The sequence below is a fragment of the Streptomyces sp. NPDC048436 genome, from assembly GCF_043200355.1.
GTDB lineage: Bacteria > Actinomycetota > Actinomycetes > Streptomycetales > Streptomycetaceae > Streptomyces.
Genome location: NZ_JBICXP010000017.1, coordinates 1 through 54370, shown reverse-complemented (window position 1 = coordinate 54370; position 54370 = coordinate 1). Strand labels below are relative to the sequence as shown.

57 protein-coding genes and 1 rRNA gene (1 of these 58 cut by a window edge) are annotated in these 54370 nt (G+C 69.1%); 40 read left to right on the top strand and 18 right to left on the bottom strand.

The window, feature by feature from the left end; translation table 11 throughout:
- The 6 genes from ACGFX9_RS36510 to ACGFX9_RS36485 all read right to left on the bottom strand — a co-directional run.
- On the bottom strand, positions 1-802 hold the 5' portion of the coding sequence (locus tag ACGFX9_RS36510; RefSeq protein ID WP_393483577.1) for a sulfurtransferase. The gene continues 44 nt to the left of window position 1, outside the view; the window shows 802 of its 846 coding nt (coding positions 1-802); its start codon is at positions 800-802; its stop codon lies off the left edge, out of view.
- A 164-nt stretch (positions 803-966) separates the two neighbouring features.
- A complete protein-coding gene (locus ACGFX9_RS36505) occupies positions 967-1047 on the bottom strand; it encodes a putative leader peptide (RefSeq protein WP_351007875.1) in 81 nt (26 codons plus the stop codon).
- 203 nt (positions 1048-1250) lie between these two features.
- Positions 1251-2000 (bottom strand): DUF2993 domain-containing protein, encoded by a 750-nt coding sequence (locus ACGFX9_RS36500; protein WP_393483574.1) that lies wholly within the window; start codon positions 1998-2000, stop codon positions 1251-1253.
- 128 nt (positions 2001-2128) lie between these two features.
- Entirely contained in the window at positions 2129-3301 is a 1173-nt protein-coding gene (locus tag ACGFX9_RS36495) for a hypothetical protein (protein ID WP_393483572.1), read from the bottom strand.
- 8 nt (positions 3302-3309) lie between these two features.
- On the bottom strand, positions 3310-3564 hold the full coding sequence (locus ACGFX9_RS36490) for a MoaD/ThiS family protein (RefSeq protein ID WP_393483569.1): 255 nt from the start codon (positions 3562-3564) through the stop codon (positions 3310-3312).
- Positions 3558-4457 carry an alpha/beta hydrolase gene (locus ACGFX9_RS36485; RefSeq protein WP_393483566.1) on the bottom strand — a complete coding sequence of 300 codons (900 nt, stop codon included), beginning with the start codon at positions 4455-4457 and terminating at the stop codon, positions 3558-3560. The genes ACGFX9_RS36490 and ACGFX9_RS36485 overlap by 7 nt, the downstream gene beginning before the upstream one ends.
- Before the next feature lie 235 nt (positions 4458-4692).
- Here ACGFX9_RS36485 and ACGFX9_RS36480 point away from each other — a divergent pair, with 235 nt between their 5' ends.
- The 6 genes from ACGFX9_RS36480 to ACGFX9_RS36455 all read left to right on the top strand — a co-directional run bounded on the left by ACGFX9_RS36480 (position 4693) and on the right by ACGFX9_RS36455 (position 10162).
- A complete protein-coding gene (locus tag ACGFX9_RS36480) occupies positions 4693-5529 on the top strand; it encodes a winged-helix domain-containing protein (protein ID WP_393483562.1) in 837 nt (278 codons plus the stop codon).
- Between the two features lie 23 nt (positions 5530-5552).
- Positions 5553-6575, top strand: a complete 1023-nt coding sequence (locus ACGFX9_RS36475; protein WP_393483559.1) for a LacI family DNA-binding transcriptional regulator — start codon at positions 5553-5555, stop codon at positions 6573-6575.
- Between the two features lie 100 nt (positions 6576-6675).
- The gene (locus ACGFX9_RS36470) at positions 6676-7701 is read left to right on the top strand and encodes a S1C family serine protease (protein WP_393483556.1); all 1026 of its coding nucleotides are present in this window, start codon (positions 6676-6678) and stop codon (positions 7699-7701) included.
- 35 nt (positions 7702-7736) lie between these two features.
- Complete coding sequence (locus tag ACGFX9_RS36465; protein WP_393483553.1) at positions 7737-7961, top strand: hypothetical protein; 225 nt, start codon at positions 7737-7739, stop codon at positions 7959-7961.
- A gap of 54 nt (positions 7962-8015) precedes the next feature.
- Positions 8016-8750 carry a response regulator transcription factor gene (locus ACGFX9_RS36460; RefSeq protein ID WP_393483550.1) on the top strand — a complete coding sequence of 245 codons (735 nt, stop codon included), beginning with the start codon at positions 8016-8018 and terminating at the stop codon, positions 8748-8750.
- A 26-nt stretch (positions 8751-8776) separates the two neighbouring features.
- Complete coding sequence (locus ACGFX9_RS36455; protein ID WP_393483547.1) at positions 8777-10162, top strand: ATP-binding protein; 1386 nt, start codon at positions 8777-8779, stop codon at positions 10160-10162.
- 28 nt (positions 10163-10190) lie between these two features.
- Here the strand turns inward: ACGFX9_RS36455 and ACGFX9_RS36450 are convergent, their stop codons facing one another.
- Positions 10191-11471 (bottom strand): DUF2993 domain-containing protein, encoded by a 1281-nt coding sequence (locus tag ACGFX9_RS36450; RefSeq protein ID WP_393483544.1) that lies wholly within the window; start codon positions 11469-11471, stop codon positions 10191-10193.
- A 97-nt stretch (positions 11472-11568) separates the two neighbouring features.
- On the bottom strand, positions 11569-13407 hold the full coding sequence (locus ACGFX9_RS36445; RefSeq protein WP_393483541.1) for a bifunctional metallophosphatase/5'-nucleotidase: 1839 nt from the start codon (positions 13405-13407) through the stop codon (positions 11569-11571).
- Positions 13408-13648: 241 nt separating this feature from the next.
- Between ACGFX9_RS36445 and mshD the strand changes: the two genes are divergently transcribed.
- The 11 genes from mshD to pstB all read left to right on the top strand — a co-directional run bounded on the left by mshD (position 13649) and on the right by pstB (position 25309).
- Entirely contained in the window at positions 13649-14590 is a 942-nt protein-coding gene (mshD, locus tag ACGFX9_RS36440; protein ID WP_393483538.1) for a mycothiol synthase, read from the top strand.
- 145 nt (positions 14591-14735) lie between these two features.
- On the top strand, positions 14736-15161 hold the full coding sequence (locus ACGFX9_RS36435) for a GntR family transcriptional regulator (protein WP_393483535.1): 426 nt from the start codon (positions 14736-14738) through the stop codon (positions 15159-15161).
- Entirely contained in the window at positions 15158-16057 is a 900-nt protein-coding gene (locus ACGFX9_RS36430) for an ABC transporter ATP-binding protein (RefSeq protein WP_393483532.1), read from the top strand. The genes ACGFX9_RS36435 and ACGFX9_RS36430 overlap by 4 nt, the downstream gene beginning before the upstream one ends.
- Positions 16054-17022 (top strand): ABC transporter permease, encoded by a 969-nt coding sequence (locus ACGFX9_RS36425; protein WP_393483529.1) that lies wholly within the window; start codon positions 16054-16056, stop codon positions 17020-17022. Before ACGFX9_RS36430 ends, ACGFX9_RS36425 begins: the two co-directional genes overlap by 4 nt.
- A gap of 119 nt (positions 17023-17141) precedes the next feature.
- Positions 17142-19493, top strand: a complete 2352-nt coding sequence (locus ACGFX9_RS36420; RefSeq protein ID WP_393483526.1) for an RNA degradosome polyphosphate kinase — start codon at positions 17142-17144, stop codon at positions 19491-19493.
- Positions 19474-20511 (top strand): CHAD domain-containing protein, encoded by a 1038-nt coding sequence (locus ACGFX9_RS36415; RefSeq protein WP_393483524.1) that lies wholly within the window; start codon positions 19474-19476, stop codon positions 20509-20511. Before ACGFX9_RS36420 ends, ACGFX9_RS36415 begins: the two co-directional genes overlap by 20 nt.
- Positions 20508-20930, top strand: coding sequence for an NUDIX hydrolase (locus tag ACGFX9_RS36410; protein WP_393483521.1), 423 nt, complete (start codon positions 20508-20510; stop codon positions 20928-20930). Before ACGFX9_RS36415 ends, ACGFX9_RS36410 begins: the two co-directional genes overlap by 4 nt.
- A gap of 236 nt (positions 20931-21166) precedes the next feature.
- Positions 21167-22297: a phosphate ABC transporter substrate-binding protein PstS gene (gene pstS, locus ACGFX9_RS36405; protein WP_393483518.1), complete on the top strand. Its 1131-nt coding sequence runs from the start codon at positions 21167-21169 to the stop codon at positions 22295-22297.
- Between the two features lie 116 nt (positions 22298-22413).
- Positions 22414-23436: a phosphate ABC transporter permease subunit PstC gene (pstC, locus tag ACGFX9_RS36400; RefSeq protein ID WP_393483515.1), complete on the top strand. Its 1023-nt coding sequence runs from the start codon at positions 22414-22416 to the stop codon at positions 23434-23436.
- Positions 23433-24482, top strand: a complete 1050-nt coding sequence (gene pstA, locus ACGFX9_RS36395) for a phosphate ABC transporter permease PstA (RefSeq protein WP_393483512.1) — start codon at positions 23433-23435, stop codon at positions 24480-24482. The genes pstC and pstA overlap by 4 nt, the downstream gene beginning before the upstream one ends.
- Positions 24483-24532: 50 nt before the next feature.
- Entirely contained in the window at positions 24533-25309 is a 777-nt protein-coding gene (gene pstB, locus ACGFX9_RS36390; RefSeq protein WP_393483509.1) for a phosphate ABC transporter ATP-binding protein PstB, read from the top strand.
- Positions 25310-25440: 131 nt separating this feature from the next.
- Here the strand turns inward: pstB and ACGFX9_RS36385 are convergent, their stop codons facing one another.
- Positions 25441-26439, bottom strand: a complete 999-nt coding sequence (locus tag ACGFX9_RS36385) for an anion permease (RefSeq protein WP_393483506.1) — start codon at positions 26437-26439, stop codon at positions 25441-25443.
- Between the two features lie 9 nt (positions 26440-26448).
- Positions 26449-27069, bottom strand: a complete 621-nt coding sequence (locus ACGFX9_RS36380) for a DUF47 domain-containing protein (protein WP_393483503.1) — start codon at positions 27067-27069, stop codon at positions 26449-26451.
- Between the two features lie 215 nt (positions 27070-27284).
- Between ACGFX9_RS36380 and ACGFX9_RS36375 the strand changes: the two genes are divergently transcribed.
- Positions 27285-27656: a metal-sensitive transcriptional regulator gene (locus ACGFX9_RS36375; protein ID WP_393483500.1), complete on the top strand. Its 372-nt coding sequence runs from the start codon at positions 27285-27287 to the stop codon at positions 27654-27656.
- Positions 27657-27723: 67 nt separating this feature from the next.
- Here the strand turns inward: ACGFX9_RS36375 and ACGFX9_RS36370 are convergent, their stop codons facing one another.
- The gene (locus tag ACGFX9_RS36370; RefSeq protein ID WP_393483496.1) at positions 27724-27912 is read right to left on the bottom strand and encodes a hypothetical protein; all 189 of its coding nucleotides are present in this window, start codon (positions 27910-27912) and stop codon (positions 27724-27726) included.
- A gap of 139 nt (positions 27913-28051) precedes the next feature.
- Positions 28052-28873: a hypothetical protein gene (locus ACGFX9_RS36365; protein WP_393483493.1), complete on the bottom strand. Its 822-nt coding sequence runs from the start codon at positions 28871-28873 to the stop codon at positions 28052-28054.
- 116 nt (positions 28874-28989) lie between these two features.
- Here ACGFX9_RS36365 and ACGFX9_RS36360 point away from each other — a divergent pair, with 116 nt between their 5' ends.
- Both ACGFX9_RS36360 and ACGFX9_RS36355 read left to right on the top strand, forming a co-directional pair.
- Entirely contained in the window at positions 28990-29145 is a 156-nt protein-coding gene (locus ACGFX9_RS36360; RefSeq protein WP_393483490.1) for a hypothetical protein, read from the top strand.
- 95 nt (positions 29146-29240) lie between these two features.
- The gene (locus tag ACGFX9_RS36355) at positions 29241-30836 is read left to right on the top strand and encodes an FAD-binding oxidoreductase (RefSeq protein ID WP_393483487.1); all 1596 of its coding nucleotides are present in this window, start codon (positions 29241-29243) and stop codon (positions 30834-30836) included.
- A 472-nt stretch (positions 30837-31308) separates the two neighbouring features.
- On the opposite strand, the gene ACGFX9_RS36350 is transcribed toward ACGFX9_RS36355, so the two are convergent.
- From ACGFX9_RS36350 to ACGFX9_RS36340, 3 genes are all read right to left on the bottom strand, one after another.
- Positions 31309-32037 (bottom strand): phosphatase PAP2 family protein, encoded by a 729-nt coding sequence (locus ACGFX9_RS36350; protein ID WP_393483484.1) that lies wholly within the window; start codon positions 32035-32037, stop codon positions 31309-31311.
- A gap of 236 nt (positions 32038-32273) precedes the next feature.
- Positions 32274-33284, bottom strand: a complete 1011-nt coding sequence (locus tag ACGFX9_RS36345) for an NlpC/P60 family protein (protein ID WP_393483481.1) — start codon at positions 33282-33284, stop codon at positions 32274-32276.
- Between the two features lie 37 nt (positions 33285-33321).
- A complete protein-coding gene (locus ACGFX9_RS36340; RefSeq protein WP_393483477.1) occupies positions 33322-33786 on the bottom strand; it encodes an ATP-binding protein in 465 nt (154 codons plus the stop codon).
- Between the two features lie 207 nt (positions 33787-33993).
- On the opposite strand from ACGFX9_RS36340, the gene ACGFX9_RS36335 reads away from it, so the two are divergent.
- The 4 genes from ACGFX9_RS36335 to ACGFX9_RS36320 all read left to right on the top strand — a co-directional run bounded on the left by ACGFX9_RS36335 (position 33994) and on the right by ACGFX9_RS36320 (position 36354).
- Positions 33994-34845 carry a helix-turn-helix domain-containing protein gene (locus ACGFX9_RS36335; RefSeq protein ID WP_393483474.1) on the top strand — a complete coding sequence of 284 codons (852 nt, stop codon included), beginning with the start codon at positions 33994-33996 and terminating at the stop codon, positions 34843-34845.
- Positions 34846-34856: 11 nt separating this feature from the next.
- On the top strand, positions 34857-35030 hold the full coding sequence (locus ACGFX9_RS36330; protein WP_393483471.1) for a DUF397 domain-containing protein: 174 nt from the start codon (positions 34857-34859) through the stop codon (positions 35028-35030).
- Between the two features lie 49 nt (positions 35031-35079).
- A complete protein-coding gene (locus ACGFX9_RS36325) occupies positions 35080-35325 on the top strand; it encodes a DUF397 domain-containing protein (RefSeq protein ID WP_393483468.1) in 246 nt (81 codons plus the stop codon).
- 315 nt (positions 35326-35640) lie between these two features.
- Entirely contained in the window at positions 35641-36354 is a 714-nt protein-coding gene (locus ACGFX9_RS36320) for a DUF4232 domain-containing protein (protein WP_393483465.1), read from the top strand.
- A 34-nt stretch (positions 36355-36388) separates the two neighbouring features.
- Here the strand turns inward: ACGFX9_RS36320 and ACGFX9_RS36315 are convergent, their stop codons facing one another.
- Positions 36389-36547: a hypothetical protein gene (locus tag ACGFX9_RS36315; RefSeq protein ID WP_393483462.1), complete on the bottom strand. Its 159-nt coding sequence runs from the start codon at positions 36545-36547 to the stop codon at positions 36389-36391.
- A gap of 212 nt (positions 36548-36759) precedes the next feature.
- Here ACGFX9_RS36315 and ACGFX9_RS36310 point away from each other — a divergent pair, with 212 nt between their 5' ends.
- From ACGFX9_RS36310 to ACGFX9_RS36295, 4 genes are all read left to right on the top strand, one after another.
- A complete protein-coding gene (locus ACGFX9_RS36310) occupies positions 36760-37086 on the top strand; it encodes a hypothetical protein (RefSeq protein WP_393483459.1) in 327 nt (108 codons plus the stop codon).
- A complete protein-coding gene (locus ACGFX9_RS36305; RefSeq protein WP_393483456.1) occupies positions 37083-38312 on the top strand; it encodes a hypothetical protein in 1230 nt (409 codons plus the stop codon). The genes ACGFX9_RS36310 and ACGFX9_RS36305 overlap by 4 nt, the downstream gene beginning before the upstream one ends.
- Before the next feature lie 92 nt (positions 38313-38404).
- On the top strand, positions 38405-39025 hold the full coding sequence (locus ACGFX9_RS36300; protein ID WP_393483454.1) for a hypothetical protein: 621 nt from the start codon (positions 38405-38407) through the stop codon (positions 39023-39025).
- On the top strand, positions 39022-39702 hold the full coding sequence (locus ACGFX9_RS36295) for a hypothetical protein (protein ID WP_393483451.1): 681 nt from the start codon (positions 39022-39024) through the stop codon (positions 39700-39702). Before ACGFX9_RS36300 ends, ACGFX9_RS36295 begins: the two co-directional genes overlap by 4 nt.
- Here ACGFX9_RS36295 and ACGFX9_RS36290 read toward each other — a convergent pair.
- Positions 39668-40441 (bottom strand): TetR/AcrR family transcriptional regulator, encoded by a 774-nt coding sequence (locus tag ACGFX9_RS36290; protein WP_393483448.1) that lies wholly within the window; start codon positions 40439-40441, stop codon positions 39668-39670. The two genes, ACGFX9_RS36295 and ACGFX9_RS36290, sit on opposite strands and share 35 nt — an antisense overlap.
- 94 nt (positions 40442-40535) lie before the next feature.
- Here ACGFX9_RS36290 and ACGFX9_RS36285 point away from each other — a divergent pair, with 94 nt between their 5' ends.
- From ACGFX9_RS36285 to ACGFX9_RS36230, 12 genes are all read left to right on the top strand, one after another.
- On the top strand, positions 40536-40757 hold the full coding sequence (locus tag ACGFX9_RS36285) for a hypothetical protein (RefSeq protein WP_393483445.1): 222 nt from the start codon (positions 40536-40538) through the stop codon (positions 40755-40757).
- A gap of 484 nt (positions 40758-41241) precedes the next feature.
- A complete protein-coding gene (locus tag ACGFX9_RS36280) occupies positions 41242-42846 on the top strand; it encodes a hypothetical protein (RefSeq protein ID WP_393483442.1) in 1605 nt (534 codons plus the stop codon).
- Positions 42847-43082: 236 nt separating this feature from the next.
- Positions 43083-43391 carry a hypothetical protein gene (locus tag ACGFX9_RS36275; RefSeq protein ID WP_160505898.1) on the top strand — a complete coding sequence of 103 codons (309 nt, stop codon included), beginning with the start codon at positions 43083-43085 and terminating at the stop codon, positions 43389-43391.
- Between the two features lie 209 nt (positions 43392-43600).
- Positions 43601-44443 carry a hypothetical protein gene (locus tag ACGFX9_RS36270; RefSeq protein ID WP_393483439.1) on the top strand — a complete coding sequence of 281 codons (843 nt, stop codon included), beginning with the start codon at positions 43601-43603 and terminating at the stop codon, positions 44441-44443.
- Positions 44433-45800: a hypothetical protein gene (locus ACGFX9_RS36265; protein WP_393483436.1), complete on the top strand. Its 1368-nt coding sequence runs from the start codon at positions 44433-44435 to the stop codon at positions 45798-45800. The genes ACGFX9_RS36270 and ACGFX9_RS36265 overlap by 11 nt, the downstream gene beginning before the upstream one ends.
- A complete protein-coding gene (locus tag ACGFX9_RS36260; RefSeq protein WP_393483432.1) occupies positions 45797-47356 on the top strand; it encodes an SCO6880 family protein in 1560 nt (519 codons plus the stop codon). Before ACGFX9_RS36265 ends, ACGFX9_RS36260 begins: the two co-directional genes overlap by 4 nt.
- Positions 47357-47373: 17 nt before the next feature.
- Positions 47374-48804, top strand: a complete 1431-nt coding sequence (locus tag ACGFX9_RS36255) for an ATP-binding protein (RefSeq protein ID WP_393483429.1) — start codon at positions 47374-47376, stop codon at positions 48802-48804.
- Between the two features lie 3 nt (positions 48805-48807).
- On the top strand, positions 48808-50346 hold the full coding sequence (locus tag ACGFX9_RS36250) for a type IV secretory system conjugative DNA transfer family protein (protein WP_393483426.1): 1539 nt from the start codon (positions 48808-48810) through the stop codon (positions 50344-50346).
- 109 nt (positions 50347-50455) lie between these two features.
- Positions 50456-51391, top strand: a complete 936-nt coding sequence (locus tag ACGFX9_RS36245) for an ATP-binding cassette domain-containing protein (RefSeq protein ID WP_393483423.1) — start codon at positions 50456-50458, stop codon at positions 51389-51391.
- A complete protein-coding gene (locus tag ACGFX9_RS36240) occupies positions 51388-52185 on the top strand; it encodes an ABC transporter permease (RefSeq protein WP_393483420.1) in 798 nt (265 codons plus the stop codon). Before ACGFX9_RS36245 ends, ACGFX9_RS36240 begins: the two co-directional genes overlap by 4 nt.
- A 25-nt stretch (positions 52186-52210) precedes the next feature.
- Positions 52211-53518 carry a sensor histidine kinase gene (locus ACGFX9_RS36235; RefSeq protein ID WP_393483417.1) on the top strand — a complete coding sequence of 436 codons (1308 nt, stop codon included), beginning with the start codon at positions 52211-52213 and terminating at the stop codon, positions 53516-53518.
- Positions 53515-54186: a response regulator gene (locus ACGFX9_RS36230; RefSeq protein ID WP_393483414.1), complete on the top strand. Its 672-nt coding sequence runs from the start codon at positions 53515-53517 to the stop codon at positions 54184-54186. Before ACGFX9_RS36235 ends, ACGFX9_RS36230 begins: the two co-directional genes overlap by 4 nt.
- 92 nt (positions 54187-54278) lie before the next feature.
- On the opposite strand, the gene rrf is transcribed toward ACGFX9_RS36230, so the two are convergent.
- Positions 54279-54370, bottom strand: a 5S ribosomal RNA gene (gene rrf / locus ACGFX9_RS36225); the annotation flags it as partial.

Genomic DNA, 54370 nt, shown 5'->3' with positions numbered 1-54370 from the left:
CGTACTCGGTCCACGAGCCGTCGTAGTTCTTGACGTTCTCGACGCCGAGCAGCTCGTGCAGCACGAACCAGGTGAGCGCCGAGCGCTCACCGATGCGGCAGTACGCGATGGTGTCCTTGGCCAGGTCGACCTGCTCGTCGGCGTAGAGCTCCTTGAGCTCGTCGTCCGACTTGAAGGTGCCGTCGTCCTTGGCGTTCTTCGACCACGGGATGTTGCGCGCGGACGGGACGTGGCCCGGACGCTGCGACTGCTCCTGCGGAAGGTGCGCCGGGGCGAGCAGCTTGCCGCTGAACTCGTCGGGCGAACGGACGTCGACCAGGTTCTGCGCGCCGATCGCGGCGACGACGTCGTCACGGAAGGCGCGGATCGAGGTGTCCTGGGGCTTGGCCTTGTACGAGGTGGCCGCGCGCTGCGGCACCTGGTCGCCGTCGACCAGGTCGCGGGAGTCGAGCTCCCACTTCTTGCGGCCGCCGTCGAGGAGCTTCACGTCCTGGTGGCCGTAGAGCTTGAAGTACCAGAAGGCGTAGGACGCGAACCAGTTGTTGTTGCCGCCGTAGAGGACGACGGTCGAGTCGTTCGCGATGCCCTTGCCGGACAGGAGCTTCTCGAAGCCCTCCTGGTCGACGAAGTCACGGCGGACCGGGTCCTGGAGGTCGTCGGTCCAGTCGATCCGGATCGCGTTCTTGATGTGGTTCTTGTCGTACGCGGAGGTGTCTTCGTCGACCTCGACGATGACAACCTTCGGGTCGTCGATGTGGGCCTCGACCCAGTCGGCGTCTACCAGGACGTCGCTGCGGCTCATACTTCTTCTCCTCCGGGGCAGTTGCGGCGGGGCTGCGGTGCTGTGCGAGGGGGTGCCGGGTACGGGGTGTGATGGCGCGGGTGCGTCGAATCGCGATGTACGCGGCACGGGGTGGCCCTGACGGTGTCAACGGGCCTGGGGGACGCGGAAGTCGGAGCTCCCGCTCAGAAGGTGCGACAGAGCATGGCGGCGACGCGGCACAGGTCTACTGCCCGCCGCTTCGTGAGGTCCGCCTGTCGCTGCATGCGTCCGATCGTAAGGACGCAAGGGTGGCCGTGTCACCGGGGTGTCGGATGGTGAGACGCGATCGTCCACGATGTGGGATTGGTTGAAGAAGGAAGCCGCCCGCGCGGCAGCGGGAGGGCGCGTTCGCCCCTCTCCCATCCACCGCACGGACGGCTTCGTCTCGTACTACGGACCGGCCGCTGCGCGCGGCCCGGCCCCCGCGTCAGCCCGCGAGCCTCACGTTCTTGCCCTTGACCGAGACGTCCACGCCGTCCTGCGCCGCCTTCACCTCGTCGATCTTGATGCCCCCCGGCAGCCCGCTGACCTTCTCCTCGAAGTCCGTGACATCGCGGACCAGACCCTCGGGGAGCGGGATCGAGACGCCCATGACCTCGAACTTCTTCGGGATCTCGTCGGCGTTCACCTTGATCGTATCGCCCTCGACCCGGACCGAGCTCAGCACGTGCACCGGCTTCGGCAGCTTCGTGCCGCCCTTGCTCACCTCGACCTCGACCTTGACCTTGCCGTCGCCCCCGTCGGAGAGGCCGACCACCTTGCCGGTGGCGCCGAGCGGCAGCTCGACCGGCTCGCCCTGGGCCTCCTTGAGCAGCTCGTCGTACGAGATCCGGGCGGTGCCGGTGGCCTTGTCGGCGGTGGCGGAGCTGTAGTCGCCGGAGAACTCGACGCCCTGCATCCGGGCGTCCAGGTCGGCGATGCGGATCTTGTCGGAGCCGGAGGTGGCGTCGTAGTTCTCGATGCCGATCTCGACGTCGTCGAGCGTGCCGCCGACGACCTGGGTCAGGAACGGGAAGCCCTTGATGGAGACGTCGGGCGTCTCACTGAGCCCCTCGCTTGTACGCAGCTTCTCCGCCGCCTCGTCCTCCGCGAAGCCCACCGCGAAGCGGTCGGCGGCCACGAAGAGGCCGCCCAGGATCACGACGACGATCAGAAGTATTCGTACGGAGCGCTTCATGTCCGGTGTTCCCCCACCTTGTACCCCCGTTTGGCTGTCGTTGCCGCGAGCCTAAAGGACAGGTCCCCGGCGGGAGAGCCCGGCCGGGGACCTGTCGATCAGCTGTGACGATCAGCCTGAACGTGCCGTCAGCCGATGGCACGACCGAGCACGTAGACGGCCGGGGCCGCGGCGGCCAGCGGCAGGGCGACACCCGCCGTCATGTGCACGAAGCGGGACGGGTAGTCGTAGCTGGCGACCCGGTGGCCGATCAGCGCGCAGACACCCACGCCGAGGCCGAGCAGCGCGCCCTTGCTCCCGAAGTCCGTCGTACCGCCGACTGCGATACCCGCACCGGCGGCGGCGAACAGCGCGACCACCACGGAAGCCGCCGTGGGCAGCGGCAGCGCGCGGGCGATCACGGCGACGGCGACGGCGATGCCGCCCACCGTCACGGCGTCCTGTGATGCCGCGAGGTGTCCGGTCGCGATGATCGCGAGCGCGGCGGAGGCGACGGTCGCCATCAGCCCGTACATCCGCTCGTCGGCGGAGGCGCGGCTGCGCAGCTGAAGCACGAGGACCAGCAGCACCCACACGCCCAGGGTGCCCAGGATCGCGGCGGGCGCGTTCTCCTTGCCGGTGGCGAGCAGCGCGATGTCGGCGACGACCCCGCCCATGAAGGCGAGCGCGATGCCCTGCCGGGCGGGCCACATCCCGTTGAGCCGGAACCACCCGGCGGCGGTGACGGCCTGCAACAGGATGAGCGGCACGAGCAGGGCGTACTGCCCGATGGCCGCCGTCCCGGCAAGCAACAGCCCGAGCACCGCGGTCAACGCGGCGGGCTGAATCCCCGGCTCTATGATCGGCGACCGCCCTTCGGCGCGGGCACGCTGGGCGTCGGTGACGCGGGGGTTACCGGTGGTGGTGGCGGGGCCGTAGCTCTCGGCGGGTTCAGGCTCCGCCGCCTCAGCCATGGGCAGGCGTTCCGCAGGGCGGGACGGCTGGGCATGGCGACCGGAGCTGCCGGGTTCGGGTTGAGCGGGCGGCATGTCGTACGCCGGGGGCAGTGGCCGGCCGTACGCCTGCGGGGGCAGATACGCCGTGTCCGTCACGTCCACCGCAGGTGAGGGCTGGATCTGCGTGTCCCAGGTCTGCCCCTCCCACTGCTGGGTGTACGCGTCCTGCTGCCCGGCGTACGGCGGGTACTGCTGCTGGGCGTACTGCTCAGGGGGGTAGGGCTGCTGCTGCTCAGGGGGATATTCCTGACGGTACGGGTCATAGTCCCCGTACCCGTCGTGCCCCTCATACCGCTGATCGCTCATATCGCTGCTCACCCTCCTGCGAACGGCGGGAGCACCTCGACCGTGCCGCCCTCGGCCAGCCGTACCGTCTCATGCCCACGGGTACCCACGGGATCGCCGTCGATGAGGAACGAGCATCGCCGCAGTACACGGACCAGCTCACCGGGGTGTCGCTCGCGTGCCGCGTCCAGCGCCTCGGCGAGCGTCGACGCGGCGTACGGCTCTTCCGCGACGCCCGCGGCTGCTTTGGCCGCGGCCCAGTAACGAATGGTGCCGTTCACCATGGCAGCTCCTCTCCCTCGGCGGTCGCCGATCCGTCGGCGGTTGCCGATCCTTCGGCGGTCGCCGACGTCCATGATGCCGTGGCCCACCCGGCGATCCGACCGAGCAGCGCCTCCGAAGCCGCGTTCTCCGCGTGCCCCATCCCCGGCTCCAGCCACAGCTCGGCCCCGCCACGGGCCGCGGCGACCAGCATCCGGGGGTGATCGACGGGGAAGTAGGGGTCCCGGTCGCCGTGCACGATCAGCAGCGGCGTCGGCGCGATCAGCGGCACGGACTCCACCGGCGACAGCGGGACCGGGTCCCACTCGTGCGGGTGGATGCGCGTGCGCAGGCCGAGGCGGCCCACCACCCGCCCCACCGGCCGCGTCACCACCCAGTGCAGCCTCCGCATCGGCGCCGTCCCCCGGTAGAACCAACGCGCCGGAGCGCTCACCGCGACCACCGCGTCAACGCGCGCTTCCGTGCGCCCCCCATGCGCGGTACCGGCCGCCGCCGCGTGCCGGAGCACCACGGAGCCGCCCATCGAGAAACCCACGGTCACCACGCGGGCGTGGCCCAGGGACCGGGCCCACTCCACCGCAGCCGCCAGATCGAGCACCTCGCGGTCGCCGACCGTGGAGAGCCCGCCGGACGCGCCGTGGCCCCGGAAGGAGAAGGTGATCACGGCCGCGGACTGGGCGAAGACAACGGCGGCCCGCCGCACGTGTGGCCGGTCCAGATCTCCGGTGAAGCCGTGCGCGAGCACGATCGCGAGGTCCGTGTCCGGGTCGGGACCGGGCTCGTACGCAGCGTCAATCTGGACACCGTCCCGTGTACGGAGCGTTGCACGCTGTTGAACGCGAGTGATCGGCCGCACAGAAGATCGTGCGACTTGACCTGCCGGACCGGAACTCATGTGAGCTATTCTCCTTGGCAGAGGATCCGGGCAGCGAAGCCCCCGGGTCCTTTCGTGCTTTCAGACGCGTTGTCCACGACAGCGCGCAGGGGCCCAGGGCGCGGGCCCCCGGAACCACGGCAGTAATCAGTACGAAGCAGTGCCGTAAACGTCCTCGCAGGGACCGAGGAGGAACCGACGTTATGGGCGAGCGAAACGTGCACAACCGTAGGACGACCCAGGCAGGTGGGCGGCGATGAGTTCTCTGCTGCTCCTCACGAATGCCCTTCAGCCGTCGACGGAGGTGCTTCCCGCTCTCGGCCTGCTGCTGCACAACGTGCGGGTGGCCCCCGCCGAAGGCCCGGCCCTCGTCGACACCCCCGGTGCCGACGTCATCCTGATCGACGGCAGGCGTGACCTCCCGCAGGTCCGCAGCCTCTGCCAGCTTCTCCGCTCCACCGGACCCGGCTGTCCGCTGGTCCTCGTCGTCACGGAGGGCGGCCTCGCGGCCGTCACCGCCGACTGGGGCATCGACGACGTACTCCTCGACACCGCGGGTCCGGCCGAGGTCGAGGCGCGGCTGCGGCTCGCGATGGGCCGCCAGCAGATCGTCGCCGACGACTCCCCCATGGAGATCCGCAACGGCGACCTGTCCGTGGACGAGGCGACGTACAGCGCGAAGCTCAAGGGCCGGGTCCTGGACCTGACCTTCAAGGAGTTCGAGCTGCTCAAGTACCTCGCGCAGCACCCGGGCCGCGTCTTCACGCGCGCCCAGCTGCTCCAGGAGGTCTGGGGCTACGACTACTTCGGCGGCACGCGCACGGTCGACGTCCACGTACGGCGCCTTCGCGCGAAGCTCGGCGTCGAGCACGAGTCGCTGATCGGCACCGTCCGGAATGTCGGCTATCGCTTCGTCACCCCGGAGAAGGTCGACCGGGCGGCCGACGAGGCCAAGGCGAAGGCGGCGACGCCGCCGGCCGATGGCGGGCACAGGGAGATCCCGAAGCGCGACGAGGCACCCGCCGCGTCCGAGCCGGGGGACGCCGCGAGGGAAGTACCGAAGGAAGCTGCCGTACGACCTGCCCAGCGGTAGTTCCATCCGCGTAGACTCCGCGCGTGGCCAAGGTGACTAGGGATGACGTGGCGCGGCTGGCGGGTACTTCCACCGCCGTCGTCAGCTATGTCATCAACAACGGACCTAGGCCGGTTGCCCCGGCCACGCGCGAGCGTGTTCTCGCCGCGATCAAAGAGCTGGGGTACCGGCCCGACCGGGTCGCCCAGGCCATGGCGTCGCGGCGGACCGACCTCATAGGCATGATCGTTCCGGACGCGCGCCAGCCGTTCTTCGCGGAGATGACGCACGCCGTGGAACAGGCCGCGTCCGAACGCGGAAAAATGGTGCTCGTCGGCAACACGGACTACGTGGACGAGCGCGAGGCCCACTATCTGCGGGCCTTCCTCGGCATGCGGGTCTCCGGCCTCATCCTCGTCAGCCACGGTCTGACGGACTCGGCCGCGGCCGAGATCGACGCGTGGGACGCGCGGGTCGTGCTCCTTCACGAGCGGCCCGAGGCGATCGACGACGTCGCCGTCGTCACGGACGACCTGGGCGGCGCGCAGCTCGCCACCCGGCATCTCCTCGAACACGGCCATGAGTACGTGGCGTGCGTCGGCGGCACCGCCGAGACCCCGACCGTCGGCGACCCCGTCTCCGACCACGTCGAGGGATGGCGCCGCGCCATGCAGGAGGCGGGACGATCGGTCGAGGGGCGGCTCTTCGAAGCCCCGTACAACCGGTACGACGCCTATCTGATGGCGCTGGAACTCCTTGCCCGGCCGGATCGGCCGACGGCCATCTTCTGCTCCACCGACGACCAGGCGATCGGCATCCTGCGGGCGGCGCGTGAGCTCCGGATCGACGTGCCGGGCCAGCTTGCCGTCGCCGGCTTCGACGACGTCAAGGAGGCGGGCCTGACGGATCCGCCGCTGACGACCGTGGCGTCCGACCGGCCCGCCATGGCGCGGGCGGCGGTCGACCTCGTCCTGGACGACGGGCTCCGGGTCGCCGGGTCGCGCCGGGAGCGGCTGAAGCTGTTCCCGTCACGTCTCGTGGTCCGCCAGTCCTGCGGCTGCGCCTGAGCCACCGCCCAGGCGGCTTTATAAGGGGCATACGCACTTCTGTCGGGCTTCTCAGCACGCCCTCAGGTAGCTCTCATGAACGCCGTTCAGGCTCGGAGTCATGACCGAGACCTTCCGCCACAGCGGCGAGTACCCCCAGCAGCAGCAGTCGTCAGCGCCTGTTCACGATGGCGGTATGCAGGGCGCGTACCCGCCCCCGCCCGCTTTCGCACCGGGAGCACCGGGAGAGCCCCCGAAGCCCACGCGGCGCCGCGCCAGGGGCCCGCTCGCCCTCCTCGCCGCCGTCGCCATCGCGGCAGCGGCCGTCGGCGGCGGCACCGCGTACGCCTTCCAGGAGCTGACCGGCAAGGACGGCACGTCGAGCAGCGCCACCAACACGAACGTCGTGCCCACCAGCCAGAAGGGCACCGTCGCCGGGGTCGCCGAGGCGGTCAGCCCCAGCATCGTCGAGATCAGCGCGACGTCGAGCGCGGGTTCGGCCACCGGCTCCGGCGTGATCGTCACGTCCGACGGCGAGATCATCACCAACAACCACGTGGTCTCCGGCGCCTCCTCGGTCAAGGTGAAGACGAACAGCGGCAAGACGTACACCGCCAAGGTCGTCGGCACCGACAGCAAGAAGGACCTGGCGCTGATCAAGCTGGAGAACGCGTCCGGGCTGAAGGCCGCGAGCCTCGGCGACTCCGACAACGTCAAGATCGGTGACGACGTCGTGGCGATCGGCTCCCCCGAGGGCCTGAGCGGCACCGTCACCAGCGGCATCATCTCCGCCCTCGACCGGGACGTCACCGTATCGACGGACGAGGACCAGGATCAGCAGCGACAGCAGGGCGGCGGCAACTGGCCCTTCGAGTACGGCGGCGAGCAGTTCAACGGCGACACCGGATCATCGAAGACCACGTACAAGGCACTGCAGACCGACGCCTCGCTCAACCCCGGCAACTCCGGCGGCGCCCTCATCGACATGAACGGCAACATCATCGGCATCAACTCCGCGATGTACTCGCCCAGTTCGTCGCAGAGCGGCACGGAGTCGGCATCCGGAAGCGTCGGCCTCGGCTTCGCCATCCCGGTCAACACCGTCAAGGCCGACCTCGACACGCTGCGGGGCGGCTCCACCACCTGACCGCTCCCGCCCTTCGTACGCCTTTGGAGGCCCCCATGCCCGGACCGCTCATCACCGTCAACCGCGCCCGGCACGCCCTCGCCGTCAGCATCGGCTGGGGGCAGCCGGACACCGATCCGGCGGGGCTCGGCCTCCCGCTCACCGTCGCCCGCGAACTGCACGGGGCCACCGCGGTACGCGCCGCGGAGGTAGCCACCACCGGCCAGGTGTCCTCCCGACCCGCCGCGCGCCGCAAGCCCCGCGCGCGCGTGCGAGGCTGATACCGGCCCCGTCCGACCCGCAGCCGCACCCCCACCCGAGGAAGTCACACGCCGATGAGCCCCGCCGAAGGCGAGCAGCAGCAGCGCATCCTGATCGTCGACGACGAGCCCGCCGTGCGGGAGGCGCTGCGGCGCAGTCTCGCCTTCGAGGGGTACGGCACGGAGGTCGCCGTGGACGGCGCCGACGCGCTGGAGAAGGCGGCGGCCTACAGTCCCGACCTGGTCGTACTCGACATCCAGATGCCCCGCATGGACGGCCTCACCGCCGCGCGCCGGCTGCGCGCGACCGGCTCCATGACGCCCATCCTGATGCTCACCGCGCGTGACACCGTCGGCGACCGGGTCACGGGGCTCGACGCGGGCGCCGACGACTACCTGGTCAAGCCGTTCGAACTGGACGAGCTCTTCGCCCGCATCCGCGCCCTGCTGCGCCGCAGTTCGTACGCCGCTGCCGCGGGCCAGGCCGAGGAGGGCGACACCCTCGCCTTCGCCGACCTGCGGATGGACCTCGCGACGCGCGAGGTCACTCGCGGTGCGCGCACAGTGGAGCTGACCCGCACGGAATTCACGCTCCTGGAGATGTTCCTCGCCCACCCCCGGCAGGTCCTTACGCGGGAACAGATCCTGAAGGCGGTCTGGGGCTTCGACTTCGAGCCGTCCTCCAACTCCCTGGACGTGTACGTGATGTACCTGCGCCGCAAGACGGAGGCGGGGGGCGAGCCGCGGCTCGTTCATACGGTGCGGGGTGTGGGGTATGTGCTGCGGCCCGGTGCCGGGGGCGGCGAGTGAACCGGCTCTCCCGCCGGTACCGGTCGATGCCGCTCCGGTCCCGCCTGGCGATGCTGGTGGCCGTCGCGGTGGCGGTCGCGGTGGCGGCCGCGGCGGTGGCGTGCTGGTTCGTGGTGCGCAACGCACTGGTGAACTCGCTGGACGACGCGCTGAGCACCAACCGGGTCCGTACCCCCGATGTGGTCAGCCGGATCGACCTGAACGGCAACTGCCAGCGCTCGGTCATCCAGGACAACGACGACCCGGATCTGTACAGGCAGACGATCCAGGTCGTCGACCAGCACGGCGGCCACTGTGTCATCGTCGGCACCCAGTCCATCAAGGTCACGGACGCGGACACCGCGGTCGCCAAGCGCGACTCCGCCGAGGTCTACCACACCGCGATCGCGTCGAACGGCGCCAAGTACCGGGTCCTCACCTACCCGTTGGACGGACCGCAAGGCCTGGCCGTCACCGTCGCCCGCCCCCTCAGTGAGGTCGACGACACCCTCGACAACCTCGTCCTGGTCCTGGCCGTCGTCGCCGGAATCGGTGTCATCGGAGCGGGAGCGGCCGGCCTCTGGGTCGCCCGTACGGGCCTGCGCCCGGTCGACGAGCTCACCGCGGCCGTGGAACACGTGGCCCGCACCGAGGACCTGGACCTGCGCATCCCCGCCGAAGGCGACGACGAGATCGCCCGCCTCTCGCGCTCCTTCAACTCCATGACCGCCTCCCTCGCCTCATCCCGCGACCTCCAGCAGCAGCTCATCGCCGACGCGGGTCACGAGCTGCGCACCCCCCTCACCTCGCTCCGTACGAACATCGAGCTCCTCGCCCGCAGCGAGGAGACAGGCCGGGCCATCCCCCCGGACGACCGCAAGGCCCTGCTCGCATCCGTCACCGCGCAGATGACCGAACTCGCCTCGCTGATCGGCGACTTGCAGGAGCTTTCGCGTACCGACAACGGGCAGGGCAGCGGAAAGGTGCAGGTCATCGCCCTGCATGACGTCGTGGACGCCGCTCTGGAGCGCGCGCGCCTGCGCGGACCCGAGCTGACCTTCGCCGCTGACCTGGCCCCCTGGTACGTCCGCGCCGAGCCCGCGGCCCTTGAGCGGGCCATCGTGAACATCCTGGACAACGCGGTGAAGTTCGGGCCCCCCGGCTCCACCGTCGAGGTCGCGCTGCGGGACGGCGCGCTCACCGTACGCGATCACGGCCCCGGCATCCCCACCGATGAACTCCCGCACGTCTTCGACCGCTTCTGGCGCTCCCCCTCGGCCCGCAGCCTGCCGGGATCGGGCCTCGGCCTGTCCATCGTGGCCCGCACCGTGCGCCAGTCGGGCGGCGAAGTGGCGCTTCAGCCCGCCGAGGGCGGCGGGACCGTGGCGTCGGTGCGCCTGCCGGGGGCACCGACCCCGCCCCCGTCCGTATAGCCCCGTAGCCCCGTAGCCCCCGCAGTCCCTACTTGCCGATCCCGAGACCCGTGCCGCTCAGCAGCACCCTGATCCCGTCCTTCCGCACGCTCACGTCCCGCAGCCACACGTTCCCCTCGCCCGGCAGCTTCGGCAGCTGGAAGGCCAGGGTGAGGCGGTCGGCGAGTACGGGGCGGGTGAGCTGGGCGAGGCCCTTGAGGAGGGCCGGGTCCAGGCCCAGCTTCTTCAGGAGCTCGGGGTGGCCCATCGCGACGTCGATGAGGTTGAGGCCCATCACGTCGTTCACGAAGCGCGGGGAGCCGACGAGCTCGTTCAGCTTGGTGTCGCTCTTGAGGGCGCCGCTGACCACCGAGTCCGGTACGTCGAGGCGATCGACGATCGACGGGACGGAGAGCAGCGCCTTCGCCTTGGCCGTCTCCTTGGCCAGGCGGTCCGTGGAGGCCTTGCTGAGGTGCAGGCCCTCGGACTCGCGGGTGCCGGGACGGTAGGTCGCGAGGTCGCCGATCTGCAGGCTCATCCTGCCGATGTCGGTGGAGATGCCCCGCTCGCCGTTGCGCTCGATGCGGGCGTCGGCGCGCAGCTTCAGGTCGTGGCCCGCGACGGGCAGCGTGCCGCGGGCGAGCACCTGGTCGCGGCCGTGGCCGGTGAACGTGACCTGGGAGGCGCCCAGTTCACGGTTCAGGTCGTCGAAGGAGAGCAGCACCTCGCCGTGCATCTCACCGATGAGGGCGCCCTTGATGTCGGTGGGCCCGTCGCCGGTGATCTTCACGTCCGTGCCGGTGGCGGAGACCTGGGCGAGCGAGATCCGGTCGGCCGCGACGTCGGGGACGGTGACCTTGACCTTGTCCACGCGCTTGTCGAGGACCTGGGTGAGGAAGGGGAAGCCCTCGATCTCGACCTCGGGCGCGGCGCTCAGGTGCATGGAGTCCTTGAGCTTCTCCGCGGCCTCGTGCTCGGCGTAGAGCAGGGCCCAGCGGTCACCGAGCGCGAGGAAGGCGGTGACGACCAGGAGGGCGACGACGGCCTTCCCGGCGAGCGGGAGCCCGGCGAACCGGTTGCGGCGGCGGCTGCGGCCGCGGCCGCCGCGCCCACCACGGCGGTGGTTCGGCGGCTCCCAGGGAGCGTCGGCTTCGCTCTTCTCGTCGTCCGCCTCGTGGAGGAAGTCCTCCAGCGGGTTCGGGGCGAGGGCGCCGAGCTCGTCGTACGGATTGAGCGGAGTGGTCGGAACCGATTCGGCGTGCCAACCATCAGACGGATAGGCCTGGTTGTGATCGGGCGGAAGCGTGGCTATGCGGTGGGGGGAACGCATCAGTTGATTTCACCATACGTTCACACCCCACCCCAAGCCTTACGTCCAGTAACCACCGATTTCGGCCGCTTACTGAGCGCGCGAGTTAACGCGTCATTCACTTCACGACGGTGATCCGGTCCGCCTTCGGCGGCGCGATCGGCTTGTCCGCCGAGGAGTTGGCCGTCAGGTAGTCGTTGAACGCCTTCAGGTCGTCGCTGCCGACCAGCGGCTTCGCACCCTTGCCCAGCTCGGCGAAGCCGTCGCCGCCGCCCGCGAGGAAGGAGTTCATGGCCACACGGTACGTGGCGTTCGGATCGATCGCCTTGCCGCCCAGCTTGATCGAGTCGGTGACGACACGGTCGGCGCCGGCCTTGGTCATGTCGAGCGTGTACGTCAGGCCGTCCGAGATCTGCAGGATCTTCGGCGATGCCGTGTTCGACCCGCTCACCTGCTGCTTGAGGCCGGTGACGAGCTGCGCGCCGGTGAGGTCCACGAGATTGACCGTGTTGCTGAACGGCTGCACGGTGAAGCCCTCGCCGTACGTGACGACGCCGTCACCCTCGCTCCCGCTCGCCTTGAAGACGAGGTCGGAGCGGATGCCGCCCGGGTTCATCAGGGCCAGGTCCGTCTCCGGGTCGAGCGACTTGCCGTGCGCGAGCTGCGCGTCCGCGATCAGGTCGCCGAGCGGCTCCTCGGGGGTGGTGGCGCCCCGGCCCGGGATGTCGCCGGAGATGTACCCGACGGGCTGGTTGGCGACCGGCGCGGCCAGCTTGTCCCAGCGCGCGATGAGGGAGGTCATGTCGGGGGCCTTGGCCTGCTCCCGGCTGACGACGTGGTTCGCCGACTTCACCGACTGCGACGACTTCACCGACGTACGGACGATGTCCTTGGTCTTGCGGTCGTACGTGAGCGTCGTGTCGGTGTAGAGCTTCCCGAAGGAGGACGCTGACGTGACCATGCGGGGCTTGCCCGCCGGGTCCGGGATGGTGCAGACGTACGCGGCATGCGTGTGGCCGGTGACCAGGGCGTCGACCTTGGGTGTGATGCCCTTGGCGATGGTGGTGATCGGGCCGGATATGCCGTCGCCCGCGCCCGGGGAGTCGCAGTCGTAGTTGTACGCCTGGCTCGCGGGCGAGCCGCCCTCGTGGATGAGCGTGACGATCGACTTCACGCCCTGCTTGTCGAGCTCCTTGGCGTACTTGTTGACCGTCTCGATCTCGTCGTGGAACTTGAGCCCCTTGACGCCGTCGGCCGAGACGATGTCGGGGGTGCCCTCAAGGGTCACGCCGATGAAGCCGACCTTGACGCCCTTGTGCTTCCACACCCAGTAGGGCTTGAGGATCGGCTTGCCCGTCTTCTCGTCGGTCACGTTCGCCGCGAGGTAGGGGTAGTCGGCCCCCTGGAACTTCTTGCCCTTCTCGAAGCAGCCGTCCTTGGGGTGACAGCCGCCGTTCTGCATGCGGGCCAGCTCCTTGGCCCCCTCGTCGAACTCGTGGTTGCCGACGCTGGTGACGTCGAGGCCGAGCTTGTTCATCGCCTCGACCGTCGGCTCGTCGTGGAAGAGACCGGAGAGGAGCGGGCTCGCGCCGATGAGGTCACCGGCGGCGGCCGTGACGCTGTAGGGCTTTCCCTTACGGGCCGTACGAAGAGACGTGGCGAGGTACTCGGCACCGCCCGCGTCGATCTTCTTCTCGGTCCCGTCGGGCTGCTTCTCCGTCACCTGGCCCGAGGAGCCCGCGGGCGGCTGGAGATTGCCGTGGAAGTCGTTGAAGGACAGCAGCTGCACGTCGACAGTGCGCTTCTTGCCGCCCGCGCCCGCACGGTCGGCATCGTCCTGCCCTGCGTTCGCGGGCAGCGCGGCGGCCAGCGCCCCGATCGTGGCAAGACCGGCCGCTGCGGCGAGCACACGGGCGGCGCGGCGTCTGGGCCGCCGTGGCTGAGAAGTGGCTGACACGTGTCCCCCTGGGAGAGGTATAAGAGACGGCTGCTGAGCTGTGACACTCGGTGCGCAGCCTAGAGTCAACGCGCGTAGCGCGACAGGGGGTTGCGGGTTACGGGCTGGTTGCCGTCGGGGGCGTTACGGACACTTCGGACAAGCATGTCGGGGTACGGGGAGAGCGGCGGGGGCGCGGGAGTGGCGACCGGTACATCCCGTGACCTGCTGTCCGACCGGTCGCCGCCGTACCCTCGACACCATGACTGACGAGCAGCAGCCTCCCGCCCCTCTGCGGCAGATCGACACGGTCGCCGCCCTCACCTCCGCCCAGGCCGACGCCGTGCTCGGACTCCTCACGGAAGCGGCCCGGTCGGACGGCCAGCAGGCCGTGTCCGAGCAGGGGCGGCTGCAACTGCGGGGCGGCGAGCGGGCCGGGGTGCGGCATCTGCTGCTCAGCACCGGCGGTGAGCTCAGCACCGGCGGCGAGCTCACCGGGTACGCGCAGCTTGAGGACACCGACCCCATCGAGGCGCCCGCCGCCGAACTCGTCGTGCACCCCGCGCGCCGCGGCCACGGGCACGGCCGCGCGCTGGGCACCGCGCTGCTCGCCGAGTCCGGCCGGCGGCTGCGGATCTGGGCGCACGGCGGACACTCGGCGGCCCGGCATCTGGCGCAGGTCCTTGGGCTCACCCTCTTCCGCGAACTGCGGCAGATGCGGCGGCCGTTGGCGGGCCTGAACCTGCCCGAACCGGTCCTGCCCGAAGGCGTCACCGTACGCACCTTCGTGCCGGGCCAGGACGACGCGGCCTGGCTCGCGGTGAACGCCGACGCCTTCGCCCACCACCCCGAGCAGGGCTCGCTCACCCAGCGCGACCTGGACGACCGCAAGGCCGAGCCGTGGTTCGACCCGGCGGGCTTCTTCCTCGCGGAGAGGGACGGCCAACTCGTCGGCTTCCACTGGACCAAGACGCACGCCGAGGAGCACCTGGGCGAGGTGTACGTCCTCGGGGTGCGCTCCGGCGCCCAGGGTGGCGGCCTCGGCAAGGCGCTGACCACCATCGGCCTGAACCACCTCGCGGCGGCGGGCCTGCCGACCGCGATGCTGTACGTGGACGCGGACAACAAGGCCGCGGTGAGCGTCTACGAGCGGCTCGGGTTCATCACGCACGAGACGGATCTGATGTACCGCACGGAGTCATAAGCCTTTTGAGCGGCGCGGCAACAGGAGGAAGGGCGCGGTGTTCCCCGGGGGGGAACACCGCGCCCTTCCTTTGTACCCCTTGACGGAACGCACTCCCTTGCACCACCCTTTCACTACTCAATTAGTGAAAGGGTGGTGCAAGGGCATGGTCGAGTTCCGCATCGACCGGCGCAGCGGCGTCGCCACCTACCTCCAGATCGTCCAGCAGACCCAACAGGCCCTGCGCCTGGGCCTATTGGAACCGGGCGACAAGCTGCCCACGGCCCGCGAGGTCGTCGAGGCGACGGCCATCAACCCGAACACGGTCCTGAAGGCCTACCGGGAGCTGGAGCGCGAGGGCCTGGTGGAGGCCCGCCGCGGACTCGGCACCTTCGTACGGAAGTCGCTGGGCTCGACGCCCGCCGACTCCCCGCTGCGGGGCGAGCTGAGCCGGTGGGCGGCCCGTGCCCGCGACTCCGGTCTGGAGAGGGACGACGTAGCGGCGCTGTTCAGCGCCGTACTCGAAGAGCAGTTTGCGCAGTCAGAGCACGCAGAGCAGCCAGAGCACGTGACCAAGGGGGACCCCGCATGACCGACACCGCCATCGAGGCGGCCGCGCTCGCCAAGAGTTTCGGGCGGCACGGCCACGCCCTGCGCGACTGTTCCTTCCGGCTGCCCGCCGGGAGGATCTGCGCGGTCGTCGGGCCCAACGGCGCGGGCAAGTCGACGCTGCTCGCCCTCGCGGCCGGGCTGCTGCGGCCCACCGAGGGCACGCTCACCGTGCTCGGCACCGACCCGGCCGCCGCCCGTGAGCACATCGCGTACGTCGCCCAGGACAAGCCGCTCTATCCGCAGCTCAGCATCGAGGACACCCTGCGGCTCGGCGCCGAGCTGAACCCCGGGCGATGGGACGGCGCCCTCGCCGAACGCGTCGTACGGGAAGGGGGGTTGGACCCGAAGGCCCGCGTCCGCACCCTCTCCGGGGGTCAGCGCACCCGGATCGCGCTCGCCCTCGCCCTCGGCAAGCGGGCCGGGCTGCTGCTCCTGGACGAGCCGATGGCCGACCTCGACCCCCTCGCCCGGCATCAGCTCATGGGGACGCTGATGGCCGAGGCCGCCGAGCACGGGACCACCGTGGTGATGTCCTCGCACATCGTCGGCGAACTGGCCGACGCCTGCGATCACTTGCTGCTGGTCTCCGGTGGCCGGGTGCGGCTCGGCGGCGGCATCGACGACATCGTCGGCGCGCACGCCCTGGTCACCGGGCGCCGCCCCGTCGAGGAGCTCGCCCCGCACACCGTCGTCGAATCCCGCGCCACCGGGCGCGGCCTGACCGCGCTGATCCGGCCGGACGGCCCGGTCGGCGACGGCTGGGAGGTCGAAGAACCGTCCCTGGAGGAACTGTTGCTGGCCCATCTCCGCTCGCCGGAAGCTCCCGTATTGCTGACGCCGAGCGCGGCGCCGGCCGAGCGCGAGGTGACGGCATGAGTTCTCCTCTGCTTCGTGGCCCCCGCTGGGTGGACGTCCGGCTGCACCGTCCCGCGCTGTGGGCGGGGCTCGGCCTCGTCGTCCTCACAGCCGTGGTGACGGCCTATCTCCGCTGGGCGACCCACGCCTACCCCGAGCCCACCGGCTCCTGCACCTCCAACGGCTCCTGCGACACCTTCCTCGGCTTCACCAGCGCCCGGGACCTGCTGTACGAGTTCGTCAAGGACTACTCCCAGGGAATGCTCCTGGTTCCCGTCCTGATCGGCGCCTTCGTCGCCGGTCCCGTCATCGCCCGCGAGCTGGAATCGGGGGTCCACAAGGTCGCCTGGACCCAGTCGGTGTCGCCGACGCGCTGGCTGATGTCGAAGCTGACGGTGTTCGCCGTGGTGAGCGTGGCCGGTGGGCTCGCGCTGATGACGTTCTTCTGGATCGCCCGGTCCGGCTCCGGAGCCACCTGGAATCTGGGCTGGGCCGACCGCGGCGTCTACGAGTCCATCGGCCCGGTGCTCATCGCTTACTGCCTCTTCGCCGTCGTGGTCGGCGCACTCGTCGGCCTCCTTGTGCGCCGCGCCCTGATCGCCCTGGTCACCGGAGGCCTTGTCACCGGCCTCGTGCTGTTCTTCATGGGCAGCGTGCGGTGGGATCTCTTCCCGACGCGCACGATCTCCGGGGCGGGGTCGGGCTACGGCGACGCGGGCGGCGTCGGCGCCCTCCCCCGGGACAGTTTCGAGACGGACTGGTGGGTGCACAACGCCGCCGGGGAGCGGTTCTACGGGAGCCAGTGCCATTTCAAGCCGATCGTCTCGTCCTGTCCCACCGACACCAAGGTCGTCGGCTGGTCCATCGACTTCCACCCCCATTCCCACTTCTGGTACGTCCAGTTGATCGAGACCGGCATCGTCCTCGCCCTCACCGCAGCAGCCGCCTACGCCGCGTTCCGCGTACTCAAGCGCCTTACGCCCTGACGGACCACCCCCCGAAGGGGCAGCCCCCGGCCGTGCAAACGCCCGGGGGCCTCCCGCACATGTCCCGCACGTCATGTCGCCGTAACCAGTGATTCAGACAAGCTTGCGACCCTCACTCAATGCAGCCCGCCGTGCCCGACCCTCCCCCCATGAACGGGAAGCTTCGCCTCACCCCGGCACTCTCCGACGCGCCTATCGGTGTCCCCGCGCGGAAGAATGGGTCCATGAGCCAGCCCAGCACGCAAGGACAGGTCCAGCACGCCCAGCCCTCCGTCGGCTCCATCGCCGCGCACCGCCCCCACACGCTGTCCGCCGCCGTATCGGATCTCGACCCCGACATCGACGCCGATCTCGACGCGTACGACGAGGACGGCCAGATAGGGCACGACGGCCAGGAGCTTCCGCAGGGCCGTTTCCTGGACCGGGAGCGCAGCTGGCTCGCCTTCAACGAGCGGGTGCTCGAACTCGCCGAGGATCCGAATACGCCACTCCTCGAACGGGCTAATTTCCTGGCGATCTTCGCCTCGAACCTCGACGAGTTCTTCATGGTCCGCGTGGCAGGACTCAAGCGGCGCATCGCGACCGGCGTCGCCACCCGTTCGGCCTCAGGGCTCCAGCCCCGCGAGGTCCTGGAACTGATCTGGAACCGTTCCCGCGAACTCATGGCCCGCCACGCCGCCTGCTACCAGGAAGACGTCGCCCCCGGCCTCGCCGACGAGGGCATCCACCTGGTCCGCTGGAACGAGCTGACCGAGAAGGAGCAGTCCCGCCTCTTCACGCTCTTCCGGCAGCAGATCTTCCCCGTCCTGACCCCCCTCGCGGTCGACCCGGCGCACCCCTTCCCGTACATCTCGGGGCTCTCGCTCAACCTCGCCGTGGTCGTACGCAACCCGGTGTCGGGGCACACTCACTTTGCGCGCGTGAAGGTCCCGCCGCTCCTCTCCCGCTTCCTTGAGGCCTCCCCGCAGCGGTACGTCCCCATCGAGGACGTCATCGCCGCTCCCGCGCACCTCGCGGAGCTGTTCCCGGGCATGGAGATCCAGGAGCACCACATGTTCCGGCTCACCCGGAACGAGGACCTGGAGGTGGAGGAGGACGATGCCGAGAACCTCCTCCAGGCCCTGGAGAAGGAGCTCATGCGGCGCCGCTTCGGGCCGCCGGTGCGCCTTGAGGTCGAGGAGTCCATCGACCGGAACGTCCTTGACCTCCTCGTACGCGAGCTGAAGATCAGCGAGGCCGAGGTCTATCCGCTGCCGGGCCCGCTCGACCTGACCGGGCTCTTCGGCATCTCGGCCCTCGACCGGCCCGAGCTGAAGTACCCGAAGTTCATCGCGGGCACGCACCGCGACCTCGCCGAGGTGGAGTCCGCTTCGGCGCCCGACATCTTCGCCGCCCTTCGCGAACGCGACGTACTCCTGCATCACCCGTACGACTCGTTCTCCACGTCCGTGCAGGCCTTCCTGGAGCAGGCCGCCGCCGACCCGGACGTGCTTGCCATCAAGCAGACGCTGTACCGGACGTCCGGCGACTCCCCCATAGTCGACGCGCTGATCGACGCCGCCGAGTCGGGCAAGCAGGTGCTCGTCCTGGTCGAGATCAAGGCGCGCTTCGACGAGCAGGCGAACATCAAGTGGGCGCGGAAGCTGGAGGAGGCCGGCTGCCATGTCGTCTATGGCCTGGTCGGTCTGAAGACCCACTGCAAGCTGTCGCTCGTCGTCCGTCAGGAGGGCGAGACGCTGGTCCGCTACTCGCACGTGGGTACGGGCAACTACCACCCCAAGACGGCCCGCCTCTACGAGGACCTGGGGCTGCTCACCGCCAAGCGTGAGGTGGGCGCGGACCTCTCCGACCTCTTCAACCGGCTCTCCGGCTACTCGCGGCGCGAGACCTACCGCCGGCTGCTCGTGGCACCGAAGTCCCTGCGCGACGGTCTGGTCTCCCGCATCGAGAAGGAGATCCAGCACCACCGCGCGGGCCGCCCCGCCTACGTACGCATCAAGGTCAACTCGATGGTCGACGAGGCCATCGTGGACTCCCTCTACCGCGCATCGCAGGCGGGTGTGCCGGTGGACGTGTGGGTGCGCGGGATCTGCGCGGTGCGGCCCGGGGTCGTGGGGCTCTCGGAGACGATCCGGGTCCGCTCCGTGCTCGGCCGCTTCCTGGAGCACTCCCGTGTCTTCGCCTTCGCCAACGCGGGCGAGCCCGAGGTGTGGATCGGCAGCGCCGACATGATGCACCGCAACCTCGACCGACGTATCGAGGCGCTGGTCAGGGTCACCGACCCGGCACACCGGGCAGCGCTCAACCGGCTCCTGGAGACCGGCATGTCGGACACCACAGCCTCCTGGCACCTGGGCGCGGACGGCAACTGGACCCGGCACGCCCTTGACCCGGAGGGCCAGCCCCTGCGGAACGTACAGGAGATGCTCATAGACGCCCGGAGGCGCCGGCGTGGCACAGCAAAACCTTGAGACGACGGCGGGCGACGTCCTGGCGGCCTACCTGCGGGGGCAGGCCACGGAGTTCCTGCGCTCGCTGCGGCTGCACCGCGAGTCGACGACGGACGCGCAGGGCGCGGAGGAGTCCCTTCAGGCGGCCCGCGCCCTGCGCCGCGCGGCCCGCCGCATCGGCGGCACCCTGCACACGTTCCGCCCGCTCCTGGAGCAGGAGTGGGCGGCGGGACTGCGCCCCGAACTGGCGTGGCTGTCGGGCACGTTGGCACGGGAGCACGCGTACGGGGCCCGCCTGGAGCGCCTCCTGGACGCCCTGCACCGCTTGTCGGGGGCGCCGGGGGTGCCGGCGCCCGCCATCGCCGCGGCGGGCAGTCGTACCGCACGGCGAAACGGCCAGCCCGTACCCCAAGGCGGGGCGCCGACCGGCCTGACGGTGGGTGCGGCCAAGGCAGCAGCGTTGCTGGAGCGCCAGCTGACCCTGGCGCGGACCAGGGCTCACTCGGGCGCCCTCCAAGCCTTCGGCTCCTCCCGCTTCCATGCGGTGGCCGACAGCGTGGCGGTACTGGCCAGCGAGGTCCCACTGACCCGAGCGGCGGAGGACCTGAAACCGCTGGCCGCCCGGGCCGAGGAAAACCTCGCCGAAGCCGTCACCGCCCTCCCCCTCGGCCAGGCGGGCCACCCCTACAACGCGGAGGCCCTGGCCCACGGCCTCGGGGCGGACGCGGCCCCCGAGGCCCAGGACGCCCCCTGGCTGAAGACGCGCGCCCTGCTGCGGCTGCACAGGTACGCCCAGGAGGTGCTCACCGCGGGCCCTGGCGAAGACCCCCGCCTGACGGACGCGACCCTCGCCCTGGACCGCCACCGGGAGGCCGCCGAAGCGGCGACGGCCGCGGCCTCGGCCGCCCGCACCCCCCGCATCGCCCCGGCGACCGCCTACGCCCTGGGCGTCCTGCACGCCGATCAGCGCCACGAGGTGGAGGCGGCCCGCTTCGAATTCCACCAGGCCTGGCTGCACGAGGTGGTGGGCACCCCGTGACGCGCGCCCCCGGCCCCACCGTCCTGGCAGCGGGCTGCGTCCTGTGGCGTCACTCGCCGCACGACGGGGAGCTGGAGATCTGCCTGGTCCACAGGCCGAAGTACGACGACTGGTCGCACCCCAAAGGCAAGCTGAAGCGAGCCGAGACCCCCCTCGACGGCGCCTTGCGCGAGGTGGAGGAGGAAACCGGCCACCGCTGCACCCCTGGCGCCCGCCTCCCCACGGTCCGCTATGTGGCCCAGGGCCGCCCCAAAGAGGTCAGTTACTGGGCGGCGGAGGCGACGGAGGGCCACTTCGAGCCCAACAGCGAAGTGGACCGCATCATCTGGCTCGCCCCGACGGCGGCGCGCAACCGCCTCACGCAGCCCCGCGACCAGCACCTCGTCGACGCCCTGCTCAGCGTCCTCAACCCGGCGTAATCGATCCGCTACGTTCCGTAGCACATCGCCTAACCAGGCCGACCGCCGAGGTTCACCCCCCGTTCACTCATGCCCTTCGGCCGCTTCACCTGCCCTGCCTAATTTCAGCCTTACAACACAACGTAAGACCGCAGGACGGCACAACCGCAGCACCGCAGCACCGCAGCACCTGCAACGACGAAGACCTCGCACGCCGCCAGCAAAGGGCCGGCGGCACCCGGAAGGAAGACCCGACAGTGAAGCTTCAGCGCAAGAACCGGCTCCGCGCCCTCTCCCTCGGCGCCATCGCCGTCTCCGGCGCCCTGGCCCTCACGGCGTGCGGCTCCGACGACACGAGCGGCGGCAGCGGTGGCACCGGCGAGAAGACCAACGCCAACGCCAACATCAAGTGTGATGACGCCAAGGGCCAGCTCGCGGCCTCCGGTTCGTCCGCGCAGAAGAACGCGATCGACGCCTGGCGGAAGGTCTACTCGACCACCTGCAAGGACGTTCAGCTGAACTACAACCCCACGGGTTCCGGCGCCGGCATCACCGCGTTCATGCAGGGCCAGACCGCCTTCGCGGGCTCCGACTCGGCGCTCAAGCCCGAGGAGATCGCGGCGTCGAAGAAGGTCTGCAAGAACAGCCAGGCCATCGACCTGCCGATGGTCGGCGGCCCGATCGCGGTCGGCTACAACGTGCCGGGCGTGGACAACCTCGTCCTGGACGCCGAGACCCTCGCCAAGATCTTCGACGACAAGATCAAGACCTGGGACGACAAGGCGATCCAGAAGCTGAACCCCGACGCCAAGCTCCCCAAGACCAAGATCCAGGCGTTCCACCGCTCGGACGAGTCCGGCACCACGGACAACTTCACCAAGTACCTCAAGGGCGCCGCCCCCTCCGCCTGGTCGCACGAGCCCGGCAAGTCCTGGGTGGCCAAGGGCGGCCAGTCCGCCAACGGCTCCTCCGGTGTCGCGGGCCAGGTCAAGCAGACCGAGGGCGCCATCTCCTACTTCGAGCTCTCCTACGCCTCCGACGGCATCAACACGGTCGACCTGCAGACCGAGGCCAAGGAGCCGGTGAAGGCCACCGTCGACAACGCCTCCGAGGCCATCTCCGAGGCCAAGGTCGTCGGCAAGGGCAAGGACCTCGCCCTTGAGCTGAACTACAAGCCCACCGCCGAGGGCGCCTACCCGATCACCCTGGTGACGTACGAGGTCCTCTGCGAGAAGGGCAACAAGGCCGACACTCTCGCCGCGACCAAGTCCTTCCTGACCTACATCGCCAGCGAGGACGGCCAGAAGGTCCTCAAGGAGAACGACTACGCGCCGATCCCGGCCGAGATCATCTCCAAGGTCCGCACGACCGTCGCGGGCCTGAGCTAGTTGAACCGAGTGCGGCCGGCCCCGTGAACCAGGGCCGGCCGCACCGTCCGGTGCACCGCCGCCAGGAGCAACTCCCGTACATCACACGGCTGCTGCTCCGCAGACCGGAGAATCCCATGGATATACCAAGCAGTACGACAGCACCCCCACCCCTCGACGACGTACGGCCATCGGGCATCACGCCCAAGCGCCCCCGCCGCGGCGCGACCCGCCCCGGCGACCGGATCTTCCTCGGCCTCTCCCGCGGCTCCGGCATCACACTGCTCGTGATCATGGCCGCCATCGCGGCCTTCCTGTCCTACCGCGCGGCCCTCGCCCTCGCGGACAACACGGGCAACTTCCTCACCACCTTCGAGTGGGACCCGGCCGGCATCGCCACCGGCGGCAAGCCCGTCTTCGGCATCGCGGTCCTGGTCTTCGGCACCGTGGTGAGCTCGGTGATCGCCCTGGTGATCGCCGTCCCCGTGGCCATCGGCATCGCGCTGTTCATCTCGCACTACGCGCCGCGCAGGCTGGCCACCCCGATCGCCTTCGTGATCGACCTCCTGGCCGCCGTGCCCTCGATCGTCTACGGCCTGTGGGGCGCCCTCGTGGTCGCCCCCAACCTGACCGGCCTCTACAGCTGGCTCGACGACTACTTCGGCTGGACCGGCGTCTTCGAGTACCAGGGCGGCGCCCCGCGCTCCCTGATGACGGTGGGCATCCTGCTCGCCATCATGATCCTGCCGATCATCACGAACGTCAGCCGTGAGGTCTTCCTCCAGGTGCCGAAGATGCACGAGGAGGCCGCGCTCGCCCTCGGCGCCACGCGCTGGGAGACCATCCGCATGTCGGTGCTCCCCTTCGCCCGCTCGGGCGTGATCTCCGCCTCGATGCTGGGCCTCGGCCGTGCGCTCGGCGAGACGATCGCCGTGGCCACCGTGCTCTCCCCGACCTTCCTCATCAGCGCGTCCGTGCTCGACCCCGGCGGCGGCACCTTCGCGCAGAACATCGCCAGCAAGTTCAACGAAGCCAGCGAGTACGGCCGTGACGCGCTCATCGCATCCGGCCTTGTCCTCTTCGTCATCACCCTGCTGGTCAACGGCGCGGCCCGCCTGATCATCGCGCGCCGCAAGGAGTACTCGGGGGCCAACGCATGAGCGCCACCATCGTCAAGCCCACGAGCCTGCGGGGCGCCCGCCTCCCGCGCTGGACACCGCTGGTCGTCGCGCTCGGCTCCGCCGCCGTCGGCATCGGCATCGGCGTGGGGGCCGGCCTGGACAGCCGCATCCAGTGGGGCCTGATCGCCGCCGTCCTCTTCATCGTCGTCTCGTACGCCGCCGCGGTCGCCGTCGAGGGCGCACGCCAGGCCAAGGACCGCCTCGCCACCTCGATGGTGTGGGTGACGTTCCTGCTGGCCGTCGTCCCGCTCGCCTCGCTGATCTACGAGACCGTCGAGCGCGGCACCAAGGTCTTCAACGGTTACTTCCTGACCCACTCCATGGGCGTGGTCGCCGACGACGAGCCCGGCGGCGGCATCTACCACGCGATCATCGGCACCGGCGAGCAGGTGCTCCTGGCCTCCGTGATCGCCGTGCCGCTCGGCCTGTTCACCGCGATCTACCTCGTCGAGTACGGGCGCGGAAAGCTCGCCAAGGCCGTCACGTTCTTCGTGGACGTCATGACGGGCATCCCCTCGATCGTCGCGGGCCTGTTCGTGCTCAGCTTCTGGATCCTGATCCTCGGCTTCGACTTCTCCGGCTGGGCCGGCGCCATGGCGCTCGCCATCCTGATGATGCCGGTGGTCGTGCGCTCCACGGAGGAGATGCTCAAGCTCGTACCGAACGAGCTGCGGGAGGCGTCACTCGCCCTCGGCATCCCGAAGTGGCGCACGATCCTGAAGGTGGTCCTGCCCACCGCGATCGGCGGCATCACCACCGGCGTCATGCTCGCGGTCGCCCGTATCGCGGGCGAGACCGCGCCGGTGCTGCTCCTGGTCTGGGTCAACCCCATGATCAACACGAACCCGTTCGAAGGCTCGCAGGCCTCGCTGCCGCTGTACATCTACCAGCAGTACGCGGCAGGCAACCAGGCCGGCTACGACCGCGCCTGGGCGGCGGCGCTCGCCCTCATCGGCTTCATCATGATCCTCAACCTGGCGGCCCGCGGCGTAGCCCGCTGGAAGGCCCCCAAGACGGGCCGCTGAAGCGGCCACCTCAGCGACCTCTCTGTAACCCCCTGAAGGCAGTGATCCCCATGGCCAAGCGAATCGACGTATCGGGCCTGACCGCGTACTACAGCTCCCACAAGGCCATCGAGGACATCTCGATGACCGTGGAACCCCGCTCCGTGACGGCCTTCATCGGCCCCTCCGGCTGCGGCAAGTCCACGTTCCTGCGCACCCTCAACCGCATGCACGAGGTCACCACCGGTGGCCGCGTCGAGGGCAAGGTGCTCCTGGACGACGAGGACCTCTACGGCCCGGGCGTCGACCCGGTCGCCGTGCGCCGCACGATCGGCATGGTGTTCCAGCGCCCGAACCCCTTCCCGACGATGTCGATCTTCGACAACGTGGCGGCGGGCCTGCGGCTCAACGGCTCGTACAAGAAGAGCGAGTTGAACTCCGTCGTCGAGAAGTCCCTCAAGGGCGCCAACCTCTGGAACGAGGTCAAGGACCGCCTGAACAAGCCCGGCTCGGGCCTCTCCGGCGGCCAGCAGCAGCGTCTGTGCATCGCGCGGGCGATCGCGGTCGAGCCCCAGGTCCTGCTCATGGACGAGCCCTGCTCGGCCCTTGACCCGATCTCGACCCTCGCCATCGAGGACCTGATCGGCGAGCTGAAGGAGCGCTTCACGATCGTCATCGTGACGCACAACATGCAGCAGGCGGCGCGCGTCTCGGACCGTACGGCCTTCTTCAACCTCGCCGCGGTGGGCCAGCCCGGCAAGCTCGTCGAGATCGACGAGACGGAGCGGATCTTCTCCAACCCGTCCGTGCAGGCGACCGAGGACTACATCTCGGGCCGCTTCGGCTAGGCCACGCCCGGATATCCCCGACTCCTTGCGGTGCTGCATGGCGGTGCCACCGCAGGGGCAACAAAGAAAGGCCCGCCCCCTGGCTCCCGGGGGGCGGGCCTTTCCAATGTCGCTTTCGCCGTACCGCGTTGCTACAGGAACGCCAGATTCACGATCCAGAAACTGACGGCGGCGACAATCGCCGCGGCGGGCATCGTGATGAACCAGCCCAGAATGATGTTCTTGGCGACGCCCCAGCGCACGGCATTGACGCGCTTGGTCGCACCCACACCCATGATCGCGGAAGTGATCACATGCGTGGTGGAGATCGGCGCGTGGAACATGAACGCGGTGGTGAACATGATGCCCGCGCCCGTGGTCTCCGCGGCGAATCCCTGCGGCGGGTCCAATTCGATGATCTTGCGGCCGAGGGTCCGCATGATGCGCCAGCCACCCGCGTACGTACCCAGGGAGAGCATCAGCGCACAGGCGATCTTGACCCAGATCGGAATGGGCGCGTCGGCGCTCTGCACATCGGAGATGACCAGCGCCATCACCACAATGCCCATGGTCTTCTGCGCGTCCTGCAGACCGTGTCCGAGAGCCATACCGGCCGCGGACACCGTCTGCGCGATGCGGAATCCGCGCTTGGCCTTGTGCGGGTTCGACTTGCGGAACATCCACATGATCGCGCACATCACCAGATAACCGGCGACAAGACCGACAAGGGGTGAGATGAACATCGGAATCACGACCTTGTCGAGGACTCCGGACCAGATCACCCCGATTCCACCGGCGAGCGCGGCTCCGACCATTCCACCGAAGAGTGCGTGGGAGGAGGACGAAGGCAGCCCGAAATACCAGGTGATGAGGTTCCAGACGATGGCGCCCACCAGAGCGGCGAAGAGGATCCACATCCCCTTGTTGCCTTCCGGCGTCTCGATCAAGCCCTTACTGACCGTCTTGGCGACACCGCTGCCCATGAAGGCGCCCGCGAGGTTCATGACGGCGGCCATCGCGAGCGCCGCACGGGGTGTCAGCGCACGCGTGGAAACGGAAGTGGCAATGGCGTTCGCAGAGTCGTGAAAGCCATTCGTATACGTAAATCCGAGCGCGACGCCAATGGTCACGATCAAAGCAAAGGTGTCCATGGAGAGGCCTCAGGACTCCTTGACCGCGATGGTCTCCACCGTGTTCGCGACGTGCTCGAACGCATCGGCCGCCTCTTCGAGCACGTCGACGATCTGCTTCAGCTTCAGCACTTCCATGGCGTCGTACTTGCCGTTGAAGAGCTGGGCGAGAAGCTTGCGGTGAATTTGGTCGGCCTGGTTCTCCAGGCGGTTGACCTCGATCCAGTACTCGGTGAGGTTGTCCATCGTCCGCAGATTCGGCATGGCCTCGGCCGTGAGCTCGGCGGCTCGCGACAGGACCTCGATCTGCTGCTCGACTCCCTTGGGGAGTTCCTCGACCTGGTAGAGGACGACCAGGTCGACGGCCTCCTCCATGAAGTCCATGATGTCGTCGAGGCACGAGGCCAGGTTGTAGATGTCCTCACGGTCGAACGGCGTGATGAAGGAGGAGTTCAGCTGGTGGAAGATCGCGTGAGTCGCGTCGTCTCCAGCGTGTTCCGCTGCCCGCATACGCTCTGCGATCTCGGCTCGGGCGGAGGCGTCAGCCCCGAGCAGTTCCATCAGGAGCTTCGAGCCCGTGACAATGTTGTCCGCGGATGCGGCGAACATGTCGTAGAAGCTCGTCTCCCTGGGCGTCAGACGAAAGCGCACGTGGGGTCCTCGGGGTGCTTTGGATTCGGTCAGGCTGATGCTAGGCGCATCATCCGGCCACGGCTAACCGGCCAGACCCCAGTGTCGCCCATCAGGCACAGTGATCCGCACGCCCCCCGAGCAATCGAGTATCCTATACCCACCCGGGGTATAGGAAAAGCCAGTGGCTTCCCTTTGACTGCCCAGCAAGGCGACTGTCCAATCAGGAGGACGCGATGACGACCGAAGCGGCCGGTGTGGCCATGAACACCGAAGCGCCCTCCGACCCCAGCGGCCACAGCGCCCCCAACGGCCACGACCAGGGGGTCCACGGCTACCACAAGCAGAAGGACGAGCACCTCAAGCGCCTGCGCCGCATCGAGGGCCAGATCCGCGGCCTCCAGCGCATGGTCGAGGAAGACGTCTACTGCATCGACATACTCACCCAGGTCTCGGCGAGCACGAAGGCCCTGCAGTCGTTCGCGCTCCAGCTCCTCGAGGAGCACCTGCGGCACTGCGTGGCGGACGCTGCGGTCAAGGGCGGCGCGGAGATCGACGCGAAGGTCGAGGAAGCCACCAAGGCCATCGCCCGCATGATGCGCACCTGAGGCTGCCGGATATACGGGCGCGGCAGGGACCAGGCCACGCCCACCCCGGGGAACCGGGGGCCCGGGACTAATCCCGGCTATTGCCCAGCTGCTCCACGTCAGTGGCGACGTCCAGGACCTCGTCGATGCGGTCGGCACTCAGCCGTTCCTCACCAGCCGCGGCGGACGCCGCGATGATGAGTTCGCCGCACAGTTCGATCTCGGCAAGGGCAACGTGGTCCTGAACAGTCGTACCGAGCACCAGAGCCACGTCCATCACCTCTTCCTGACCTTGCTTCCTGCGGGTACCGACTTCCTAGAGTAGGGAGCGGCCTACACACCGCGCATGGCACGGACGGACCATTTCCACACCGCCGGACGCGACTAGCCGGGTCCCCCCACTCCCCCCACTCCCCCTACTTCTCGGCGATCTTCCCGGCGAAGATGTCCTCGCTCGCCGGAAGCCGCACGTTCACCCGCGCCCCGAAGTCGTACAGGAGCGTGGTCGACGCCACTTCCGCGTCGGCGACGCTGAACCGCTGGCGCAGCTTCCGCAGCCGCCCCTCCTCGTCGACGTACGCGTCGAACGGCACCCCGCCCTTGCGGAACCCTTTCGCCGCCGCTCCCAGGGCCTTCCGCTGCCCCTCGGAGGCCGACCTGGCGGCGCGCGGCAGGTCGGCGATCCCGCGGTAGTGCCGCACCGGCACGCCCGCCACCGCCGTCTCCCCGACGTACGACGCCTTCGTCACGCCCCGCAGCAGCTCGGCCGCGGCGAGCGGATCGGTGGCGCCGCCCGTGACGAGGTTCCCGTCCGAGAGGGAGGCCGTGTCGATCCGCACCCACTTGTCGGCGGGCACCCCGGCCCCGCGGTTCTTCATGTAGAGCGCGCCGCTCGCCATCAGCTCGGTGATGGGGCGGTGCTCCACCTTGCCCGCGGGGTCCTTCGGCAGCACCACGAGGAACCGCCCCACCTGCCGTCCGAAGTCGTACGCTCCCTGCCCCCGGATGGTCACCCGGGTCCCCCCGCTGGCCATCTCCATGGACGTACGCGCCTTCGAACTGCCCGCCCGGACAAGGGAGTCGGCGGTGCCCCGCACCACGGCGACCGCTTCCTCGGGGGTGCCGCGCCCGTCGTCGGCGGAGGCCCCGCCTCCCGAGCAGCCCGTGGTGACGGCCATGAGACCCACCGCCGCGGCCGCGACGACCGCCCCGCCTGTGCGCCTGCGCTGCTGCCCCATCGCCCGACTACCCCCATACCTTCCCGGGGGAGCTGTGTCCCCTCGTTCCGTGTAACGACCGGTACGTTGACCCGTCACGCGTAAGAGCGCCGGTCCGGCGTGGGTAACGTGGTGTCGTGGCCGAGCAGCGACAGGACGATCAGCACTTCACTACGACGGTCGAGCAGGGCCGATTCTGCGCGGCCCGGTGCAGCTGCGGCTGGCGCGGGCCGGCCCGCAGGGCCCGCAGCAAGGCCCGCTCGGACGCGGAGTCCCACATGTCGGGCGAGTAGACCGCGGCCCCTTCTCCAGCCCTCTGTGCTCCTCATCGGAACCCATGGGTCCCGTACGCCGTCTCGTACTCCGGGAAGCAACGGGAGGCGGGGTCATGGAGCGACGTACGTTCATCGGCACGACGGCGGCGGCAGCGGTGGCCTTGACGGCCGCGGGCTGCACCGGTTCCGGTGAGGGCAGCGGCAAGGGCGTTGGCGGGGGCGGCGGTTCCGCCTCCCGCGGCGGGAGCGGAGCGCGTTCCGGCACCGCCATCCGCACGTCGAGCGCCGCCGCGTCGGCCGCGGCGAACCTCACGGCCCTCGCCAAGGACCTGGACGGCACCCTGGTCAAGCCGGGCGAGGCGAAGTGGGCGGCGGCCCGCCAGCTCTACAACACGCGCTACGACACCCTGAAGCCGACCGCGGTCGCCTATGTCGCCAACCCCGACGACATCCGTACGACCCTGGCGTACGCCCGCGCCCACCACGTCCCGGTCTCCATACGCAACGGCGGCCACTCCTACGGGGGTTGGTCGTCCGGCACGGGACGGCTCATCGTCGACGTGTCGAAGCTGAACAAGACGCGGGCCAGTGGTTCGACGGCGACGGTCGGCGCGGGCGCCAAGCTCATCGACGTCTACCGCACGCTGGCCGCGAAGGGCGTGACGATCCCGGCGGGCTCCTGCCCGACCGTGGGCATCTCGGGCCTGACGCTTGGCGGCGGCCATGGAGTGGTGTCGCGGGCGTACGGCCTGACCTGCGACAGCCTGACCTCGGCGACGCTGATCACGGCGGACGGCAAGCAGCTGACGGCGAGCAAGAGCGAGAACAAGGACCTCTTCTGGGCGCTGCGGGGCGCTGGCAACGGAAACTTCGGCGTGGTGACGGAGCTCGGCTTCCGCACCCACGCGGCTCCGCAGGGCGTCTCGGCGTACATGTCCTGGCCCTGGTCGAAGGCGGCGGCGGTCATCAAGGCGTGGCAGGAGTGGGGCCCCGACCAGCCGGACGAGATCTGGTCGTCCGCGCACCTGGCGAACACGCCGGGCGGCACGCCCACGGTCTCGGTCGCGTGCTTCTCCCTCGGTACGTACGGCGAACTCCAGAACGCGGTGGACCGCCTGGCCGACAAGATCGGCGCCCCGGCCCGCAGCGTGTCGCTGAAGCGGCGCTCGTACGAGGAAGCCATGGAGGTGTACGCCGGCTGCTCCTCCTTCGCGGCGGACGCCCAGTGCCATCTGCCGGGCGCGACACCGGGCAGGAACCAGCAGGGCGTCCTGAACCGCGAGACGTACGCGGCGAGTTCGGACTTCTTCGACCGCTCGCTTTCGGCGGCGGGAATCCGCGCACTCCTCACCCAGGTGGAGAACGTGACGGGCGCGAGCGGGGGCAGCATCGCGCTGACGGCCCTGGGCGGCGCGATCAACCGCGTCGACCCCACGGCGACGGCCTTCGTCCACCGCCGCTCGCGGATGCTCGCGCAGTACATCGCGGCCTGGCGTCCGGGTACGTCGGGCAAGCCGGCCCAGGCATGGCTGAAAACGGCCCATGGGGCGATGGGCCGGTACGCATCGGGGGCGGCCTACCAGAACTACGCGGACCCCACGCTGACGAACTGGCGTGAGGCGTACTACGGTTCGGCGGCGCCGCGCTTGAAGAAGCTGAAGGAGCAGTACGACCCGAAGCGGTTCTTCGACTTCGCTCAGGCTCTGTAAATCAACGGCTTCGCCGAGTTCGTCCTCAAACGCCGGACGGGCTATCTATAGCCCCTCCGGCGTTTGAGGAGCGGGGTCTGGGGCGGAGCCCCAGGTAGGCCCGGGGCGCAGGCACGGTTTTCGGGAAGGGGCGGGGTTGGGGACAATTCCGTACCCCATATGGCCGCCCCCGCAACCCGAACGGCCCACCCGACACGCCCTCAGGTGGCCCACTCCCCCGGCCCCCGCTGCCCTGAAGGCATGACCCGACGAATAGCCACCGCCACAGCCACCACCGCCGCCCTACTGGCCCTGACCACCCCCACAGCCCACGCCGCCGCCACAGAGCCCGAGCACCCCGAAGCAGGAGCCCTCACAGCCATCTCCGCAGGAGTAACCACGGCAGCGGCAGGCGCCGGCTGGTGGCTGCTACGCCGCCGCCGCGAGGGAGAAGGCCAAGGCGAGAGCGCAGGCGAGGCCGGACAGCCAACCGCTACGCCGCGAGGTCCCGCTCATCCGGCCCGGCGGCAGCAGGCGGAGCCAGCTCCGACACAGCCTCACCCTCAGCCCCCTGAGACCCTTCAGCCCCCAGACCCGGCTTAGCCCACACCAGCCGACCGCCCGCCCCCGTCCGCCCGACGGCCTTGGCCACCGGCGTGAGCAGGGCCATCGCCAGCGGGGAGAGCAGCAGCGCCACGGCCGTTCCGAGCGCGAATCCGCCCACGACGTCCGTCGGATAGTGCACGCCCATAAAGACCCGGCAGAAGCCTTCGAACAAGGCGAGAGCGATGCCGACCAGACCGAACTTACGGTTGGCCACGAAAAGGCCCGCGCCGAGAGCCATCGCCAGCGTCGCGTGATCGCTCACAAAGGAAAAGTCGGTCTTTCCGGCGATCAGTACCTCAAGACCGTCATGGACCTTGAAAGGGCGAGGACGCTCGACAAATCCGCGGATCGGCACATTCACCAGAACGGCGATCCCGGCGGCGAGAGGCGCCCAGACAACCGCGGCGACCGATGAAGCGGCGTCATCCAGCGTGCCGCGCTTCCGCTGGCCCCACCAGCACCAGATGACCAGCAGGACGAGCGCGAGCAACAGCCCGTACTCACCGACGAATTCCATCGCCTTTGCCAGCCAGCCCGGCGAATCCTCGGCCAGGCCATTGATGTCGTAGAGCAGGCTGACGTCGGGGTTCGACCCGGTTGTATCGAGTCCAGCCATGATGCTGCGGCCCCTTGTCTCCTCGCCACGGACGCACCTTGCCGCGCGCCCTTCGATCAACCCCCGTGGTCAGGAACGCACGGCTCCCTCCACTACGTTCCACACTCCACCGAATGATCACTCAGACGTTATCGAAGAGAGACTCATCGCAGCAGCTCAGGGGCGCGCGCTGACGGAGAGTTCAAGCCACATCACGCGACGCGCACGCCCATGCGAGCGCTCCCTTTCCGGGTCCCTCAGGCAGCGGTCCGCTTGTCGGGCAGGGCATTCGCCCCGTCCTCTGTGACGCGAGTCGCGCCAAAATAATCCGGTGTGTCGACGGGATCGAACCGGATCTTGGCACCGGGGCGCGGGGCGTCGATCATGTAGCCGCCGCCCACATAGATCCCCACGTGCCGGATGGCGCGGGAATTGGTGAGGTCGTCCGAGAAGAACACCAGGTCGCCCGGGAGCAGTTCGTCCCGTTTCGGATGGGGGCCCGCGTTGTACTGGTCGTTCGCGACGCGCGGAAGGTCGATGTCCACGCTGCGATAGGCGGCGAGCGTAAGGCCGGAACAGTCGAACCTTCCGCCTTGATCGGCGGTTCCATTACCGCCCCACAGATAGTCGGTGCCGAGCTTCTTCTGCGCGTAATAGATGGCGCCCGCCGCCTGCTGCGAGGGCTGCACACGGCCGGTGGGCCGGGCGAAGCTCTTCTCCAGGGTCGTGATGGTCTTCACGTAATTCTGGGTCTCGCGGTAAGGCGGCACGCCGCCGTACTTGATGACGGCGTACGCACCCGCGTTGTACGCGGCGAGCATGTTCTTCGTCGGGCTTCCCGGGGCGTCCTTCACATAACTGGCGAGTTTGCAGTCGTACGAGGCGGCGGACGGGATGGCGTCCTGCGGATCCCAGACATCACGGTCACCGTCACCGTCACCGTCGACCCCGTGCGTGGCCCAGGTCCCCGGGATGAATTGCGCTATGCCCTGGGCCGCGGCCGGGCTCTTCGCCTTCGGGTTGAACCCGCTCTCCTGATACAGCTGGGCGGCGAGCAGGGCGGGATTGATCGCCTTGCACAGATTGCCCCACTTCTGGACGAGCGGCTGATAGGTGGCGGGCACGGCGCCTTTCGCGAGCCCGACGTTCCCCTGCCCGGCTCCCCCGGCGATGCTTCCGGCGGCCATGTACGTCCCCACGACGAGCAGGGCGATGAAGCTCAACGCCCCACCGATGCCGACGGCCGCGACCAGCCACGCCTTACGCACCGTCAACCACCCCTTGCAGTGCGGGAGTCCACCGCGCTCAGTGTAGAGGCGGCACCTGTGCCCGCGGGAGATCACCGCCGACCTCCGCCCAGAGCAGTTTGCCGTCCCTCGCGGCGCCGAGCGGGTAGGCGCCCCAGGAGTCGGCACAGGCCTGCACGAGCCGCAGCCCGCGCCCACTTTCGGCGTCATCCGGAGCCGCCGGGGCGGGGCGCCCGCCGGGTTGCCCGAATCCGGGCGGGATCTCGGGGTTCGAGTCCCACACGGCGACGCGGACGCCCTTCGGGGAGGAGTGGCGCAGACGGAGGGCGTAGGGGCCGTCGGTATGGCAGTGGGCGTTGTTGAGCATCTCCGCCGCGAGGAGCTCGGCGGTGGGGGCGAGTTCGGCGAGACCGTACGTGGCGAGAACGGCGCGGAGGGTGGCGCGGGCGATGCCGGGGGCGCGGGGGTCGTGCGGGAGTTGGAGGGTGTAGGTCCAGGGCGGCGATACGGTTGTGGGCGGCATGGAAGTCTCCGTTCGGGGTGGGTAGTTGCTGGGTCCGTGCGTGTGCCCGGTGACGTGGTCGCTCCGTCGAGCGGGGTGCTTCCGGGCGAGTGGCCTGAGTCACACACTAAGACCTACACAAAGTATCTTTGCGTAGATCCGAGAAAAACGATGCGGATTCCCTCGTGTGAGTGACAGCCCAAAAGGGGGCGTCGTAGGAGGAGTTGGATGGCAACAAGGTCAGCACTGACGGCCCGCCGCATCCGTATCGCCACCGAGCTACGCAAGCTCCGGGAGCGCGTGGGGATGACCTCCACGGAGGCAGCGAAGCAACTGGGTACGAGCTCCGGTCAGCTCAGCAACGTGGAGACCGCCCGGTTTGGGGTGAGCCCTGAGCGAGTCCGAGCCATGGCCCGCCTGTACGACTGCCCCGACCAGGCGTACATCGCCGCCCTGATCGACATGGCGACGGACAAGACGCTGGGCTGGTGGGAGTCGTATCGCGAGGTGCTGCCTTCGGGACTGCTCGACCTGGCGGAACTGGAACACCACGCCACCGCCGTACGCACCGCCTACACGACGCACATCCCGGGGCTGCTCCAGACCGCCGACCACGCACGCGAGATCTTCCGCCACGTCATCCCGGCCCCCACACCTCCCGAGGTCGAACACCGCGTCTCGCACCGGATCAAGCGGCAGGACGTCATCTACCGAGCGAATCCGCTCCCCTACAGGACCGTCATCCACGAAGCCGCCCTGCGCATGCAGGTCGGCGGCCGTGACGTGGCACGCGCCCAGCTCCAGCACCTGCTCGTGATGAGCGAGCGGGACCACATCTCGGTTCAGGTACTCCCGTTCGACGTCGGAGCGTTCCCGGGATCAGGCCAGTCGATCAACTACTTGCAAGGCCCGGTCCCACGGCTCGACACCGCCCAACTGGACCAGTTTCACGGCCCTGTACTTCTGGACTCCGAGGCCCACTTGGAGAAGTACCGACGGCTGCTCGACGTCGTCGAGGACACCGCACTCACCCCGGAGAAGTCACGGGACCTGATCCGCAGCATCACCCAAGACCTGTGAAGGGAACCCCCATGCTCGCGCACAGCTGGCAGAAGTCGTCCTACTGCCAGGAAGGCGACGCCTGCGTACACGTCGCCGCCAGTCCGACCGGCACGGTCCACCTAACCGAAAGCGCCGACCCCACCGGAGCGATACTCACCGCACAACCCGCAGCCTTCGCAGCTCTGCTCCGCACCCTCAAGTAGGGCTACGCCCCCCTCGCAAAAAAGTTCCACCAAGCCCCGAAGGATCCCCATGCCCGAGAACATCTCCCCCGTTCCCCCCATCCCCGCCGGCCTCGACTGGATCCGCGCCGCCCCCGAAGGGGAGGAGGGCCCGGGCCCCTGGATCGAGATCGCGTACGGCCCGGAGGACGCCGTGTACCTCCGGGAAACCAGTGACCCCGAGAACATCGTCACCACCACCCAGAAGAAGTGGGACGCGTTCGTACTCGGCGTACAGGCAGGCGAGTTCGACCACTTCGTAGAAGGCATGGAATGAAATGACGACGCCCCACCCCTGCCCGGCTTCCGCCCCGACCCCCTGGACCCGGGCAAACCCCTGCACCGACGCCCTCTGTCGTACGCGGCGCTGGCCCCCGCCGGATGGATCATCCACCTCCTCGTGACGGTCCTCAGCAGCGGCAGCTAGCGCCTCACCCGCATCCCACCCCGGCGTTCCAGGCAAGGCACATTCCCCCAGGTCAGGGCCCTGGAACCATTCCAGCGTCCCGGATGATCCGACGTTCCTTGCCCCCACCGGGACCGCCCCCTTTAGCTGTGATCACCACTGAGCAGCACTACTCCGGGGGAACCCATGAAGCACACCCGTAAGGCCGTCGCGGCAGTCATCGGTCTCGTCGCCGCCCTCTCGCTCACCGCGTGCAACGGTGACGACAACGCGTCGGCGGACAGCAAGCCCTCCGCGTCAGCGTCAGCGGAGAAGGACAACGGCGGCGGCAGCGACAGCACGAGTGGCGGCACCGGCAGCGATACCAGCACCGGCACCGAGGAGCCCACCAGCGGCGGGGAGTCGGCGTCCTCGGGTGGCGGCGAAGCCGCCGAGGGCACGGTGGCAGGCACCGGCGACAACAGCGACGGCAAGGTCGACATCTGCCGTACGGACGAGCTCGAAGTGAACGCCACCGACAACACCACCGACAAGACGGAAGGTGTCGTCACCGTCGTCTTCAAGAACGGCGGCGGCCGCGACTGCACCATCAACGGCTACGCGGGAGTCGACCTGACCGCCTCCACGGGCGACACCCTCTCCGTCGACCGCAACGGAGAGTCCCCGGTCCGGGGCACCCTGAAGGACGGCGAGTCCGCCGCCTTCAACATCACGTTCCCGTACAACAACTCGGGCGGCTCCGGCGTCCGCATCAACAGCCTCGTGGTCACGCCCCCGAACGAGACCAAGCACGTGACCCTCAAGTGGCCCGCGGGCACGCTGCCGGTCACCGACGGCGAGAGCCCGGTCAAGCTGGAGATCAGCCCGGTGGGCAAGGTCAGCGACTCCCCGGCCGGCTGACAGAGCCACCCCCGACTCCGCCCCCGGCACCTGCTCAGGCGGCCCGCGGTCGCACGACCTTGATGCCGAACCCGTACGAGCCGATCGACTCCGCCACCCCCATGAACAGCAGCGCGAAGTGCTCCTGCCCGCGCGCGGTCCCGATGCCTCCCAGGTCCAACTGGGAGGCGTCGGCCCATCCGTGCCCGACCACCGTGAACCCGTCAAGCCCCTCCGCCTCGGCTCCCTCTTTCGGGGAGCGCGATCCCAGGCCGACGTCGACGTACCTCCGAAGCCCGAGGTATGCGGCGGGCTCTGTCCGTTACGCCAGGTTCGAGCAGCTATGAAGCAAACTTCGCACTCGCGAAACTGCGCCCTCGTGGATAGCGTCCGCATAGCTGTGGAAACGACCCCAGGGGAACACTGATGGCCGAGAGGCTGAGGCTCGACGCGCTCGAACTCGAAGGGTTCATGAAGCTGCTCGATGGATCTGTCACGTCTTTGAAGGGCCTGCGACGCGCACTGGCCGGTGCGAGCGTCGGCGGTCTTGGGACGAGCGACCTCGACAAGGCCTGCGAAGAATTCCAGGAGGACTGGAAGTACGGGGCAGAGCAGATCGGGGAGCAGGCGGAGGACCTGAGCAAGATCATCGGGGAGAGCAAGGACGCTTTCATCGAGGTGGAGAACGCACTTCTGAAGGCGTTGGACAAAGCCGGAAAGACGAAGAATGACACGGTGGAGGTACCGAAGTGACGGATGCCTCCACGTATCCGGATCTCGGCTTCGATCCGGCCCCTGGAGACTGCGACACCGTAAAAGAGCTGCACAAGAAGCTGGGCGCCTGCGTCACGGTCCTCCGCGACACCCGCAAGGTAGTCACCAAGCTGATGGACGGCAGTTACTGGGAAGGTGATTCGGCAGTAGCGTTTCGCGAGACCGTCAAAGAGGGCCCGCTGTCACTCAATCTCAAGAACGCCGCCCGCTCCATCGAAAAGGCCGCCGCGCAGTTGGAGCGCTGGGAGGGCGACCTTGATGACTTCCAACGCCGGGCGAGGATTCTTGACGGGAAGGCCAAGGACGCCCGGGAGGCGTTGAGGGCGGCGAAAGGGCACGCCGATACTGCGGGTGGTGATCCTGACCTGGACGGGAAGGGCCACAAGCAAGAGGACGCGAAAAAGTCCCTGAAACTGGCCAACGGCAAGGTCGAGGACGCTCAGGCGGAACTCGACCGGATCCTGGCGAGGGCGCGGAGCCTGCAACACGAGCACACGGTGCGGTCCGAATACCGCGCGGGCAAGATCCGCGCCGCGACGCACAAGCTGACGCCACACGAGCCCGGCATGTTCGAGGAAGCCTGGGGGTGGGTCAAGGAGAACCTGCCGGATATCCTCAGCGCCATTGCGGGGGTTCTCGCGTTGGCGGCGATCATCGCTACCGGGCCTTTGGGCCTCGGGGTAGCAGCCGCGCTGATGCTGGCGGCATCGGCTACGAGCGCTGCGGCGTTTGGGGTTCGCGTCTCGGAGCCGGAGGTGTGGGCTTCGCTGAAGGACGGCTTTGAAAAGGGCGAGTTCGACGCCGACTTCTTCGGCAATGTGGTTTCGGTCGGCGCCGACGCCGTAGGGATAGCGCCAGGGATCGGAGCCGTCATCAAGGGCGGACGCGCTGCCACACAGGCGGTGCGGGCAGGAACTGGAGCCATGAGTCTCGGACAGAAGCTGGCCACCTACGGCACACAGACCTTGGATGCAGGCGAGGGCGCCGTCCAACTGGGTAATCCTTTGGTTAACGCGATGGTGACCAGCGAAACAGCAGCTGACAACGTGGCTGCCACTTCAGGCGCTTTGGGCCTCGCGACGTCTGGCTACGGGCTCTTCGACGACGATGAAGACAGGGCCGAGGTGACAACCAAGGTAGATGGAGGACGACTCCTGCTCGACCTGCCAGGGCTCCCGACCATCGCACGTTTCGCCTTCTCCTAACCATCCGTGCAGAAAGAAGCGACCCAATGAACCCTGCCGACTACCCAACTGCATGGCAGCATCCGCCTACGCGACGTGCCTGGATTCTGCTCATGGTCAAGAATGTGGCGGGCCTCATCGGGTGGATCGGCGTCTGGATCACGCTTATCGTGCTTCCTTTCGACCAGAGCTTGATGCTGTGGATCTTTATTCCCTACTCCATCTACGGCAGTTGGCGACTGTTCGTCCAAGTATTTGGATACTTCCCCATCGCGATGCGTAAGCTCCGCATTCTGCGTACATACCCATGGCAGGTGCTTCGAGGAGTTTCGAACGGCCTGGATCTCTACCCCGACATTCTGGGCGATCAGTACGGATGGTTCGAGTTTCCCAACCCTGCCAACCGCCAGCAGCAACTCCCGCTCGTCGTCTCCAACCACCTCCGCGTGGGCTGGTGGCACCGCAGGATGGCACCCCGCGCCAAGCCGCAACTGAAGGCCCGGATCGAGACGGTCTGGTTCGCCGGCGACCCTCGCATGATCGGGCTCCTAGCCGCGCCCTCGCCGAGCGGCCAAACACCCGGCCATTTCAAGATCCTCAGGCAGCGTCTGGCGCGAGCCGATCAAGCCCTCACCACAGAATGGGGCGCCACGGCTGAGGATGTGGAACGAGGCCGGCGCGCCGGTTTCGCCCCGTACGTTGATCCGCGCCAACTGAAGGCGAAATCCCTGTGACCGCGCCTGGTTTCGTCCTCGACGAAGCGGCCCATAACCCAAAAGCCGATATGTGGTTCGCGCAACCCGCAGGCTTCACCACAATTCCCTTCCGCGCGTTGTTGAACCCGCCCGGCTCCCCCGAGGCTGGAGCGCTGCGCGACGCCCTCGCACCGATGCTGGACTCCCTCGATGACGGCCTCGCCCGCCAGCAGTTCCTGGCCCACCTCGCCCAGGGGCAGCAGCTGTTGGCCCTTCTCGCCGAGGCGGGTACCACCCGCTGTTCGATCGGCGTCCACCGCGACGACGTATCCGACAGCAAAAGCGGCGAGAGCAACGGCGGGCTCCTGTTCTCCCTTTTCACCCTGTCCTGGCGAGACATCGCCACAGCCGCACCCGCCGTAACCGCCGCCCGGGCCATCGCGGGCGCCGAGGGCCACACGAACATCGAATACCTCGAACTACCCTGTGGCCCTGCGTCGTTCAGCGAGCTCGTACGCGCCCCGAATGCCGAGTCCGGCCTCCCCCAGGACCCCGTACTCCAGATCTTCGCCCACCTCCCGCACCCGGACTGCAAACGCCTGGTCGTGCTCACGCTTGGCACCACCGCCGTGAGCCGGCGCGCGGAGTACCGCAGCCTGATGCATCAGATCGCCGAGAACGTCAGCTTCGAGAACCCGCTGGCTGAGGCGGGCTGAAGATCTTGGCCAGGTAGTAGTCGAGCGTGCCGCGTACGTCGTCCAGGGTGCGGCGCTCGTGCAGTACGTCGCCGCCGAGCCCTACCGCCGCGGCCACCAGAAGGTCGGCCTCCCGGCGGGCGTCGAGGCCGGGGGCCGTCTGCCCGCTCTCCTGGGCCGTGGCGATGAAACCGGCGACCAGTTCCTCCAAGGGGTGGTCGTCGCTCAGGAAGACCGCCGCGATGGCGGGGTCGGTGAGGCTGCGGGCGTAATACGCGGAGAACACCCGCAACGCCATGGCCCGTTGCGCGTCCAGCGGCAGGAACTCGTCGAGCAGCGCGCCGAGTACACCGCGCAGGTTCGCGGGGTCGTAGTGGACGCGGGTCCTCGCGAGGCGTTCGTTCTCGCGGTGGAGCAGGTGCAGGGCGGCCACAAGGAGTTGGTGCTTGCTGCCGAAGTGGTACTGCACCACCCTCAGCGACACCCCCGCCTCAGCCGCGATCTCCCGCATGCTCGCCGCGTCCAGGCCCCGCTCGGCGGCGATGCGCCACACCGCTTCGGCGATCTGGCGGCGCCTGCGCGAGCGGGCGTCCGAGGTGGGCGCGGGGCGCACGGGCGCCGGGACGGGCGGGCGCTTGCGCTGCCGGTAAGCCCTCGCCTGGCAGCTGCGGGAGCAGTACAGAGCGGGGCGTCCGCGCTTGCCCGCGGCGCTGATTCCGGCACGGCAGACCGTGCAGCGAGTTTTATTTTCGTCACGCACGATTCCCATTGTAGGACGTGAAATGTGTGACGTAACGGGGAGTTGATGGCTTGCGAGGAGAGGGGTTTGGGAAATCAGTTGATACGTTCGTAACGTGAAGTACGACATCCTGCAGATCCTCGGCGCAGTCCTGATGTGTTTCTCCGCGCAAGGCCTCATCCGACTGCTCATCGATCACGACTACGCCGGCTTCCTCGGCTGGCTCCCCGGCGGCTTCGCGGCCCTTCTGGCCGCCTACGTCATCGCGCTCTCCGCCGGCGTGCTCCTGACGGCCTTGTCCCACACCCGGGCGAAGGCGCTCGGCCGCCGCGACTGAGCGGTGCGACTGAGCGGTGCGCGGCAGTTGACGCGTGTCCAACTTTCCCCGATCGTATGGGAATTGGGCGCAGATCTTCTTCGCGCCCGCGTGTGCATGTGACGGCTGGGGGGAGCCGAGGATGCGGCCTGGGGACGAGCACGCCATGGGAGCCGAACCGAACGACGCGGTTCCTGGCCGGGGGCCTGGCGGTGTGGCTTCAAGCCGGGGGCCCAGTGATGCGGTCCCGGGCGGAGGGCCTGGTGATGCCGCTCCCGGCGGACCCCCCGGCGACGCCGCCCCCACCGAGGTAGACGGCCCACGCAGTGGCAGTCCCGATGGCGAGCAGCGCCCGGCGCCAGACGCAGCCCCGGGAACACAGCAAACCCAGCAGCCCCCCACCGCACCCCCCGGCGAAGAGCACAGCCCCGCGCCGGGCGCAGCCCCACGCACTGCCCCTGCCGCCGAGCCACCCCCCGGGCCCCAGTTCGGGCCGCCGCCCCCCATGGCGCCGCCGCTTCCCGCGGCCCCGCCCGCCTACGGCCCACCGGCAGGCGCCCCGCCCACCTACGCCCCACCCGCAGCCGTTCCAGGGCCCACTCCCACCCCCACCCCCGACCCCGTCCGCGCCCTCTCCGCCGCCCTCCTGAACCTCACCGGGCTCGGCCTCGGCTACGTCCTCCTGAAGCGGTGGCTCCTCGCCGCCCTCTGCTGGGGCGCGACCGCCGCGCTCCTCTTCCTCGCGTTTCCCGCCGAAGTCGACGGCGTCCCCGGCGGCGTACTCATCGGATTCCTCGCCTTCCTGCTCCTCGCCGCGGCCGACGGGGCCCGCCGTGCCCTCCGTACGCACCAGAACTGGCCCCTGCGCGCGCCGCTCGCCGTCGGGCTCGGGCTCGTCCTGCTCGCCGTCCCCGCCGGCGGCGTCATCGCGTACGACGCCGCACGCGACGACGCCATCGAGGAGATGCTCCTCGACCGGCTCGACAAGGCCGACAAGCTCGTGACGGCCGCCGACGGCCGCACCTTCGACGCCGCCGAGGACGACTACCGCTCCGCCCTCGCCATCTACCGCGACCTCGGCGACGACCACGCGGGATCGAAGGCGGCCGACCGCGTGCCGGAGAGCCTCACCGCGTACTACAAGTCCGTCGCCGCCCCCTACGACGCGCGGAAGTACTGCGACGCCCTTGAGCCCCTCAAGTACCTCCGCACCCTCCCCGGCTCCCTCGGCAAGGACCGCCTCGGCACCCTCGCCACCTGGCCCGACGACCGCCTTGCCACCTCGCTCTACGAGTGCGGCAGCCAAGGACTCGGAACCGCCAAAGCCACCGGCGGCGGCGAATTCGGCGAGCTTCTGCGTACGTTCCCCGACTCCGACCAGGCCGCGAAGGTCGAGCCCGCCATCAAGTCCGCCATCGACGCACGCTCGGCCGACCTGAAGGGCGCCGAGCCCTGCCGCGCCACCGACGAACTCCGCAGCATCGGCGCCACCGTCAAGTCCCTCCCCGACGACGCGGGCGGCGGACTGTCGAGCGACGCGGCGGGCGCGGTGGAGTCCGGCACGTACGCCTGCGGTGTGGACGAGTTCAAGGACGGGAAGTTCAGCGCGGCGGCCAAGACGCTCGAAGACTTCCGCAAGGCCTACAAGGGCAACGGCAAGCGCGACCGCGCCCACCAGATCGCCATCGCCGCCGAGATCGCCACGGCCCGCCCCTCGGCGGGCCGCAGCCTGCCGCCCGCCAAGTCACCGGGCGGCACGAAACTCACGTACGTCATCGAGAACGGCGGCCCCGGACCGCTCGAAGTCCTCTACACCGGCCCCACCACCGGCAGCCTCAAGCTCGCCGCGTGCGGCAACTGCAAGACGTACACCAGCAAGGTCCAGGGCAAGAAGTCCTGCCTGGCCGGCAAGGGCTACCCGAAGTCAACCCTCCACCTGCCGCCCGGCGACTACCACTTCCTCTACAAGCGAGGCTCGAGCACCGCGGGAAGCGTCCGCAACAACACCGAGGGCAGCAAGATCCAGCCCGGATACCGTTACACCGACTGCTCCTACGTCGTGACGGGCGGCGGTCTCGGCGACCTGGATGGCCTCGACGGGCTTACATAACCCATGATGTGAGTCTCCGTCACCGGACCAGGTCAGAATGAGACCTGGTCAGAGGGCACGCCGGGCCGTCATTGCCCGGCGTCACTCACCGTGATACACAGAGTGACCATGCGTTTCAGCCAACGAATGACGCCAAGTCGACATGCACTGGCCCGTTTGTCGGCGAGAATGAGCTGTCCTCTGTACTGCGGTAGGCAGAGGTGACAGAACAACCCACTAGGGGCGGTGAGTTACACATGCTTATGGCAGCCGAAAAAGGCGACATCACCACCATCATCGGCGGGATCGCCCCCGACTGGGGGCCCTTCGGGAGCCTGGGCAACGAGGCACGGGTGATGATCGAGGTCGTGATGGCGATCGCCATCCTCCTCTGTCTCGGTATCGCGATCTGGGGCGCGGCAAAGCAGCGCATCGGCGCGACGGCGCTGCGCGACACCTTCAGCGCGGAGCAGGGCAAGGGCCTCATCATCGCGGGCCTGACCGGCGTCTTCATCATCGGATCGCTCGGCACGGTCTTCACCATCGTGTACGGGATGGCGGTCTAGCCCCCGCCACCAGCTCCCATCCCCCTCTTACGTCCCCGTCCCCCCTTGTCCCCCTCCCTCTGTCCCCCTCCGACCCACCCATCCGTCGTGCCCACCGGCTGAGGTTGCAACTCCCTGATGTCGAGTCACCACACCGCGCCCGCGCGGGAACCAGCACGGCTACCGTCGTACGTGGCGGTTCACCGAGAGGTTGAGGGGGCGTACGCGGCATGAATCTCGACGATGAGCGGAACAATGGCTCCTTCGGCGGCTCGGGCGAAACCCGGACCCGGCTGCCCGAGGGTGAGGGCGGCGGCCAGGACGTCTACGGGGGAGCGCGCAGATCCGGCCGTTCTTCGTCACGGAGCCTCGTGACGGTGGTCGGCGTGGTGGTGCTGCTCATCGCGGCCATCGCCTTCGCGAACCGTGGTGACAGCGGGGGCGATGCCTCTCCGGGGGACAGCGCCGAGAAGAAGGCGGGGGCGGGACCCACCGCGGCCTCCGGGGAGAAGCCTGTCGACGGGAAGACTTCGGGGATTCCTTCGGGGTTCGCGAAGAGTGAGCAGGGGGCGCAGTCCGCTGCCGCGAACTATGCGGTGGCTCTTGGCTCGGCGGACATGTTCAACAAAGCCAAGCGGGACGTCATCCTTCAGGCAGTCATGGCACCGTCCAGCGTTAGCTCGTTCAAGGCACGGCTCGACAAGGCGTATTCCGCTCCCTTCTTCAAGAACGTAGGCCTGAACGGCGACGGCTCGACCCCGAAGGGCTACCAGTTCGTCTCGCGCACGAGCCCGATCGGCACCAAGGTCACCAGTTACTCGGGCGACAAGGCGACGGTGGAGGTCTGGTGCAGCGGCCTGCTCGGCCTGGCCGGCGAGCAGTCCACCAAGCCCGTGACCAACAGCTGGTTCACCATCACCATGAAGCTGGGATGGACGGGCAACGGCTGGAAGGCCATCACGCACTCCCAGAAGGACGGCCCGGCCCCTGTCCCAGGGGACGACCGGGCGTCCGGCTCCGACGAGATCGCCAAGGCAGTCGAAGGGTACGGAGGGTTCACCTATGCCCGGTAACCGTCACGTACTCAAGCTGGCTACGGCGGTGGCAGCCGTGCAGGCCACAGCGGTTCTCTTCGCGACGCGTGCCTTCGCAGCGCCGGATCCCAAAGACGACCCTTGCGACCTGATCCACGGCCCCGCCAAGGAGTACTGCGAAAAAGGCAACGACAGCGGCGGCGGCGGTGGCAGCAAATACCCCACCGACTCCCCCCTGGACTCCACCCTCGACCCCCTCTCCTCCCTGGCAAAGGGCTGCGCCGAGGCCGCCTCCTGGACCGTCGACAAGTTGTCCGAAGCCGTCAAGGACACCGCGAACGTCGACTTCACCAACCCCCAGTTCCTCAAGCAGTACGCGGTCGTCTTCGCGGCGTCCACCGTCCTGACCCTGCTCCTGTGGCTCCTCGCCGTGGCGAAGAGGGCGGTGCGGGGTGTCCCGCTCACCACCGCCCTCTCCGAAGCCATCGGGTTCCTGTGGCTGACGGTCCTCGCCTCCGCCTTTACGCCGCTGATCCTCTACACCGTCGTATCGGCGACCGACGGCATCACCGACGTCATCGCGAAATCGACGGGCGGCCAGACGGACACGTTCTTCGGGACGTTCTCCGGCGCCCTGAAGAAGGGCGAGGACATCGGCGGCGGGCCGATCATGCTGATCGTCGTCTCGCTCGTGTCGATCCTCGCGGCCGGTGTCCTGTGGCTGGAGCTCGTCATCCGGGCCGCACTGCTGTACGTCGGCGCGCTGCTCGGCACCGTCGTGTACGCGGGGCTCGTCGACAAGAACCTGTGGACGCATGTCCGGCGCTGGGCGGGGATCATGATCGCGGTGATCCTGGTGAAGCCCATCATCGTGATCGTGCTCGGCCTGGCCGGTGCCCTCTCCGCCGGTGACGGGCCCGACTCCTTCTCCGCCGTGGTCTCCGGGCTCTCGATCATCCTGCTCGCCATCTTCGCGAGCGCCATGATCTACCGCTTCGTCCCCGGCTTCGGCGACGAGATCGCGGGCTCCCGCAACAACCGCATCTCCCGCGGCGCCGAGAACCGCGCCGCCGCCGTCATCACCTCCCCCGCGTCCCTCGTCTCCCAGGGCATCAAGACGCACAGCTCCCGTGGAGGCGGCGGCGGAGGGGGCGGAGGCGGAGGCCAGGCGCGGCCCTCCAACCCCGCGAGCGGCGGCGTCGCCGCCCACAGCAGCCGTCCCAGCGGGGGCGGCGGCTCATCCAACGGCGGCGGATCCGTCCCCTCCGCCGCGCCCCCGCCCCGGGGCAGCGCGACCAGCACACCGCACGCGCGCAACCGCGGCACGGGAAACAGCTCTGCAGGCACCACAGGCTCCACAGGCACCAATCGCTCGGGAGGTGAAGGGCGTTCATGACCACCCAGTCCCACATGTCCCATCCGGTCGCGCCCCGCCGCACATATCTGATCGGCCGTGCGCGGCCCAACGCGATCGTCGGCAAGAACCGGGAGACCGGAGAGATCGCGCTGATCATCGCGGGGGCCTTCCTCGGGATGATGTGCGGGCTCCTCGTCCCCGTCCTCTCCATGCGCATCGTGCTGCTCATGGGCTTCCCGATGCTGGCGATCGCGGCGGTCTACGTCCCCTACAAGGGCCGCACCTTCTACAAATGGTTTGAGATCAACCGCAGCTTCAAGCGCTCCCTCAAGCGCGGCACCGCCTACCGCTCCACCACCCCCGAAGCGGGCGTCCGCTTCGACGGCAGGGAGGTCGAGGTCGGCCCGCCGCCGGGGATCGGCCGCATCAACTGGCTGGCCGCGCCCTTCGGGCCCGATGAGATCGCCGTGCTCCTGCACGCCGACCGGCGGACCGTCACCGCCGCCATCGAGATCGAGGGCCCGGGCGTCGGTCTTCGCGACTCCGAGGACCAAGAAGCGCTCGTCGACCGGTTCGGCACGCTCCTCAAGCACGTCGCCAATGGGGACGGGTTCGTGACGCGGCTCCAGATGCTCGCGCGCACCCTCCCGGCCGACCCCGACGCCCACGCCAAGGACGTCAGCGTACGAGGCGACGACCGGGCACTGCCCTGGCTGCAGCAGTCGTACGAGCAGCTCCAGTCGATGGTGTCCACCAGCAGCGAGCAGCACCGCGCGTATCTCGTGGCCTGCATGCACTACTCCCGTGACCTGGCCGCAGAGGCCCACGCGATGGCCCGCGCCAGCCGCCCCCACGGTGGCAGGAAGCTCGACAAGGACGCCGGGCTCGCGGTCGTCATGGCGCGCGAACTGACCGACATCTGCTCGCGGCTCCAGGAAGCCGACATCCGCGTACGGCAGCCGCTGGGACAAGGGCGGCTGTCCTCGCTCGTGCACTCCATGTACGACCCGGACCACCCCATCGACCACATCCAGGCGATGACCAAGCGCAACGCCTGGCCCGCCGAACTCGACGCCATGGAGCCCACCTACCTCCAGGCCAAGACCCGCGAGTCCTCCACCCGCGCCCCCTGGTGCCACGCCACGGCCTGGGTGAAGGAGTGGCCGATGACGCCCGTGGGCGTCAACTTCCTCGCCCCGCTGCTCGTCCACACCCCCGACGTCATCAGGACGGTGGCCGTGACGATGGACCTCGAACCCACCGAGGTCGCCATCGAACGCATGCTGACGGAGAAGACGAACGACGAGGCGGAAGCCAGCCGCCAGGCCAAGCTGAACCGCACCGTCGACCCCCGTGACGTCGCCTCGAACTCCCGCCTCGACCAGCGCGGCGAGGACCTGGCGAGCGGCGCGGCCGGCGTCAACATCGTCGGCTACATCACGGTGTCGTCCCGCTCCCCCGAATCCCTGGCCCGCGACAAGCGCACCATCCGGGCCTCGGCCGGGAAGTCGTATCTGAAGCTGGAGTGGTGCGACCGCGAGCACCACAGGGCCTTCGTCAACACGCTGCCGTTCGCGACCGGCATCCGACGCTAGAGGCGAGGGCTGCCAAGATGCGGGATCCGCTGACCATCCTCACCGACGCCTTCACGGCCTTCCTCTTCGGGAAGGTCGAGACGACAAGGCTTCCCGTGCGTACGTCGACGGGGCAGGCCCAGGCGGTCTACCTACCGACGGCCGCGCCCGGCCTCGGCGACTCGGGCGTAATCATCGGGCGTGAGGTGTACTCCGGCAAGGGATACATCTACGACCCGTTCCAGCTGTACGGGCAGCAGCTGCCGGCCCCCCACTGGCTGGTGCTCGGCGAGTCGGGCAACGGCAAGTCGGCGCTCGAAAAGACGTACGTCCTGCGGCAGTTGAGGTTCAAGGACCGCCAGGTCGTCGTCCTTGACGCCCAGGGCGAGGACGGCGTGGGCGAATGGAACCTCATCGCCCAGGAGCTGGGGATAACTCCCATCCGCCTCGACCCGACCGCCGCCATGGACCTGGGGATCCGCCTCAACCCCCTCGACCCCGCGATCACGACGACGGGCCAGCTCGCGCTGCTGCGGACCATCATCGAGGTCGCGATGGGCCACGGGCTCGACGAGCGCTCGGGCTTCGCCCTGAAGGTCGCCCACGCGTACGTGAACGAGACGATCGTCGAACGCCAGCCCGTCCTCACGGACATCGTGGAGCAACTGCGCCACCCGGAGCCGGAGTCGGCGGAAGCGATGAACGTCGCCATAGACGACGTACGGGCGTGGGGTCTGGACGTCGCGCTCGTCCTGGACCGCCTGGTCGACGGTGACCTGCGGGGCATGTTCGACGGCCCGACGACCGTGGGCATCGACCTGGACGCGCCCCTCATCGTCTTCGACCTCTCCCACATCGACCGCAACTCGATCGCGATGCCGATCCTGATGGCGATCGTGGGCGTCTGGCTCGAACACACCTGGATCCGCCCGGACAGGAAGAAGCGCATCTTCCTGGTCGAGGAGGCCTGGCACATCATCAACTCCCCGTTCGTGGCACAGCTCTTCCAGCGCCTGCTGAAGTTCGGCCGACGGCTCGGGCTTTCGTTCGTGGCGGTGGTCCACCACCTGAGCGACGTGGTGGACGGGGCCGCGGCCAAGGAAGCCGCCGCGATCCTGAAAATGGCGTCGACACGAACGATCTACGCCCAGAAAGCGGACGAGGCAAGAGCCACGGGCCGGGTCCTCGGCCTGCCCCGCTGGGCGGTGGAGATCATCCCCACGCTCACACCCGGCATCGCGGTATGGGACGTGAACGGCAACGTCCAGGTGGTCAAGCACCTGATCACGGAGACCGAACGCCCCCTGGTCTTCACCGACCGCGCCATGACGGAATCGTCGGCGGACCAACTGCTCGGCGAGGACGCGCTGCGGGCGGCGGAGCTGGAGACGGAGAAGCGGGCGGCGTACATGGAGCAGCAGATGGACGGGATGAACGGGCCGTCGTCGTCGCGTTCAGGGGTGGCATGAGCGATGGCATATCGGTCCCCTGAACCGGAGTACCGCGAACGGGGCGGGCGCCGCGAGTCACGCGAACGGGGCGTCCCCGACGGCCTCCTGGTGGGCGGCCTCGCCTTCGTGCTCGGCCTGACGGTCCTCGTCTGGTCGGCGACGGGCCTGGCGGGCACGTTCTCCCACGGCTCCTGGCCGAAGAACGTCACCTTCGGCAATACGCCGGTGGCGATGCGGCACCTGGTCCAGCAACCGCACGACATCGCGGGCGCGTGGCCGGCGACTCCGGCGGCCGAACTCACGGGGTACGGCCTGTTCTGGGGGCTGCTGATCGGCCAGCTGATGGTGCTGGTCGTCCTGACGATCTTCGTCATGGGGACGGTTACGCGGTGGCGGGCGGTACGGAAGGCGAGGCGAGCAGACGGATTGCGGGACGCTGCTGCGGCTCCGGCTCCGGCTCCGGCGGAGAACATGCACCCCGCCGCCCCCGCTGTGGGCAATCGTTCCGCAGGGCGGAACGGGTGGGCACAGCCCACGACGCCGAGCGCCGATGAACAGAGCGCCAGCCCCGCTGCGGGGCACAGCACCGAAGAACCGCCGAGCATCGAGAAGGCCCAGGTCCCCACCCCCCGTACCCCCTTGGTACTGGGCCCCCAGGAAACCCGCAGACCCCTAGCCGCAGAGGCAATCCGAGACGCCGAGGGCGCAGCACTCGTCCTCACGTCGGACCCCACCCTGTGGGAGGAGACAAAAGACGCCCGGGCAAAGCTCGGCCCAGTCCTGGTCTACGACCCCTCCCACCTCTGCGACACCCCGGCAAGAATGCACTGGTCCCCCACCACCGCCTGCGAGGACAAGGCAGTGGCAGCCCAGAGAGCCACCGCCCTGCTGGCCGCCATAAGGCCAGGCGCCAAGCTGGACAGCACCGTGGCCGACACCGCGGAAACGCTCCTCCGTAGTTTCCTGCACGCCGCAGCCGTGGACGCCCGCCCCATCAAGCACGTACACCGCTGGGCCCAGGGCACCGGCGTCCAGGACGCCGTCCGTATCCTCCGCACCCACCAGAAGGCCTCCTCCGGGGCCGCGGGCGAACTGGAGGCCGCGCTCACCGCGTACCCGGAACGCCGCGACATGGCCCAGGAGTTGACGGCCCGCGCCCTCTCCTCCCTTTTCACCCTGAACGTACGGGAATCGTGCACCCCAAACCGAACTGATGCCCTCACGCTGGATTCCTTCATCGATGAAGGGGGCACGCTTTTCGTGGTGGGTGAACCCATCGAGGACCCCAAGTCGCCCAAGGGGCCGGGCGCGATGCCCCTCCTCACGGCACTCGCCTCAAGCGTGGTCGAGCACGGCCGGCGCATGGCCGAACGGTCATCCTCCGGTCGGCTCGACCCACCAATGACGCTGGTCCTGGACGACGTGGCCGCCGTGGCCCCGCTCCCCCAGCTCCCGGAGCTCCTGTCCACCGGCGCGGACCGCGGCCTCCCCACCCTGGCCCTCCTCCGCTCCCGCGAACAGGCCCGCACCCGCTGGCCGCAGGCGGAACTCCCGGGTTAGGCAACCACCGCCCCTCAGGGGCACCGTCCTACCCGGGTACTACCCACCCACGCCACATCCCGCCCCTGGTCCGACGCTCCACGCCCCCACAGGCGTCAGCATCAAAAGCATGATTCGGGCATACGAACTGACCAAGCGCTACGGCGAGAAGACCGTCGTGGAGGACCTGAGCTTCACCGTCCGCCCCGGCGCCGTCACCGGCTTCCTGGGCCCCAACGGCGCGGGCAAGTCCACCACCATGCGGATGCTCCTCGGCCTTGACGCCCCGACCCACGGGCGCTCCACCATCGGCGACCGCACGTACGCGGCGCACACCGCACCCCTGCACGAGGTGGGCGCACTGCTCGAAGCCCGGTCCGTCCATCCGGGCCGCACCGCCTTCCACCACCTGATGGCCCTGGCCCACACGCACGGCATCCCACGCCGCCGCGTCGAGGAGGTCCTGGACCTCGTGGGCATCCACGAGGTGGCCCGCAGGCGCGTCAAGGGCTTCTCGCTCGGCATGGGCCAGCGGCTCGGCATCGCCGCCGCGCTCCTCGGCGACCCCGCCACGGTCATCCTGGACGAGCCGGTCAACGGCCTCGACCCCGAGGGCGTCCTGTGGATCCGCAACCTCCTCAAGTCCCTCGCCGCAGAAGGCCGTACGGTCCTCGTCTCCTCGCACCTCATGAGCGAGATGGCACTGACCGCCGAGCACCTGATCATCATCGGCCGCGGCAGGCTCCTCGCGGACACGACGGTCGAGGCGTTCGTACGCGAATCGGGCACCGGCTCCGTCAAGGTCGTCACCCCCGAGGCGGACCTGCTCGGCGAGCTGCTCGCCGCACCCGGCGTACAGATCACGAGCGGCGAACCGGGCGTCCTCGACGTACACGGCACGGACGGCGAACACATCGGCCGCACAGCGGCACGGCACGGCATTCCCCTCTTCGAACTCACCCCGCACACCGCCTCGTTGGAGCAGGCGTTCATGGACCTGACGCGGGACTCGGTCGAGTACGTGGCGACGGTGACCGCGGACGTGCCGGAAGGAGCAGCGGCATGAGCACCGGCATGAGCACCGGCACGGCAACCGCCCCTTACCGCCTGACCTCACGCCGGATCCTCCGCTCCGAGTGGCACAAGCTGTGGACGCTCCGCTCCACCTGGATCATGCTCGGTCTGGCGAGCGTCTTCACCGTCGTCCTCGGCATGATCCTCGGCGCCACCTACACGCCCGACGCCGGGGAAGAGATCGACCCGGTCACCTACGCCCTGCTCGGCACCCAGGTCGGCCAGGTCGCCATCGCGGTGTTCGGCATCCTGATCACCGCGGGCGAGTACGCGACGGGGATGGTGCGCGCCACGATGGCCGCCGTGCCGCGCCGCCTGCCGGTGCTCCGGGCGAAGACCGCCGTGTTCGGGACGATCGCGCTCGCGATCCTCCTGGTCACCAACTTCCTCACATTCCCGCTGGCCCAGCTGTTCCTCGACGGCACCGATCTGGAGGCGTCACTCGGCGACCCCGGCATCGTGCGCGCCCTGGCCGGCTCCGCCGCCGGCACCACCCTCATCGGTGTCATCGTGCTCGGCCTCGGCTCGGCCCTGCGCAGCGTCCCCGGGGCGATCGGCGCGTACATCGGCGGTCTGATCCTCCTGCCGCAGCTCGCCACGATGATCCCGGACGACACGGTGCGGGACGCCCTCAATTACTTCCCGCTTCCCGCCGCCGAGTCCCTCGCCGCCCTGCACACCTCGTCCGACGACCTCTCTCCCGGCGCGGGCCTCCTGACGCTGTGCGTGTGGGCGGTGGCATCCCTGGCAGTGGCGGCGTATCTCCTGAAGCGACGCGACGTATGAGCCGATGCCGTACGAGGATGAGGCCGTGACCCTCCCGAACCCACAGCGCCCGGACGGCGGCGGCCAGGGCGCCCGCGACCACGACTGGTCCGCGGGCGCCCAGCCTCTGACGCGGTACGTCGAGCGCGGTGTCCAGTGGGTGCGCGCCTTCGACCGGAGGCGACCGCTGGTCTGGGACCTCTTGCTGACCGGGTTCTTCGTGGCCGTCGCCTTCACCGACGTCGCGTCCGGCGGTTGGCGCAACATCGCGCGGAACAAGGAGGTCGGCGTCTGGCTGGTGTCCACGATGACGCTGACCTTCACGGTGCCGCTCCTGTGGCGCCGCCGGCATCCGCTCGCCGTCCACGGCGTCATGGTCCTGGCGATGGTGGTCAACACCTGGACCGGGGCGACCCTCCAGGCCTCGTTCATCCTGCTCATCGTCCTCTTCAACATCGCGATGCGGCTGCCCACGCGGACACTGGCCTGGTCCTACGGGCTGCTCGTGGTGCCGCCCGTGATCGGCCACATCCGCTACCCGCGGGGCAGTTGGGACCAACAGGTCGTCCCGACGATGATGAGCTTCGCGATCGTCGCCCTGCTCGGCATCGCGGTCCGCACTCGCCAGGAGTACATGGCCTCGCTCGTGCAGCGCGCACGCCAGCTCGAAGTCGAACGGGACCAGCAGGCGCAGATCGCCACCCACGCCGAACGCACGCGCATCGCCCGCGAGATGCACGACATCATCGGCCACAACCTCTCGGTCATCACGACTCTCGCGGACGGCGGTTCGTACGCCGCCGCCAAGTCCCCGGAGCGCGCCGCCCAAGCCCTGACGGCCATCGGCACCACGAGCCGCCAGGCCCTCACGGAACTGCGCCGGCTCCTGGACGTACTGCGGGAGGATGCCCCTGAGACAGCCGCCCTCGCTCCCCAGCCGGCCCTCACCGACCTGGACCAACTCATCGAAGGCGTCAGGGCCGCGGGCCTGCCGGTACGCGGCACGGTGCACGGCCGCCCTGACTCGCTCCCCGCGGGTCGGCAACTCACGGTCTACCGCGTGGTGCAGGAAGCCCTCACGAACACCCTCAAGCACGGGGGCCCGGAGGCAACGGCGTCCGTGGAGGTCGTGTACGGGGACGACGGGGTGCGGGCGACGGTCACGGACACAGGTGTGGGCGGCGGACCGACGGCCGCGGACATCGGCGGCAGGGGCCTCACGGGAATGCGCGAGCGAACGGCCCTCTACGACGGCACACTTGAGGCAGGCCCGCTCCGGCACCCGCCGGGTGGCTGGCACGTAGAACTCCATCTCCCCAAGGAATTCAAGGAATTCAAGGAATCCGCCCAGTGACGACCGTGCTCATCGTCGACGACCAGCCGATGCAACGCTTCGGCTTCCGCATGCTCCTGGAGAGCCAGGACGACATGAGGGTCGTTGGCGAGGCCGGCAACGGCAGCGAGGCGGTCCGCATGACGGCAGAACTCCGCCCGGACGTGGCCCTGATGGACATCCGCATGCCGGGCCTCGACGGAATCGAGGCCACGCGCCGCATCGTGGCCGCGGGCGACCGCACCCGCGTCCTGATCCTCACCACGTTCGACCTGGACGAGTACGCGTACGCGGGGCTGCGAGCCGGCGCTTCGGGCTTCCTCATCAAGGACGCCCTGCCGGAGGAGCTCCTCTCCGGCATCCGCGCGGTCGCCACGGGAGACGCGGTCGTGGCCCCGAGCCTGACCCGCCGCCTCCTCGACGCGTACGCCGACCACTTGCCGACCCGCCCGGGCGAGGCCGCCGGGCCTTCCCGTGACCCGCGCCTGGCCTCGCTGACGGACCGGGAGCGGGAAATCCTGACGGTCATCGGGCAGGGCTGGACGAACGCGGAGGTCGCGGAGCGGCTGCACCTCGCGGAATCGACGGTGAAGACGCATGTGGGGCGCATTCTGGCGAAGACGGGGGCGAGGGACCGGGTGCAGGCGGTCATTCTGGCGTACGACACGCGATTGGTGAGGCCGGAGTGAATTGCCTCTGTCCGGAGTGAATTGCGTTCGGGTTTCCTCTGGAACGCAGAAAACCCCCGCACCAAAGGTGCGGGGGTTTCCCGTTAATGATAGTTCGGCGGCGTCCTACTCTCCCACAGGGTCCCCCCTGCAGTACCATCGGCGCTGTGAGGCTTAGCTTCCGGGTTCGGAATGTAACCGGGCG

What these genes read in the sequence shown, in the direction of transcription:
- ACGFX9_RS36335 (WP_393483474.1), top strand. Translation starts at nt 33,994, where the DNA reads ATGGCAACAAGGTCAGCACTGACGGCCCGCCGCATCCGTATCGCCACC.
- mshD (WP_393483538.1), top strand. Translation starts at nt 13,649, where the DNA reads ATGACTGACGAGCAGCAGCCTCCCGCCCCTCTGCGGCAGATCGACACG.
- ACGFX9_RS36330 (WP_393483471.1), top strand. Translation starts at nt 34,857, where the DNA reads ATGCTCGCGCACAGCTGGCAGAAGTCGTCCTACTGCCAGGAAGGCGAC.
- pstC (WP_393483515.1), top strand. Translation starts at nt 22,414, where the DNA reads ATGGATATACCAAGCAGTACGACAGCACCCCCACCCCTCGACGACGTA.
- ACGFX9_RS36280 (WP_393483442.1), top strand. Translation starts at nt 41,242, where the DNA reads ATGGCGCCGCCGCTTCCCGCGGCCCCGCCCGCCTACGGCCCACCGGCA.
- ACGFX9_RS36245 (WP_393483423.1), top strand. Translation starts at nt 50,456, where the DNA reads ATGATTCGGGCATACGAACTGACCAAGCGCTACGGCGAGAAGACCGTC.
- ACGFX9_RS36320 (WP_393483465.1), top strand. Translation starts at nt 35,641, where the DNA reads ATGAAGCACACCCGTAAGGCCGTCGCGGCAGTCATCGGTCTCGTCGCC.
- ACGFX9_RS36355 (WP_393483487.1), top strand. Translation starts at nt 29,241, where the DNA reads ATGGAGCGACGTACGTTCATCGGCACGACGGCGGCGGCAGCGGTGGCC.
- ACGFX9_RS36270 (WP_393483439.1), top strand. Translation starts at nt 43,601, where the DNA reads ATGAATCTCGACGATGAGCGGAACAATGGCTCCTTCGGCGGCTCGGGC.
- ACGFX9_RS36340 (WP_393483477.1), bottom strand. Translation starts at nt 33,786, where the DNA reads ATGCCGCCCACAACCGTATCGCCGCCCTGGACCTACACCCTCCAACTC.
- ACGFX9_RS36465 (WP_393483553.1), top strand. Translation starts at nt 7,737, where the DNA reads ATGCCCGGACCGCTCATCACCGTCAACCGCGCCCGGCACGCCCTCGCC.
- pstA (WP_393483512.1), top strand. Translation starts at nt 23,433, where the DNA reads ATGAGCGCCACCATCGTCAAGCCCACGAGCCTGCGGGGCGCCCGCCTC.
- ACGFX9_RS36385 (WP_393483506.1), bottom strand. Translation starts at nt 26,439, where the DNA reads ATGGACACCTTTGCTTTGATCGTGACCATTGGCGTCGCGCTCGGATTT.
- ACGFX9_RS36460 (WP_393483550.1), top strand. Translation starts at nt 8,016, where the DNA reads ATGAGCCCCGCCGAAGGCGAGCAGCAGCAGCGCATCCTGATCGTCGAC.
- ACGFX9_RS36470 (WP_393483556.1), top strand. Translation starts at nt 6,676, where the DNA reads ATGACCGAGACCTTCCGCCACAGCGGCGAGTACCCCCAGCAGCAGCAG.
- ACGFX9_RS36485 (WP_393483566.1), bottom strand. Translation starts at nt 4,457, where the DNA reads ATGAGTTCCGGTCCGGCAGGTCAAGTCGCACGATCTTCTGTGCGGCCG.
- ACGFX9_RS36310 (WP_393483459.1), top strand. Translation starts at nt 36,760, where the DNA reads ATGGCCGAGAGGCTGAGGCTCGACGCGCTCGAACTCGAAGGGTTCATG.
- ACGFX9_RS36430 (WP_393483532.1), top strand. Translation starts at nt 15,158, where the DNA reads ATGACCGACACCGCCATCGAGGCGGCCGCGCTCGCCAAGAGTTTCGGG.
- ACGFX9_RS36240 (WP_393483420.1), top strand. Translation starts at nt 51,388, where the DNA reads ATGAGCACCGGCATGAGCACCGGCACGGCAACCGCCCCTTACCGCCTG.
- ACGFX9_RS36425 (WP_393483529.1), top strand. Translation starts at nt 16,054, where the DNA reads ATGAGTTCTCCTCTGCTTCGTGGCCCCCGCTGGGTGGACGTCCGGCTG.
- ACGFX9_RS36255 (WP_393483429.1), top strand. Translation starts at nt 47,374, where the DNA reads ATGCGGGATCCGCTGACCATCCTCACCGACGCCTTCACGGCCTTCCTC.
- ACGFX9_RS36365 (WP_393483493.1), bottom strand. Translation starts at nt 28,873, where the DNA reads ATGGGGCAGCAGCGCAGGCGCACAGGCGGGGCGGTCGTCGCGGCCGCG.
- ACGFX9_RS36455 (WP_393483547.1), top strand. Translation starts at nt 8,777, where the DNA reads ATGCCGCTCCGGTCCCGCCTGGCGATGCTGGTGGCCGTCGCGGTGGCG.
- ACGFX9_RS36265 (WP_393483436.1), top strand. Translation starts at nt 44,433, where the DNA reads ATGCCCGGTAACCGTCACGTACTCAAGCTGGCTACGGCGGTGGCAGCC.
- ACGFX9_RS36325 (WP_393483468.1), top strand. Translation starts at nt 35,080, where the DNA reads ATGCCCGAGAACATCTCCCCCGTTCCCCCCATCCCCGCCGGCCTCGAC.
- ACGFX9_RS36370 (WP_393483496.1), bottom strand. Translation starts at nt 27,912, where the DNA reads ATGGACGTGGCTCTGGTGCTCGGTACGACTGTTCAGGACCACGTTGCC.
- ACGFX9_RS36250 (WP_393483426.1), top strand. Translation starts at nt 48,808, where the DNA reads ATGGCATATCGGTCCCCTGAACCGGAGTACCGCGAACGGGGCGGGCGC.
- ACGFX9_RS36420 (WP_393483526.1), top strand. Translation starts at nt 17,142, where the DNA reads ATGCAGCCCGCCGTGCCCGACCCTCCCCCCATGAACGGGAAGCTTCGC.
- ACGFX9_RS36490 (WP_393483569.1), bottom strand. Translation starts at nt 3,564, where the DNA reads ATGGTGAACGGCACCATTCGTTACTGGGCCGCGGCCAAAGCAGCCGCG.
- ACGFX9_RS36300 (WP_393483454.1), top strand. Translation starts at nt 38,405, where the DNA reads ATGGTCAAGAATGTGGCGGGCCTCATCGGGTGGATCGGCGTCTGGATC.
- ACGFX9_RS36260 (WP_393483432.1), top strand. Translation starts at nt 45,797, where the DNA reads ATGACCACCCAGTCCCACATGTCCCATCCGGTCGCGCCCCGCCGCACA.
- ACGFX9_RS36495 (WP_393483572.1), bottom strand. Translation starts at nt 3,301, where the DNA reads ATGAGCGATCAGCGGTATGAGGGGCACGACGGGTACGGGGACTATGAC.
- ACGFX9_RS36350 (WP_393483484.1), bottom strand. Translation starts at nt 32,037, where the DNA reads ATGGCTGGACTCGATACAACCGGGTCGAACCCCGACGTCAGCCTGCTC.
- ACGFX9_RS36505 (WP_351007875.1), bottom strand. Translation starts at nt 1,047, where the DNA reads ATGCAGCGACAGGCGGACCTCACGAAGCGGCGGGCAGTAGACCTGTGC.
- ACGFX9_RS36480 (WP_393483562.1), top strand. Translation starts at nt 4,693, where the DNA reads ATGAGTTCTCTGCTGCTCCTCACGAATGCCCTTCAGCCGTCGACGGAG.
- ACGFX9_RS36450 (WP_393483544.1), bottom strand. Translation starts at nt 11,471, where the DNA reads ATGCGTTCCCCCCACCGCATAGCCACGCTTCCGCCCGATCACAACCAG.
- ACGFX9_RS36275 (WP_160505898.1), top strand. Translation starts at nt 43,083, where the DNA reads ATGCTTATGGCAGCCGAAAAAGGCGACATCACCACCATCATCGGCGGG.
- pstB (WP_393483509.1), top strand. Translation starts at nt 24,533, where the DNA reads ATGGCCAAGCGAATCGACGTATCGGGCCTGACCGCGTACTACAGCTCC.
- ACGFX9_RS36375 (WP_393483500.1), top strand. Translation starts at nt 27,285, where the DNA reads ATGACGACCGAAGCGGCCGGTGTGGCCATGAACACCGAAGCGCCCTCC.
- ACGFX9_RS36500 (WP_393483574.1), bottom strand. Translation starts at nt 2,000, where the DNA reads ATGAAGCGCTCCGTACGAATACTTCTGATCGTCGTCGTGATCCTGGGC.
- ACGFX9_RS36435 (WP_393483535.1), top strand. Translation starts at nt 14,736, where the DNA reads ATGGTCGAGTTCCGCATCGACCGGCGCAGCGGCGTCGCCACCTACCTC.